Source organism: Sinomonas atrocyanea, assembly GCF_030811715.1.
GTDB lineage: Bacteria > Actinomycetota > Actinomycetes > Actinomycetales > Micrococcaceae > Sinomonas > Sinomonas atrocyanea_A.
This window is the reverse complement of record NZ_JAUSRH010000011.1, coordinates 1-54345: the sequence shown is the minus strand read 5'-3', so window position 1 is coordinate 54345 and position 54345 is coordinate 1. Positions and strand designations below refer to the sequence as shown.

Here is a 54345-nt window from a genome sequence, read left to right as displayed (position 1 = left end):
AAGACCGTCAAGAACCGGGTGCACTGGGACGTCCGCCTCCGGGGCGATGACAAGGACGAGGTCCGGGCACGGCTCGAGGCCCGCGGGGCGACGTTCCTGTGGGAGGCCCATGAGGGCCCGCACGGGTGGTACACGATGGCCGATCCGGAGGGGAACGAGTTCTGCATCACGTGAGCGGCCCGGGCGCCCCGGAGCCCGGGCGGCCAATACCCGGGCGGCTAGTACCCGAGCGACTGGGCCGAGGCGCGCAGGGCCTCGGCCGAGCGCCCGAGCCGCGCCAGCTCGCCGTCGTCCATCGGAACCTCGAGGACGCGCCGAACCCCACCGACGCCGACCACGGAGGGCAGGCTGAGGGCGACGCTGTGGATGCCGTGCTGACCGGACAGCACCGAGGAGACCGGCAGCACGGCGTCCTCTCGGCCCAGGACTGCTTCGACGATGCGGGCGGCGGAGAGCCCGATCGCGTAGTTGGTGGCGCCCTTGCCCTCGATCACGCGGTAGGCAGCCGTGCGGACGTTGTGCGCGAGCGCCTCGAGGGACTCCGGCGTGAACGCCCGGGAGCCGTCGTCGGCCGTCCAGTCCCGCAGCGGGACGCCGCCGATCGTGGCGCAGGTCCAGAGCGGGAACTCGGTGTCGCCGTGCTCGCCCACGATGTAGGCGTGGACGGAGGAGCGGGACACCCCGACGCGCTCGCCGAGAAGCCAGCGTAGGCGGGAGGTGTCGAGGACGGTGCCCGAGGCGAACACGCGGGCCGCCGGGAGGCCGGAAATCCGCTGGGCGATGACCGTCAGCACGTCGCACGGGTTGGTGACGAGCACGTAGACCGCATCCGGGGCCCGCTCGACCAGCCGCGGCATGAGGGCCTCGAGGATGCGGGCGTTGGTCCCGGCGAGCTCGAGCCGGGTCTGGCCGGGCCGCTGCTTCGCTCCGGCGGTGATCACCACGATGTCGGCGTCCGCCGCGAGCGCCAGGTCCGTCCCGCCCGTGATGCTCGAGGCCCCGGTGAACTGGGTTCCGTGCGCGAGGTCGAGGACCTCGGCCTCGACCTTGGCCTGGTCGATGTCGTAGAGGACCACCTCGCGCGCCGAGCCGCGGATGAGGGCGGCGTAGGCCACCGAGCTACCTACAGCGCCGGCGCCGACCACCACGAGCTTGCCTGCCTGAGCCGCCATGGGTTCTTCCTATGCCACGCCGGCGCGAGAGTGCAAGCCTCTCCGCCCTCATCGACAGGGCGGAGAGGCGTGCGGGCCGCGTCAGGCTTCGAACCGCTCCGGCCTGAACGTCGCCAGCATCGGATGCGGGCGGCCGGTAATGACCTCATCGGCAACCAGTTCACCGGCAATGAGGGCCAGCGTGGCGCCAGAGTGGGTGAAGGCCGTGTAGCACCCCGGGACCTTCCGGAGTTCCCCGAACACGGGCTCGCCGTCGCCCGGAATCGGCTTGAGCCCCAGCTTCCACGAGCCCGCCTTCAGCTTCGGAGTTCCCGCCAGGAGCCGCGAGGCCTCCTCGAGCAGCTCGTCGACCACGGGCTCGGGAATGGAGTAATCCCCGGCTGCGTCGCGCACGATGTGCTCCTCGTACCAGTCGTGGTCGATCGCGATGGTGCCGCCCGGGTTGGGTCGGATCGCGGCCCGGGGCGTATTGAGGACGGCCCGGACATCATTGTCGAACGGCTCGGTCACGACCAGCATCGACACCGGCGAGCCATTGTCGATCCGCACTCCGAGCGGCGCCACGACGTCCGGCGTCTGCGCACCGCAGGCCACAATCACGGCGTCCGCCCGGACGGTGCCGAGGGCCGGGGCCGTCACACCGGCGGCGCGGCCCTCCTCGACGATGACCTCGGCGCGGCCGGCGTGGGCCCGGAGCACGCCGCCGCGGCGCGCGAACTCGGCCATGAGGTGATCGATGAGGTGCGGGAGGCTCACCCAGCCCTCGCCCGGGTTGTACACGGAGGTCTCGGCAAGGGCCTCGGCATTGAGCCCGGGGGTGATCCCGCCGATGGTGTCGGGGCTGACGAGGTGCGAGTCGTAGGCGTGGGAGCGCTCGTGCTCGTGGCGTGCCGTGGCTGAAGCCCCGTCGCCGTCGCTGTCCCAGTAGACTCCGCCGCCGAACTGGAGCCACTCGCGAGGGGGGTCCTGCGCGAAGAGGGTGCGGTAGCGGTCGATGCCCGCCATGCGCAGCGCGTGGTACTCGTCGCTCCTGGTCCCGGCCGAGTTGAGCCAGGAGAGCGAGCGGCCCGAGGCGCCGGAGGCGAGTCCTCCCTCGGTGATGAGGGTGACTTCTGCGCCGGAACGGAGCAGGTGGACGGCGGTGGAGACCCCGATGACGCCGCCGCCGATGACCGCGACGTGGCGGGGGTTCTGGTTCTCAGGCATGTGTTCTTCCTCTGGTCTCGTGTCTCAGATGTGGGCGAGCGAGCGGATGGGGGCGCCCGCGTGGAGCTCCCGGATGATCCGCAGGGTCTCGAGGGCTTCGGTCGGTTCGACCGGGAGGGGTGCGCCGCGGTGCAGGGCGTCGGCGAGCAGGCGGTAGAAGGCGGGGTAGTCGCCGGGGGCGAGGCCGACGTCGACAGTCGTGGCGCCGTCCGAGAGCCGGGCGGGCTCCCGTGACGGGACAGCTCCGTAGCCTGGCCTGGCTGGGTCGGCTCCCGCCGCGAGCGCGGCTTCCTGCCCGTCCAGACCCCACGAGGTGAACCCCGCCCGGGAGCCGAGGATGTGGAACCGCGGGCCCGTGGCCGGCGCGAGGCCATTCATCCAGAGGCGGGCCACAACGCCGGAGGCGTGCCTCAGTTCCACGAAGCTGTCCTCGTCGCCGCCGGCGCCGTCGGAGTGCCGCCTGAGGTACGCCCGCGCCGCGTCGACGGGACCGAAGAGCCGGACCGCCTGGTCGATGAGGTGGCTGCCGAGGTCTGCGAGCAGCCCTCCGCCGTCCTCCACCCCGGCAGTGTCGCGCCAGTTGCCGAAGCCTTCGGGACGCCACCACTCGAAGCGGGACTCGAAGGTATGGACCTCCCCGAGACGGCCTGAGCCGATGAGGTCGGCGACAGTCAGGAAGTCCCCGTCCCAGCGCCGGTTCTGGAACACCGTCAGGACCACGCCGGCGGCGGCTGCGGCGTCCACCATCGCTTGGGCGTCCTCGACCGACGGCGCGAACGGCTTGTCGACCACGACATGGAGGCCGCGGCCCGCGGCGGCGATCGCTTGGTCCCGATGGAGCGCGGGCGGCGTGCCGAGGACTACGAGGTCGAGCTCGAGGCTGCCGTCGTCAATCCTCCCGAGGAGGCCGGCGTAGTCGGACACGACCAGGGCCCGGGGGAAACGCTCGCGGGCCGACGCTGTCCTCGCCGGGTTTCCGGTCACGATTGCCTCCACGCTGAACAGCGGGTTGGCCGCGAGGAGGGGTCCGTGGAACACGCCTCCGGAGACGCCGAAGCCGACGATTGCCGTTCTGATCCGATTCGCCGGGGCGAGCTGGCCGATCACAGCACCTCCGAGAGGAAGCGCTGCAGGCGGGCTGAACGCGGGCGGTCGAAGATGTCCTCCGGGGAGCCGGTCTCGACGACCTGTCCCTCGTCCATGAAGACCACCTGGTTCGCGGCCCTGCGGGCGAACCCCATCTCGTGGGTGACGACGACCATCGTCATGCCGCGCCTGCTGAGGCTTGCCATGAGGTTGAGCACGCCGTTGACGAGTTCGGGGTCGAGCGCGGAAGTCGCCTCGTCGAAGAGCATCACCTGGGGTTCCATGGCGAGCGCCCGGGCGATGGCGACACGCTGCTGCTGGCCGCCCGAAAGGTCTCTGGGCTTGTGGTCGGCACGGTCCCGCAGCCCCACTTCGTCCAAGCGCGCCCGGGCGAGATCGACCGCCTCCCGCTTCGGAAGCCGCTTGACCTTCCACGGCGAGAGCGCCACGTTCTCGAGCGCGGTGTGGTCCGGGAAGAGGTTGAAATGCTGGAAGACCATGCCGATCTTCCGGCGCAGCTGGTCCGGGTGCTGGCCGAGGGTGGAGTTCCCGTCGAGGAGCACGTCCCCCGACTTCGGCTCGTGCAGGCGGTTGATGCCGCGCAGGAGCGTGGACTTCCCCGAGCCCGAGGGCCCGATCACGCAGGTCGTCGTCCCCGGTTCGACGCGGAGGCTGATGCTCCGGACCACGTCGATGTCGCCATAGGCGAGTGTCAGGTCCCGGAGGTCGAGCCCGGCGCCCCGATAGGCGGGGGGCGGGACGGCGGCGGTCTCGGTGGGCGATGGCGATGATTCAGTGTTCATGGTGATGTCCCTGGTCCGTGGGCGGATGGCCGCGGGGCTGGTCATGGTCGTGCGTCCTGTGCTGGCGCGCCGACGGTCTCGAGCTCGGCGACCTCTCGGAGCCCGGAGACGGGCGGGGCGGCTTTGCGCCGCCCGGTGCGGAAGCGCTGGTCGATGAAGTTCACGAGGTGGGTGAGCGGGACGGTGACGATGAGGTAGAAGAGGCCGGCGAGGACGAGCGGGGACAGGTTTCCGCTCAGGACCGCGGCGTCCTGGCCGACGCGGAAGAGCTCGCGCTCGGAGACGAGAAGCCCGAGGAAGTAGACGAGGCTGGAGTCCTTGACGATCGAGATGAACTGGTTCACGAGCGCGGGGAGGACGCGTCGGATGCCCTGGGGCACAACGACGAGTCGCATGGCCGCCCCGTAGCCCATCCCGAGGGCCCGGCAGGCCTCGAGCTGGCCCTTGTCGACGGCCTGGATGCCGGCGCGGAAGATCTCCCCGATGTAGGCGCTCGAAATCAGGCTCAGGGCGATGATGCCGAGGGGGTAGGGGCTGGGTCCGAAGACCTGCTGGCTCAGACGGGCGAAGCCCTGGCCGATGAGCAGGATAGTCAGGATGGCGGGGAGCCCGCGGAACAGGTCGGTGTAGACACGGGCCGGCCACCGCAGCCACGGTGAGGGCGAGATGCCGAGGAGGGCCACGAACATCCCGACGAAGCAGCCGATGACGGTGGCCGCGATCGAGATGACGAGGGTGTTGACGAGGCCGACCTGCAGCAGCTGTGGCAGGACATCGGCCATGGCCTGGACGTCGAAGAACGTCTTGGCGAGGTTGTCGAACAGATCCATGACGGTGCTTTCAGCTCGGCTACTGGTCTGACGCGGGCAGGTACTGCTTCGGCATGGGCGAGCCCGGGAACCACTTCTGGTAGAGGCGCTTCCATGTGCCGTCGGCCATGGCGGCCTTGAGCGCCTTGTTCAGAGCGTCCTTGAGGGCCGGCTTGTTCTTGGCGACGGCGAAGCCGGCCGGGGCGTCGAAGGACGGGATGTCCGCGGCGTCGACGAGGCCGAACTTCGAGACGTAGTCCTTGGCGGCCTCGTAGTCGAGGAAGTGGGCGTCGATCGTGCCCGAGTTGAGGGCGGAGACGGCAGCGTTGTTGTCCGGGAAGCGGACCAGGTTCGCATCAGGGAAGTTCTTCACGGCGTAGGTCTCCTGCAGGGTGCCCTGCACGACGCCGAGGCGCTTGCCCTTGACGCCGTCGGCCCCCGTGACTCCCGACGCCTTCGTCGTGAGCACCGTCAGGTAGCCGGCGAGGTAGCCGTCCGAGAAGTCGACCGTCTGCTTGCGCTTGTCGGTGATGCCGATGGCCGCGACGCCCACATCGAACTGCCCGTTGGCGACTGCGGGAAGGATCGCCGAGAAGTCCTGGCCCGTGAAGACGACGTTGTCGATCCCGGCCCGGTGGGCCACATCGGTGAAGAGCTCGACGTCGAAGCCGGTGAACTTTCCTGCCGAATCGGTGAAGGTGTAGGGCTTCGAGTCGCCGACGCTGGCGACCCGGAACTGCCCGGGCGTGATGAGTCCGTAGGGATTGTCTGCCGCCGTCGACGAGGCGCTGCTCGAGCCGCCGCAGGCTGACAGGGAGAGGGCGAGGGCGGCTGCTGCCGCGAGTGCCGCTGCCTTGATGCTCCGCATGGGATGACTTCCGTTCTGTCAGTGAGACCGGTCTCAATCGCTGGGGTTGAGACCGGTCTCAACTTCGGGGATGATGTGACTGTACTTACGCCACGGTGTGGCGTCAATCTCTTTTTTGGACGAGGGGGGCATATGACGAAGCGCGAGTCCGGAGGCCGCGAGGCGACGGTGGCAGACGTGGCGAAGGCCGCAGGAGTGTCGAAGGCCCAGGCCGCGCGGGCGCTCGGCGGCTACGGCTCCGTCAGCGAGCAGGTGCTCTCCCTCGTCCTCGCGGCGGCCGAGGAACTCGGCTACAGGCCGAACCAGCTCGCCAGGAGCATGACGACCGGCCGCTCCACCTCGGTCGGTGTGGTGGTCGGGGACATCGAGAACGCCCACTTCGGGCTGGCGCTCCGCGGCATTTCCGATGAGGTTCGCGACGCTGGGTACACCGTGGTCCTCGTCAACACCGACGAGGACCTCGGTGCCGAGGTGGGCGCGGTCCAGGAACTGCTGCAGCAGCGAGTGGCCGGCCTCATCATCGCGCCGTGCTCGAGCACCGAGACGGCTCACCTCGAGTCCGCCCACGACCACAACCGGGCTGTCGTCCTCTTCGACCGCGGCGTCCGTGGGTGGAGCCTCGACACCGTCCGAGTCGACTTCGCGGAAGCCGCCCTCCACGTGGGTCGGCTCCTCCTGGATGCCGGGCATCGGCGCGTCGGCTACGTCTCGAGCCTCCGCGCGGAGGGACCCTACGAGCTGGGCATGGACCTTGGCCTCTCCCCGGTCGCAGACCGGGTGGGCGGGATCGAGCGGGCCTTCGGCGAGGCCGGAGCGGAGTGGGACCGGAGCCTCGTGAAGCTCAACGCGGCGTCCGACGACGCGCTGGCCGCTGCGTGCGCTGACCTGCTCGACCGCCGTGACCCCGCAACTGCCATCGTCTGCTCGGACAGCCGCATTGCGCTCGGAGTGCTCGGCCAGATCAAGCGCCGGGGGCTTCGGATCCCCGAGGATGTCTCGGTCGTTGCCTACGACGATTTCCCCTGGACCGAGTTGGTCGATCCGCCTCTGACCGTCGTGTCGCAGCCGGTCTACGACATGGGGCGCGAGGCCGCACGGGCCCTGCTGCGCAGGCTCGGCCACAGGGTCCCTGCCGAGCAGTTGCCGCTCAAGGCCCACCTCGTCGAACGGGCCTCGGTAGGCTCAGGAGAGAGGACACCCACGGCTTAGGGCGCACGCCGCACGCAGGCTCAAGGGGCGCAGCCCGGCACCGTCACGCCCGGCTCCCCCTGCGCGCGCCGACGACTAGACTCTTTCCACGTGACCACCACTTCCGCGAATGAGCAGCCGGCCCTGCCTGAGAAGGTCTCCGACATCTTCGACCCCACGCGCTGGCGGGTGGTCGGAGGCTTCGATTTCGAGGATCTGACCTACCACCGGCAGGTCGAGCGGGACTCGAGCGGCGCCGTCGTCCGCGACCTGCCCACGGTGCGGATCGCCTTCAACCGGCCCGAGGTCCGCAACGCGTTCCGCCCCGGCACGGTCGACGAGCTCTACCGCGCGATGGACCACGCGCGGATGACGCCGGACGTTGCCACCGTGCTCCTCACCGGCAACGGCCCCTCCCCCAAGGACGGCGGCCATGCGTTCTGCTCCGGCGGCGACCAGCGCATCCGCGGGCGCGCGGGCTACCAGTACGCATCCGGCGAGACGGCCGAGACGATCGACCCCGCCCGCGCGGGCCGCCTCCACATCCTCGAGGTGCAGCGGCTCATGCGCACCATGCCGAAGGTGGTCATCGCCGTGGTCAACGGCTGGGCGGCCGGCGGCGGCCACTCCCTCCACGTGGTCTCCGACCTGACCATCGCCTCCCGCGAGCACGGGAAGTTCAAGCAGACCGACGCGACGGTCGGCTCGTTCGACGCCGGTTATGGCTCGGCGCTGCTGGCGCGCCAGATCGGGCAGAAGCGGGCGCGGGAGATCTTCTTCCTGGCCCGCGAGTACTCGGCGGAGGACATGGTGACGATGGGCGCGGTCAACGAGGCCGTGGAGCACGCGCGGCTCGAGGAGGTCGCGCTCGAGTACGCCGAGGACATCGCCCGCCAGTCCCCGCAGGCCGTCCGCATGCTCAAGTTCGCGTTCAACCTCGCCGACGACGGCCTCGCCGGCCAGCAGGTGTTCGCGGGCGAGGCCACCCGGCTGGCGTACATGACGGACGAGGCCGTGGAGGGCCGCGACGCCTTCCTGCAGAAGCGCGACCCGGACTGGTCAGCGTTCCCGTACTACTTCTGATTCCCCACCCCGACGGACCTGACTCCCCAACGAGAGGCGCACCCACATCGTGAACCTGGACCCCGTGCTCTCAGCCCTCGCCGCCGCACTGGCGGGCGAGGGTCCGGCCGTCGAGTTCGGGCCCGGCGGGAACGGGTCCGCGGACGGGCGCGCGCTGCCCGAGGGCACAGCGGTCGTGGTCCGCACCTCGGGCTCGACCGGGGCACCCAAGGCGACCGCCCTCACCGTCGACGCCCTCGCGGCGTCCTCGGCGGCCACGGCGATGAGGCTCAGGGGCGAGGGGCAGTGGCTGCTCGCGCTGCCCCTCGACTACGTCGCAGGGGTGCAGGTCCTGGTCCGCTCCCTGTTCGCAGGAACCCGGCCCTGGGCCATGGACCTCTCGGGCGGCTTCACGCCCGAGGCCTTCGCCGAGGCAGCGGAGGCCCTCACCGACCCGGTCCGCTTCACGTCCCTCGTGCCCACCCAGCTGCGCCGCCTGCTCGACGACGGCTCCCCCCGCGTGCTTGCGGCGCTCGCCCGCTTCAATGCCGTGCTGCTGGGCGGCGCCGCGATGCCCCAGGACCTCCTCGACCGAGCCCACGAGGCCGGAGTGCGCGTCATCACGACCTACGGCTCCGCCGAGACCTGCGGCGGCTGCGTGTACGACGGCGTGCCGCTGGACGGCGTCGAGGTCGAGCTCGTGGACGGCCGGGTGTGGCTCGGCGGAGACGTCGTGGCCGCCGGGTACGTCGGCGACCCGGAGCGCACCGCCGAGCACTTCCGCACCGACGGGGACGGCCGCCGGTGGTACCTCAGCTCCGACGTGGGCGAGTTCGAGCCGGACGGCCGTCTTCGCATCCTGGGGCGGGCGGACGACGTCGTCATCACCGGCGGCGTCAAGGCCTCCGCCGCCCGGGTGGCGGCAGCTGTCGAGGCCCTGCCGGGGGTGCGTGAGGCGTTCGTGGCCGGCGTCGACGACCCGGAGTGGGGGCAGGCGCTCGTCGCCGCCGTGGTCCTCGCGGCTCCGGAAGCACCGGCCGGGGGGCGAGGGGATACGGTGCCGGAGGACGTCAGGGCGGCGGCCGCCGAGCGGCTAGGCCGGCTCGCGCCCAAGTCCTGGCTGGCCCTCGAGTCGCTCCCGCTCCTGCCGAACGGCAAGCCGGACCGCCGGGCCCTCACGCAGCTCCTGGCCGCCAGGCACCGCAGGTCCTAGCGCGGCCGCCGCCTCAGCCTTCACCCACCCACCAGCTTCAGAGGAATCAGCCCGTGGCAACACCCGCCCAATGGATCTCCGGCTCCCGGCCGCGCACCCTGCCGATGGCCGTCGCGCCCGTGGTGATCGGCACCGCCGCCGCGTACGGCCTGGGGGCGTTCAAGCCGGTCAACGCGGTGCTGGCCGCGCTCGTTGCAGTCCTGCTCCAGATCGGCGTGAACTACGCGAACGACTACTCCGACGGGATCCGTGGCACCGACGATGACCGCGTGGGACCCTTCCGGCTCACGGGCTCCAAGGCCGCCGCGCCCGCCCAGGTCAAGCGCGCCGCCTTCATCGCGTTCGGCGCCGCGATGGTGTTCGGGCTCGTCCTCGTGGTGATCTCCCAGACGTGGTGGCTGCTGCTCGTCGGCGCCGGATGCGTCGCGGCGGCCTGGGGCTACACGGGCGGCAAGAACCCCTACGGCTATCTCGGGCTCGGCGACGTGTTCGTCTTCGTCTTCTTCGGCCTCGTGGCCACGCTCGGCACCACATACACCCAGGCGGGGACCCTCAGCGCAGCGTCCTGGATCGGGGCGATCGGCACGGGCCTCATCGCGGACGGGCTCCTCATGGCCAACAACGTCCGCGACATCCCGACCGACGAGACGGCGGGCAAGCGGACCCTCGCGGTGCGTCTTGGCGACTACCGGGCCCGCCGCGCCTACGTGTGGATGCTCGGGATCGCGGTCCTCGGCCCCCTCCTGCTGGCGCCGTGGAACCCCTGGATGCTCATCATGCTGCTGCTGGTTCCCGCGTGCCTCACCCCGTCGTGGCTCATGCTCGGCGGGAAGAAGGGGCCCCGCCTCATCCCGGTCCTCCAGCAGACCGGGTTCATCAACCTCGGCTACGCAGTGCTGTTCACGGTCGCGGTGGTGCTCAGGGCCTCGTTCTAGGCCGGGCATGCTGCAGGGCGTCGGGAGGCGGCGAGGAATGTCGACCGCCGCGTCCCGATCCCGAGCTGCTGGCGCTCATCGCTGACGACCTCGCGTCGGGCGCAGCAGCGGACCCGGCAACGGCGACCGCCGCCCGCGCGCACGGGGACCAGCGCACCGTCCCCGACGAGGGCCTCCCTTCCGCCGCGGCGATCATGGCCGACATTGGGGCCGAGGCCGCCCATCTCCTGATCGCCCGGCTGGAGCGCCTCGACCGCGACGAGGCCTCGCGCGCAGCCGAACGCATCGTCGCGCTGGCCTCGCTCGCGCGAGCGGTAGGCGGCTCCTCGGACGATCCGTTCCGGCGTCTCGGCGCGCCCTCCATCGCGGCCTCCGAGGTCTCGGCCGCCCTGAAGCTGTCCCCCCGCACCGCAAAGGCCATGGTCGCCGAGGCGCTCGAGCTGTCCCGGCCCGCCTGGCGTCCGCTCCTCGATGCCATGTATGCAGGGCTCCTCCCCCATCGCCGGGCGCGGACGATCTTGGACGCCGCGGCACCGGTGCCCCACGAACGGCTCGGGGCCTTTGTTGCCGAGGCAGTCTCCGTCGCCGCACCGGTCGGTCCTGAGGGCGGCCCGGACTCCGACCGGATCCCAAGCCCCGCGACGCTGGGACGCCGGCTCAGGCGCATGGCCGAGAAACATGCCGCCGAGCCCCTCGCGCTCCGCAAGGCGAAGGCCCGTGAGCACCGCCGCGTGGACATCGAGGCCGCCGGGGACGCGATGTGCTGGCTCACCGCCTACCTGCCCCTCGAGGACGCCGCGGCCATCGACACGCGCCTCGAGAGCATTGCCCATTCCCTTCAGGGCCCCTCCGAGGCCCGCACCCTCCCCCAGCTGCGGGCAGACGTCTTCACGGACCTCCTCGCCGGTTCAGGCCAGCCTGAAGGCTCCTCGGCGGGCCCGCGGGCCGAGATCATCGCCACCATCCCGGCGAGCACCCTCGACGGCTCGGGCGAGGGAGCGGGTGAGATCCTCGGCTACGGTCCCCTCGATCCGGAGGCGGCCCGGCTCTTGGCCGCGCGGGCCCCCAGCTGGACCCGGCTCTGGGTGGACGAGCGAACGGGCGCACCGCTGGCGCTGGGGCGCACACGCTACCGGCCGAGCGCCGCGATGCGCCGGCAGCTCGGCGCCCGGGACAGGGTGTGCCGCTTCCCCGGATGCGACCGCCCGGCCACAGCGACCGAAGCCGACCACACTACGGCATGGGCGAGCGGCGGCGAGACAAACCCAGAGAACCTCGCCCTCCTCTGCCGGGAGCACCATCGGCTCAAGAGCGAGGGCTACTGGAAGGCGCGGCAGATCGGGCGCCCGGCGGCCGGCCCAGACGAGGCGCACCGCTCCACTGCGGAACCACCGCCCGGGCCGCGCCCCACGGCCCCGCCCGGAACGATCGAATGGACCTCTCCAACCGGCAGGCGCCACGTCACCTACCCCGAAGGCGACCCACCGCCACCGTTCTAGCGCAGGAGCAGGAATTCCTGGCTACGAGGTCGTGCCCTCCTCGCGAGGCGCCTGCGCCTTCCGGTCCCGCGGCGTGCGGTCTTCGCGCTCAGGGTCGTCGGCAGCCTTCGCGCCGGAGACATCCTCGTCGGCGCGGCCGGGCCCGACGGCGCCGGCTCCGGCTGCCCCATCCTCGGCGTCCTCGAACTGGGCGTCCTCGTACTGGGCGTCCTCCTCGGCGCGCTGTGCGTCGTCGAGCGCGTCCTCCACCTCGGCGTCTGCGAGCTCGCGCTTGGAGCGCACCTGCTTGCGGCCGCCGAAGACGTCGCGGACCTCGCTGGCGGCGGCATTGCGCTGGCGGGTCAGGAAGAGGAAGTTGATCGCGAAGGCGATGAGCACGGCGTAGATGGCCGAGAGGACGACTCCGATGCGCAGCACCATGAACACCGCGAACGGCACAACGAACAGGACGGCGCGGAGCAGGAAGTACTTGAGGGAGGCCACTGGACGAGTTTACTAAAATGGTCCTATGATCCGCGTCCTGCCCTGGCTCATCGTTCTGGTCGCATGGCTGTACGGCATGGTCGACTGCGCGCTGAGCGACCGCCGCGCTGTCCGGGGCGGCTTCTCGAAGACGCTCTGGTTCCTCATCTCGGTCCTCCCCGCCGTGGGCACCGTCCTCTGGTTCGTGTTCGGACGCCCGCGCGGCACCACCCCGCCGCGCGGCAGGGACGGAAAGGGCCGCCGCCCGATGGCACCGGACGACGACCCTGACTTCCTCCGCGGACTCTGAGCGGACTCTGAGCGAGCTCTGAGCGCCGCGTCCGCTCCCCCGGCCGTCAGCCGGCGCTGACGCCGCCGTAGGAGTGCAGGCCGGAGAAGTAGATGTTCACGACGGTGAAGTTGAAGATCACGCACAGGTAGCCGACGATCGAGAGCCAGGCCGCACGGGCGCCGGTCCAGCCGCGGGTCGCCCGGGCGTGGAGGTAGGCCGCGTAGACGACCCAGATGACGAAGCTCCAGACCTCCTTGGTGTCCCAGCCCCAGAACCTGCCCCATGCCTTCTCGGCCCAGATCGAGCCGAACATCACGGTCAGCGTCCAGCCCACGAAGGCGATGGTGTTGATGCGGTAGGACAGGGCCTCGAGAGTCAGCGAGCTCGGCACGAGGCGCATGAAGGACCCGGTGTCGAGGCCGCCGGCGGCGATCTTGGCCTCGCGTCTGCTCTGCAGGAGCTGGAGGACGGCCATCGAGAACGTCAGCGTGAACAGCGCCGAGGAGAGCACTGCGATCGAGACGTGGATGACGAGCCAGTAGCTCTGCAGCGCGGGGACGAGGTGGCCCACCGGGATGTAGAACGCAACCGCCGCGGCGACCATCATGACCACCGCGAGGCCGAGCACGAACGTGCCGAGGAAGCGCAGGTCGCGGCGGATGAGCACCACGAGGAACACCGCGACGACCAGGAACGCACCCGTGGTGCAGAACTCGTACATGTTGCCCCACGGCACTCGGCCGGCCGCGATCCCGCGGCTCAGCACGCCCGCCGCGTGGATGGCCAGGCCGAGGATGCTCAGCGCGACGCCGACGCGGGCGCCCTTGCGGCGCGAGCGGTACTTGAGGTCGGCATCGGCCACCTCCACCGCGCCGGAACCCGCGCCCTTCGTCGGCGCAGCGCCGGCGCCGCCGCCCGCCGAGGCCCCGCCACCCGCTCCGGCGAGAACGGCCTGCTTCGCCTCGGACTTCGCGGCGGCCTGCGCCTTCTGGCCGGCCAGAAGGGCGGCGTCACGCTGGCCCACCTTGCCGCTCGTGGCCATGTCCCACGCGAAGGCGAGGAACGCGACGACGTACGTTCCGGCGGCAAGCAGCATGAACAGCTCGCTGTACGCACCGAGAGTGAAATTGATCTGCGGCATCAGGCGTCCTTCTGAGTACTGGCCGATGTTGTGGTGCTGGCCGATGTGGTGGTACTGGCCGATGTGGTGGTGCTGGCCGACGTATTCTTCGCGTTCCTAGTCTGCGCCGTCGGGCTCCCGGAGGAGGGGTCCTCTCCCGGCACGTCCCAGGCCTTGGCGAGCGCTGCGCGCACGGCCCGGCCCTCGGCGGCCAGCCCGCCGTGGTCCTCGCCGCGGGTGAGGAGGCCGTACTCGACCATCGTGCGCCCGTCCTCGTGCTGGCCCACGCGCACCCACAGACGCCGCCGGGTCAGGAAGAGGGAGCAGATGAGCCCGGCAAGGGAGAACAGGGCGAACCCGAGGGCCCATTCCTGTCCCGGGTTGTGGTGGATGTCGAGGGCCACGTAGCGCTTGAGGCCGTCGAAGCTGATCGAGCCCTGCCCGTTGGGCAGCTTGTAGGACTGGCCGGCGCCCAGCACGATGCCCCCGGCGGGCTTGTCGCGCCCGTTGACCTGGGTCAGCTTGGCGACATCGAGCGCGTAGACATTCTGGGGCTTGCCCTTGTCCAGCCCGAGGTCGCCCACGTAGGAGTTCAGGTTGAGCTGGACGTTGAGCGGATCGGGGTCGGCGCTGAAGGCGACGTTGTTGGCGCCCTTCTCGGCCGTGGGAAGGAAGAATCCCACGAAGCCGAGCTGGGTCGGCCTGGCGTCGGGGACCTTGATGACGACCGTCGAGGTGTAGACGGAGTCGGTCGGGATGGCCGGGACCGGGCCCTGGAAGGCCACCTTGCCGTCTCCGCCGCGGACCGTCACCACAGGCGCGTAGCCGTTGCCGACCAGGTAGACATCCGTGGCCCCGATCGAGATCGGGTCGTTGACCTTGAGGTCCTGCTGGCGCTCGGGGTCCTGGGGCGAGTCCCTCGTGGTCACGTGCGCGGTGAAGTCGAGCGGCTGGCCGAACTGCTTGACCGACTCGCGGTCGTAGCGGACGTCGAACTTGTCCAGGCGCAGCGAGTACGGCGCGAGCCAGCTCGACTGGAAGTCGGTGCCGGGGTTGAACGTGTCGTAGCCGACGAGGGTGTTCACGAAGGTCTCGCCCTCGATCAGGGTGCGCTGGCCGCTGTAGCCGAACAGGCCGCCGATCGCGACCGAGACGAGTACACCGACGAGGCCGGAGTGGAAGCAGAGGTTGCCGAGCTCCTTGAGGTAGCCCTTCTCGGCCCCCACGGAAGCGAAGGCTGACGCACGACGGCGGGCGGCGCCGTCGTGCGCGTCCGTCGCCTCTGTCTCGGGCGCGGCAGGGCGGAGGTCGACGCGGTAGCCGCGCTTCTTCAGGAGCGCTGCGGCCTGCTCGGCGGCGTCCGCGGCGGCGAGGCCCCGGTCGGCCGGCACCACGAGCGTGCCGTAGACCGGCAGGCGGGACAGCCGGGCGGGGGTGCGCGGAGGCTTCGAACGCCAAGACTTCCAGTGGGCAATGGCCCGCGGGACGACGCAGCCGATCAGCGAGATGAACAGCAGCAGGTAGACGGCGGAGAACCAGACGGACGAGTAGACGTCGAACATCTGGAGCTTGTCCAGGAGGGGGCCGTAGTCCGCGTGGTCCTTGAGGTACTGGGTCACGACCGCCGGGTTCGTGGGCCGCTGGGGGAACAGCGAGCCGGGAACGGCCGCGACGGCGAGGAGCAGGAGGAGGAAGAGCGCCGTCCGCATGCTCGTCAGCTGGGTCCAGGCCCAGCGGAGCATGCCGACCACCCCCAGGGCGGGCAGCGCGACGTCGGCGCGCGCCGCCTGCCGGCCCTTGCGGCCCTTGCCGGGCTTGGGCCTCTTCTGGTCCTGGGTCTCAGGCTTTGACTTCGTCTCACTCATCAGACGGGCAGCTCCACGGTTCCGATCCAGATCTGCAGCTGGCTGATCCAGTAGGTCCACACCCCGGAGACCATGAGGACTCCGACGAGGATCAGCAGGCCGCCGCCGGCCCCCTGCAGGGCGCGGCGGTGCTTCTTGAAGAACGCCATGGCCCCGAGGCCACGGCGCAGCCCCAGGGCAATGAGCAGGAACGGCACCCCGAGCCCGAGGCAGTAGACGAACGTCAGCAGGGCGCCCTTGTACGCGGTGGGGCCGTCCGAGAACGCGAGGACCTGCACGGCCGCGAGGGTCGGGCCGATGCAGGGCACCCAGCCGAGGCCGAACGTGATGCCGAGGAGCGGGGCGCCCCAGAGGCCGGCTGGGGGGCGGGCGTGGACGCGCGCCTCCCGCTGGAAGATGCCGAGGCCGCCCATGAACACGATCCCCATGAGCACGACGACGATTCCGAGCACCCGAGTGAGCCAGCCGGAGGAGATCGCGAGCCACGAGCCGAGCTGGCCGAACACCGCACCGGTCGCGACGAACACCACGGTGAAGCCGAGGACGAACAGCCCGATGCCGGCGACCATGCGGCCCCGGCGCTGCTTGGCCAGGTCCACGCCGGTCAGCCCGGTCACGTACCCGAGGTAGCCCGGCACGAGCGGCAGCACGCACGGCGAGAGGAACGAGACGAAGCCCGCGAGCAGGGCGACCGGCAGCGCGAGCAGGAGGGAGCCGTTGAGGACGGTGTCGCTGAAGATCCCGCCCACTACTCGGCCGCCGCGGACGTGATGAGGGCCTTGAGCGTGCTCTTGTCGAGCTGGCCGAGCACGCGCGAAGCCACGCGCCCCTGCTTGTCGAGCACGATCGTGGTGGGAACGGCCCCCGGCGGGACGGCGCCGGACATCGCCAGGAGCACCTGGCCGTCCTTGTCGTCGAAGCTCGGGTAGGTCAGCTTGAAGCTCTGCTCGAACGCCTGCGCAGTGCCCTGCTCGTCGCGGAGGTTGACGCCGTAGAACGCGACGCCCTGCGGCTTGAATTCGGCGTGCAGCGCCTCAAGCTCGGGGGCCTCGAGGCGGCACGGGGCGCACGCCGCGAACCAGAAGTTCAGCACCGTCACGCGGCCCGCGAAGTCCTTGGAGTTGACCTTCGTGCCGTCGTAGAGCGTGCCGCTGAAGGCCACCGGGGGCTTTCGGGAGTCCTTCGCGTACTCGGTCACCGAGCCGTCGCCGGCCACGTAGTTCTTGTTGTCTCCCGCGCGGGCCTGCTGGGCGAGCGGGTCGGACGCCGCGCAGCCCGAGAGCGCTGCGGCCAGCCCGAGGGCGGCCGCGGCGCCCGCCGCGGCGAGCAGCCGGCGGCGGGTCGGACGGAGGGGTGCGGCGGGGGCGGCTCCGCGGGGCAGCTCGGTACGGGACATCTGGTGCTCCTGGGGCATTCAGGCCCCCGGGGTCGTGGCCGCGCCCGGCAGGAGGCGGGCGGCGGGCTCGGTGTAGCGGACGGACGTGACCGCGCCCGTAAGGGTGTCGATCGTGAGAGACGTGAGCGAGGCGAGCGTGCACTCGCGCTTGCGCGGGTCGTGCGGCAGGGGCCTGCCCTCCGCCTTGAGGCGGGCGAGCCAGATCGGCAGCTGGTGCGCCACCAGGATGGCCTCCGCCCCGTCGCCGCCCAGCTCGGCGGCCCGGCGCGCGGCGTCCCGCGCGGCCTCGAGGACCCGGGCCGCCTGGGCTTCGTAGGGCTCGCCCCAGGAGGGACGGAGCGGATTCACGAGGTAGGGCCAGTGCTTGGGCTTGAGGAGTTCGCGCGGGGTGACCTTGAGCCCCTCGAAGTGGTTCTCCGCCTCGATGATGCGCGGCTCGGTCCGGACCACGAGGTTGAGGACCTTGGCGCTCGGCTCGGCCGTCTCCTGGGCCCGGGTCAGCGGCGAGGCCGCGAGCAGGACCACCCGCGCGCCGTCGAGCGCGCGCTGGGCGAAGTGCGAGGCGACCGTGTTGGCCATCTGGCGGCCGCGCTCGGACAGGTGGAAGTCCGGCAGCCGGCCGTAGAGCACGCCGGCGGGGTTGTAGACCTCGCCGTGGCGCAGCAGATGGACGGTCGAAGAGGGCATGGCTCCAGTTTCTCAAACGTGGTGGGCGGCCGTGAAATCGCAGGTGACGGCCCTGCCCGCGATTCTACAAAGGGTAGAACTATCACGCCCACCCTAGAGTTCCCTGTGTAACGTGCGCCACAGGGGGTTGCAGTCCATGCAGATGCATGTTTCCATTGATTCAGCGGTTAGTTGACGCTTCAATCAAAACCCCACTCAGGAGGAACCACAGTGACTCTCCCCCACGGCCTCACCCCCGGAACCTGGACCCTCGACGGCTCGCACAGCGAGATCGGCTTCACCGTCCGCCACGCCGGCATCTCCAAGGTGCGCGGGCGCTTCAACGAGGCCAGCGCCACTGTGTCCGTCGGCTCGACCGCCGCGGACACCACGGCCACCGCAGTCGTGAAGACCGCCTCTTTCGACTCGGGCGACGCCAACCGCGATGCCCACGTGAAGGGCCCGGACTTCTTCGACGTCGAGAAGTTCCCGGAGATGACCTTCGAGGCCACCTCCATCGAGGCGAAGGGCGACGAGTTCGACGTCACCGGCAACCTCACCATCAAGGGCGTCACCCGGCCCGTCACCCTCGAGACGGAGTTCAACGGCGTTGCCGTCGACCCGTTCGGCGCCACCCGCGCGGGCCTCTCCGGCGAGACGACCATCTCGCGCAAGGACTTCGGCCTGACCTGGAACGCGGTCCTCGAGGCCGGCGGCGTCCTCGTCTCGGACAAGGTCGTGATCTCCCTCGACCTCGCGTTCGTCGCCCCCCAGGCCTGACCCTCTGGCCTCGGGAACCGCTGGCCAGGCGGGATGCGCCCGGGGCAGTCAGGCCCGGGGGCCGCTGTCCACGACAGTGACCTCCAGCGGCATGCGGCGGCCCCTGCGGACGCGCCCGGACACAAGGCTGCGCAGTCCGCGGGCCACCAGCGTCGGCCCACGGAGGTCGCGGAACTCCGCGGCCTCCGTGGTGACGAGGCGGAGCAGGGGGCGCGCGGCGTCGTCGGCGGCCTGTCCCCACAGGCCGACGACGACCGGCAGCGCCCCCAGGCGCCGCTCGTAGCCCCGCTGGGAGGCGACGCGGCCCAGCAGGTCCGTCATGACGAGGCCTGGATTCAGCCCGTGGACCCGGACCCCAGTGCCCTTGGTCTCCAGCTGCAGCGTCTCGGTGAACTGTCGGACCCAGCGCTTGCTCGACGCGTACGCGTTCTGCAGCGCCACCGGCCCGCGGTCGCCCTGCCCGTAGAGGTTGACGAGGTCGCCGTGCCCCTGGGCGAGGAACACCGGCAGGGCGGTCCGGGCCCCGTGGAAGGTCCCGAGGATGTTGGTGCGGACCACGCGCTCGAAGTCCTCCGGCGGGGTGGAGGCCGTAGGCCCGTAGACGCCCGCGGTGCCGGCGTTGTTCACCCAGATGTCCAGCGTGCCGTGGGCGAGGGCCTCATCCCGCAGGGCCTCGACCTCTGCCATGGTGCCGGTGTCGCACCGGCAGCCGTACACGGCCAGGCCCTCCCTGTGGAGGAGCTCGACGGCGGCCCCGACGTGGGCGTCCGATCTGGACGAGAGCACCACGGTGGCGCCATGGCGGCCCAGCATCCGGGCCATCGCGAGTCCGAGGCCCCGGGTCGATCCCGTCACCACGGCCACGCGTCCCTGCAGGTCGGCCCGAGCGCCCACGCTTCCTCCATCCTCCCGCGCCGGGGAAGGATTCCCCCGGCTGCGGCCGCCGTGCCCGGCCCTGCGGCGTCCAGACCGCAGGCGGGCGGGCGGCCGCCCCGGGCTCCGATGTGCCCTCAGTGCGAGGGCATCGCCCGGTGGTGGGCCTCCATGGCCGGCCGGACTGCCGCCGCCGTCACGCCGGCGGCGATGATCCCGGCGATCCAGGACGTCCAGGCCGCACCGATGTGGTCGGAGTAGCCACCCATCCAGGGCGAGGCGAAGAGCAGCACGCCCACCGCACACTGCGCGTACTCGAGCCACGGGGTGCCGGGCATCGAGAGGTTCAGCACGGCCGCAGCCACCAGCAGGATGCCGAAGACCAGCATGAGGGTCCTCGACATGGACGTCTGCGCGGTCCATAGGACCGCCACCGCGGCGTAGAGGCCGCAGACGCCCGCGACGTAGTCTTCCCACCGCGTCCATCTGTTCATTGCTCTTCCTTTCCCTTCTTCCTTCCCGGGGCGGGGCCCCTCGGGATCTGCCCGCGGTTCTCGGGCAGATGCTCGTGGCTCACCAGACGGCGTCGCCGCGGAGGACGGCGTCGCTGCCGCCGTCGACGTAGACGATCTGACCGCACAGATGGGTGTTCTCCTCGCCGCCGAGCCACGCCAGCGCGCGGGCCACGACGACCGGCTCGGCGATGCCGTTCAGGGGCATCGGGATCCGCTCGAGCAGCGCCTGGCGCTGCTCGGCCGTGGAGATCATGCCGGCCGTCATGGGAGTGGCGATGATTCCGGGGGCAACGGCGTTGAGCGGGATCCCGGCACCGGCCCACTCTGCGGAGGCCGCCTGCCGGCGGACCCAGCGCGAGAGCGCGAGCTTGGTCGAGGAGTAGATCAGGCCGCCCGTGGTCTCAGGGGCCTTGGCGAGGACTTCTGCCCGCGCCAGTGCTGCCGGCTCGTCGCCGGCCGTGAGCAGCGAGACCAGTTCCGCGTCGCTCGGCAGGAGCGCTGCCATCGAGGAGACCAGCACGGCCCGCGGCGACGGCGAGCCGGCCAGCAGGGGGCGGAGTCCCTCGAGCGTGGCGAGGGCTCCGAAGAAGTTGACGGCGACGGTGGCCGGCGTGCGGGCCGCCAACCCGGCGACGGCGTACACGGCGTCGACCCGGCCGCCGCTGAGCCGGCGCACGCCCTCGACCAGCGCGGCGCGGCCTTCGGCTCCCGAGAGGTCTGCGACCACGTCGGCGTCATGGATGTCCACGCCTATCACGTTCTCGCCCCGCTGCCCGAGCAGCTCCTGGGTTGCCCCGCCGATGCCCGACGCCGACCCCGTCACCACTGCTGTCCGAGGCATGATCCGCTCCTTATGGCGCCGGGATCCCCCGGATCCCACTCTCGGGCCGGCTTCAGAGGCGGGCCAGAGGCGAAGGGCCCCATGGCCGCCCCGGCCGCAGCCGGCAGGCCTGCGTCCGAGGGGGTCTGCGCGCGAGTGGCCTGCGTCCGAGCGGGTCTGCGTCGGAGTGGCCTATGGCCCTATCTGGCGCGGCGGGGCGGACCTACCCTCGGTGGCATCAGGCCAGCGATCGAGGAGGCAGACGTGAGCGCTGAGGTCACGATCATCGGCAGCGGGCGGATGGCACGGGGGCTGGCGCAGATGGCGCTGCGGGGCGGCCGCGCGGTCCAGATCCTGGGCCGCGATGGCAGCCAGACCCGCGATCTCGTCGAGTCCCTCGGCGCGGGCGCGAGCGGCGGGATCGTCGGCGCGCCCGTCGAGGGCGGCATCGTCATCCTCGCTGTCCCGTACAGGGAAGTGGCGAACGTGGTGCGCGAGCTGGGCGACGGTGTGGACGGGCGAGTGGTGGTGGACATCGCGAACCCCGTGGACGTGTCGACCTTCGACCGCCTGCTCACGCCAGCCGGGACATCTTCGGCGGAAGAGGTCGCCGCGATGGTGCGGGGCCGGGCCGACGTGGTGAAGGCCTTCAACACGGTCTTCGCCGCGCCCTTGGAAGCCGGCTCGGTGGGAGGCCAGCACCTGGATGTCTTCGTCGCGGGCGACTCCGAGACGGCCAAAGAGAAAGTGAGTGCCTTGGTCGCCAAGTCCGGGATGCGTCCGATCGACGCAGGGCCGCTGCGCCGATCTCGTGAACTGGAGGCCTTCATGCTCCTGGTCTTCGGGCTCCAGGTCAGCCCGGCGCACGAGAACTTCAACTGGGACACCGCCCTGCGCATCTTCCCCTAGCCGGTCGCCTGCGGGGCGCCCCCTGATCCGGGCGGGCCTCCCGCATCTCGCTCGCTGCGCGAACGGTTGAGACTTGCGCCGGCGGGTAGGTGAGGTGGGTATCCCCGGGTGAGGAGCCCGGGGGGTTCACCGACGCAGATGAAGGGAACCTGACCATGGCACACGAGCCGCTCGAATTGGCCTTCGCCTTCTTCGAAGCGTCCCAGAGGGAGGGCACCAGTTCCGCCGAGATCGCAGGATGCCTCGAGCAGTCCCGCACTACGGCGCTGTTGAGCATCGCGGAAAGCCTTGCCGTCATCGCGGCGGCAACGGTGGACGAACCCGCCGGCTGAGGGCGGTCCCGGAGGGGGCGGCCGACGCAGTGCGGCCGCCGCGCGCGGCACGCCCACACTGAGGACAGGAGGGGTGCCGGGCCGGTGCCCTCTGGCGCTACAGTGGGGTCAACGCGGCGGGGGCGCGTGCCGCTCCCCCGTCGGGCCACCTTCAACGATTGGACCCGCATGAGCACGCCCCCTGTCCCGCCGAACGGCGCCGAGCAGCACCACGGGGATCAGGAGCCCGGGCCCGAGGGAGCCCGCCCCGGACAGGCGCGGCCCGAGCACGGATGGCCCGAGCAGCCGCCTGCCCAGCAGGAGTCGGGCCAGCAGGAGTCGGCCCAGCAGGAGCCGGGCCAGCAGAACCCAGATCAGCAGAACGCAGGTCAGACGCCCCCTGCGGGGCCAGGGAGCCACGGCGGTCCGGCCGGGCGGCCCGCCCCCCGGTATGGGCAGTATGCCCCCGGATACGGGGATGCTCAGCAGCAGCCTCCGCCCCACGGCCAGCAGCCCCCTGCCTACGGGCAGCCGTGGCAGCCGCCCGGCGCGCCCGGCTACGGTGCCCAGGGGTACGGCGCACCCGGCCAGCAGCAGCCCCCGGCCTATGGCCAGCAGCAGCCGCCCGCCTACGGGCAGGCGTGGCAGCAGCCCGGCACCCAGGGGTACGGCGCGCCCGGCTATGGCGCCCCGGGCTACGGTGCGCCCGGCTACGGCGCTCCCGGGCCCGAAGCGCAGCGCAAGGCGGTCCGCCGCGCGTCCCTGATGGTCTTCATCACGGCAGCCGCCGAGGTCGTCATCGGCTTCTTCGCCACGCTCGTCACGCTGAACACCCCCACGTCCGCCCTCCGGAGCCTCTTCAACGACGCCGGCGGGGCCTCGTCGGGCATCACCTTCGAGCAGTTCCGCCAGATCATCAGCACCTTCGTGTGGCTCGCCATGGCCGGGGTGGTGGTCAACGCCGTGGTGCTCGTGCTGTGCGGGGTCTTCCTCGTGCGGGGCCGGCGCTGGGCCCGCATCCTCGGCACCGTCTTCCTCTGCCTCACGCTCGGCGCCTTCCTCGCGGGCGGGGTGTTCTCCCTCATCACGATCGGGCTCGCGATCGCCTCGATCGTCCTCCTGTTCCGGCCCGAGGTGACAGCATTCCTGACCGCCCAGAACCAGTTCGCCAATCCCTACACCACCCCGAAGGGACCAACCTTCGGCAACCCCTACGGACAGTGACGCCATGAGCCAGCAGCCCTCGCCGCCCCCGTACCAGCCCGGGCCGCCGGCGTACCAGCCCGCGCCGGATCCCGGGGGCACGCCCGCCTACGGTCCTCCCCCGCCCCAGGGCTCGTACCAGGGGCCGTGGCCGAGCCAGCTGCCCAGCGGGTCCTTTCCCGGGATGCCCGCCGTCGGGATCGCACGCCCGCTCACCATCACGCTCGCGGCCTGGTTCCTCATCGCGAGCTCCATCGCGCCGCTGGCGGGGATCCCGGCGATCCTCGACTGGATGGGCACGTACATGCACACCAGCCTGTTGCAGGCCACCGCCCGGTCGAGCCGGGCCAGCGCGGCCAACGCGGCCGCCTTCGCCAGCCAGTTCACCGCCATCATGACCCCGGTGGTGTGGATCTCCGCGCTCATCGGCGTGGCTGTCACCGTTCTGCTCGCACTGGGGATCCGGGCGGGGATGAACTGGGTGCGCATCCTGCTCACAGTCTTCGCCGGCCTCTCCGTCATCGGCTACGTGAGCAACCTCGCGCTCGCCGCGGTGCTGCCCACAGCAGGCACGTTCCCGATGCCGGCCTTCGTCTACGTCCTGTCGTTCCTCTCCGGAGCGCTGTACATCGCCGCGGCCGTGCTCACGTGGCTGCGCCCCTCGAGCCAGTACATCGCCGCCCGGCGGGCAGCGAAGCTCGGCGGCGGCTACCTCCGCTGAGCTTCGGGGCCCGGAGGACCTCGGCGCACGACGCCGTCCCCCCGCCTCATGCGGTCCCACCTCAGGCGGGTCCCACCTCAGGCGGGCTGGCCGCCCGGGTGAGTGGCGTCGTCGTACGTCGTATCGGGGTCCGAAGAGGCACCCGTCTCCCCGCCGGCCTCCCCGCGCTGGGCGTGGTAGGCGAGGATCTGGAGCTCGGTGGCCATGTCCACCTTCCGCAGCGTCACCCCGGGCGGGACCTGAAGGATCGTGGGCGCGAAGCTGAGGATGCTGCGGACGCCGACGGCCACGACACGATCGCACACCGCCTGGGCCACCGACGCCGGAAGGGCGAGGACCGCCATGTTCGCGCGGGTGCGCTGGAAGACCGCCTCGAGGTTGGCTGCGTCGGAGATGCGCAGCCAGCCGATCTCGTTGCCGATGATCTGCGGGTCGGTGTCGAGCAGCGCGACGACGTCGAAGCCCCGCGTGCCGAAGCCGCCGTACCGGGCCAGGGCGCGGCCGAGGTTGCCGGCGCCCACGATCGCGACGCGCCAGTCGCGGGTCAGGCCGAGGGCCACGGAGAGGTGCTGGCGGAGGTTCTCGACCTCGTACCCCACGCCACGGGTCCCGTAGGAGCCGAGCTGGGAGAGGTCCTTGCGCAGCGTCGCGGAGCTGACGCCGGAGGCCTCGGCGAGCGCGTCGGAGGAGACCCGGTCGACGCCGTCCGCCAGGAACGAGTTGAGCGCGCGCAGGTAGACGGTCAGGCGGGAGACGACCGCGGGCGGAAGCTGCTTCCCGTCGGGCGCGGGCGCGGCGCCTCGGCTCCCCGACTGGGACCGTCCTGCCACTGCCACCTCATTCCCTTCGCGGGCCTTGCTCTTGCGCGCCGTGCGCTCGGAAGCCGCCGTCGCGGCGGCCCCATTCACTCTAGGACCGCGGCGGGGCGGCCGCCAAAAGGACCGCGGCCCCTCGCCCCGGCGCCGGGCTCAGCCCCGACGGGCCGCCTCGACAGTGCGGCGCAGGCGCGCCTCGTTGATCCGCCAGAAGTCGCGTTGGACCCCGTCGACGAGCACCACGGGCACCTCCTCGGCGAACCGGTCCTGCAGGGCGGCGTCGTCGTCGATGCTGCGCTCCTCCCAACCGAGGCCGGCCTCCGAGGCGACACGGTCGACCACGTCCCTCGCCGCCTCACAGAGGTGGCACTGGCTCTTCGTCACGAGGACGATCTCGGGGATGCGCATGCCTCCACGGTAGCGCGCGCCTGTGGCCGGGCTGTGAATCGCTAGACTCGGACCATGCCCGCAGAGAACAAGGCGCTGGATCCAGTGCGCCCAGCGCCCGTGGGGCGCCCGGGTGAGGCCGCCTTCTTCGACGTGGACAACACCCTCATGAAGGGCGCCAGCCTCTTCCACGTGGCGCGCAAGCTGTACGAGCGCGGCGCCTTCACCCTCCGGGACGCCGCCGGCTTCGCCTGGAAGCACGTGGCCTTCCTGTTCCGCGGGGAGAAGCTCGAGGACGTCCGTTCCATCGAGGCCTCCGCGCTCGCCCTCGGCGCCGGGATCCTCGCGGTCGACGTCGAGACCATCGGGCACGAGGTCTACGACGAGTTCATCGAGTCGCGCATCTGGCCCGGCACCAAGGCCCTCGCGGAGCAGCACCTGCGGGTGGGCCGGCGGGTGTGGCTCGTGACGGCGACGCCGATCGAGGTCGCCTCCGTCATCGCCGACAGGCTCGGCCTCACCGGGGCGCTCGGGACTGTGGGCGAGATCGAGGACGGCGCCTACACCGGCCGCCTCGTGGGCGAGATCCTGCACGGGAAGGCCAAGGCCACTGCTGCCTCCGAGCTCGCCGAGCGGGAGGGCCTCGACCTCGACCGCTGCTGGGCCTACTCGGATTCGCACAACGACATCCCGCTGCTGACCCTCGTGGGCCATCCCGTGGCGATCAACCCCGATGCGCGCCTACGCTCGCACGCGAATGCGCACAACTGGCCGATCTACGACTTCCGTGCCGGACGCCGGGCCGCGACGCTCGGGCTCAAGGCGGCCACCGTCGGCGGCGCGCTGTACGGGCTGTGGCGAGGCTACGCCCGCTTCCGCCGCTAGGCGCACCCGGCCAGCCCCTCTTCCCCGCCCGCCCACGTCACCCCAGAGGCGCGCGAGGTCACCCCGTGGGACCCCGACGTCACCCCAGAGGCGCGCGAGGTCACCCCAGGGGACCCCCGACGTCACCCCAGAGGCGCGCCACGTCACCCCCGTGCGGCGACAGCGGGAGGCTCCGGTCGCCGTCGTGCGCAGCCCCCAGGAAGAGTGCCGGCCTCCACGAGAAGTCCTCGTTCTCGGCGCTCCCCGTCGAGAGCGGCACTTCCCGGCAGCGGGCCCGACCCACGAGGTGACCTCGCGCCCCCACGGGGTGATCTCGCGCCGCCAAGGGGTGATCTCGCGCCGCCGCGGGGTGACCTCGGCGGAAGGAGGGTGCCCGGACGCACGTGAGGCCCGCTCCCACGCAGGGAACGGGCCTCACCCACCATCGCCCCTTCAGGGGCAGCGCGCCTACTTCTTGTTGCGGCGCTGGTGACGGGTCTTGCGAAGCAGCTTGCGGTGCTTCTTCTTGGCCATACGCTTGCGGCGCTTCTTGATAACCGAACCCATAGAAAGTTCCTTACCGGTAGTTGGTGCCCCGGGCTGCTGGCCGGGTCGCGCACAAGGGCGCCGTTCAACCAACTGCTGGTGACGTGACGTAAAACGTTCCTGAACAGGATACCGTACGCGTCAGGCCGACTCGGTCCTGCCGTCCACGACGGAGTTCTTCAGGTACTGCTCGACCGCGGCCTCGGGAACCCGGTAGGAGCGGCCGAAGCGCACGGCAGGCATCTCCCCCGAGTGCACCAGACGGTAGACCGTCATCTTCGACACCCGCATCATCTCGGCGACCTCTGCAACTGTGAGGAATCGCGAGGAGGAGAAATCCATCGCAGACATACAAAATACTCTAGTTGCTGAAGGGGCCCTTGGGAACGCGGCGGGCGCGCACGGCCCCGGCGAGCTGCCCGAGGACCTGCTCGGTGACCTCCCACTCCATGCACTTGTCCGTGACACTCTGCCCGTAGGCGAGCTGGGCGCGGCCAGCCGCGAACTCGGTCACGTCGAGCGGCTGGGCCCCGCCCACCAGGAAGCTCTCGAGCATGACGCCGGCCACGGCCCCGGCCGCTTCCCCGCCCGCGGCGAGCTCCGCGCCGATCTCGAGGGCCACCTCGGCCTGGCGGTGGTGGTCCTTGCCGCTGTTGGCGTGGCTCGCGTCCACGATGAGCCGCGGGTTGAGGCCCTTGCCGGCCATCCGCGCCGAGGCCGCGGCGACGTGCTCGGCGGCGTAGTTCGGCCCCGCGGATCCCCCGCGGAGGATGAGGTGCGTGTCCGGGTTGCCGGCGGTCTCCACGAGGGCGGCCCGGCCGGCGTCGTCGATCCCGAGGAAGGCCTGCGCAGCGGCCGCTGCCCCGCACGCGTCGACGGCGACCCCGAGCCCGCCGTCGGTGCCGTTCTTGAAGCCGACCGGCATCGAGAGGCCGGAGACGAGCTGGCGGTGGATCTGGCTCTCGGTGGTGCGGGCCCCGATGGCACCCCAGACGATCGCGTCCGCCGTGTACTGCGGGCTGATGGGCTCGAGGAACTCGGTGGCCGTGGGCAGCCCGAGCGCGAGGACGTCCAGGAGGAAGCGCCGCGCGGCCCGCAGCCCGGCGGGGATGTCGTGGCTGCCGTCCAGATGCGGATCGTTGATGAGCCCCTTCCACCCGACCGTGGTGCGGGGCTTCTCGAAGTAGGTGCGCATCACCACGAGCAGGTCCTCGCGATGGCCACGGGCGACGCCGGCCAGTCGCCGCGCGTAGTCGAGGCCCGCCTCGGGATCGTGGATGGAACAGGGGCCCACGATCACGAGGAGGCGGTCGTCCAGCCCGTCCATGATGGCGCGCACCTCGTCGCGGGCGCGGGCCACGGTCCGGGCGGCGCCGTCGGAGAGGGGCAGCTCGTCCAGGATCTCGCCGGGGGACGGGAGCGCGGTGAACTCGGCGACGCGGAGGTTGCCGGTGGCCGAGCTGGTCGTGGCCGTGCTGGCGGTCGGGACGGCGGGCTGGGGGTTCATGGGGTCCTGTCCTTCATCTGCAGGCCCCGCGGGGTCCAGAGCCTGCCGTTGGTATGGCAAAGGGCAAGGACCGTGAGGTCCCTGCCCTGTTGGCTCTGGAAGTCGGTACGCGAAACTCTACGCCTGGCCCTCCAGAGCCAACGCAAAATACGCATACCAACGCTTGAACATGCGGCCCACGGTATCGCCCGTCCGTCCGGAGCGCAAAAGGCCGCCCGCATGCTGGACAGGATCCGGTGCGTGCGGGCGGCTTCCTGCGAGGGGTCAGACGAGGCCCTGGGCGAGCATGGCCTCGGCGACCTTGACGAACCCGGCGATGTTGGCCCCCAGCACGTAGTTGCCCGGCTCGCCGTATTCCTCGGCCGTCTCGGCGCAGCGGTCGTGGATGCCCACCATGATCTCGGCGAGGCGCTGCTCCGTGTACTCGAAGGACCACGAGTCGCGGCTCGCGTTCTGCTGCATCTCGAGCGCGGACGTGGCCACGCCGCCGGCGTTGGCCGCCTTGCCGGGGGCGAAGAGGACGCCGGCCCTCTGGAACACGGCCACCGCCTCCGGGGTGCAGGGCATGTTGGCGCCCTCGGCGACCACCTTCACGCCGGCCGCGACGAGGCGCGCGGCGGCGGACTCGTCGAGCTCGTTCTGGGTGGCGCACGGCAGGGCGATCTCGGCGTCGACGTCCCACACGCTCCCGCCGTCGACATAGCGGACCCCGGGCCCGCGCCGCTCGGCGTACTCCTTGAGCCGGCCGCGCTCGACCTCCTTGATCTGCCGGACGAGCCCGACGTCGATCCCCGCCTCGTCCACGACGTAGCCGTTCGAGTCGGAACACGCCACCACGGCGGCACCGAGCTGCTGCGCCTTCGCCATGGCGTAGATCGCCACGTTGCCGGAGCCGGAGACCACGACGCGGCGCCCGTCGAATCCCCCGCCGCGGGTCTTGGCCATCTCGTTGGCGAACAGCACAGTGCCGAACCCGGTGGCCTCGGGGCGCACGAGCGAGCCGCCCCAGCCGAGGCCCTTGCCGGTGAGGACGCCGGACTCGTAGCGGTTGGTGATGCGCTTGTACTGGCCGAAGAGGTAGCCGATCTCGCGGCCGCCCACACCGATGTCCCCCGCGGGCACGTCGGTGTACTCCCCGATGTGGCGGTAGAGCTCGGTCATGAAGGACTGGCAGAAGCGCATGACCTCGGCGTCGGAGCGGCCGCGCGGATCGAAGTCGGCGCCTCCCTTGCCGCCGCCGATCGGCATGCCGGTCAGGGCGTTCTTGAAGATCTGCTCGAAGCCGAGGAACTTGACGATGCCGAGGTAGACCGAGGGGTGGAACCGGAGGCCGCCCTTGTAGGGGCCGAGGGCGGAGTTGTACTCGACCCGGAAGCCGCGGTTGATCTGGACCCGTCCGGCGTCGTCCGTCCAGGGCACGCGGAAGATGATCTGCCGTTCGGGCTCGCAGAGCCGCTCGAGGACAGCCGCCTCGACATACTCGGGATGGCGTTCCATCACGGGGCCGAGGCTCTCGAAGACCTCGTCGACGGCCTGGTGGAACTCGACCTCGCCGGGATTGCGGGCATAGACCTGGTCGCGGACGGCAAGCAGCTTTGAATGCATCAGGGCATTTCCTCACAGGGTTGGGGCACGGCCAGCCTTTCCCCACCGACCGCGGTGCCATTGTTGCACCGGCCGCCCCCGGCCGCGCGGCGAGGCGACAGGGCTGCTTCACACTCCGCGGCCTCCGCGGCCTCCGGGGCGTCCGGCGGCGTCCGGCGGCGTCCGGCGGCGGAGCATGATTTGACCGGTTCGCGGACTTTCGTCAAAGATGATCGACGGGGCGGCCTCGCGTGCGCCCTGTGCTCAGGAAAAGGGCCGACTTCAGTCCACGCGGCCGACGCTCCCTGCGGCGGCCGTGCCCCCGAAGGAGCCCACCGATGGCCGCCCGGCCTGAGCCATTTCCCGCCTCGCACGATCTGCTCCACCTGCTGCTGGCGCACTCCGGGCTCGATGCCTTCCTCCCCGCCCTGGCCGACCGCACCGCCCGCCGCCTCGCCCCGCTGGGACGGCCGGACACCGCACTGGCCCTCTACCGCCGCAACCGGCCGGTGCTGACGGCCGGGGGCTCGCCTTCGCTCGTCCGGCTCACCCAGGAGCGCCTCGCGGACGACGACGCGTACCTCGCCTCCGCGCTCGAGCACTCCCGGTCGGCGTCCGAGGAGCGGCTGCCCGAGGCCTGGGCGTCCGGGATCGCCTGGGGCGTCGACGCGGCCCTGCTCGTGGTGCCCGTCCCCGCCGGGCCGTCCGCCACGGCGGCGCTCGTCCTCGTGGGCACGGCGCCCGCGGAGCGGATGGAGCGGCGGGCCGCCCTCGCCCTGCTGGGCCGCGTGCGGAATCAGGCCTCGTGGGCTCTGCGGATGGCCGTGCGGCTCGCGGACGAGACCGACCTCGCCGAGCACCGGGCGCAGGCGATGCAGAACCGGACGGTGATCGACGTCGCCATCGGCGTGATCATGGCCCAGAGCCGCTGCTCGGCGGACGAGGCCTTCGACGTCCTGCGCAGGGCGTCGAACAACCGCAACGTCAAGCTGCACACCGTCGCGGCTGAGCTCGTCCAGCGCATCCATCCGGCGCTGCCGCAGACGGCCTTCGTGGACTGAGCGGCCCGGGCCCGGCCCGTCGGGCTCAGCCGCCCAGGCCGATCGGCACCGGTCCTGCCGCCCGCCTCAGCCCGCCCTGCGCATCCCGGAGGCGAGCAGGGCGTCGAGCGAGGTGAAGGCCTCATAGGCCACCCGGGTGCCCGCCGCGTGCGGGGCCGAGCCGACCTGTGCATCGCGCTCGAAGCGGCGCTGGGCAGCTCGGACGGTGGAGCGGGCCGCATCCGTGTCCCCCGGATGGCGCAGGAGGCTGACCACCACGCTCTGCAGCGGCCGCAGCGCCGCCTCGAGGGCCTTGGCCTCGCTTCCATTGCCCCGGTCCCGCGCGTGCCGGCGGCGGAGGTTGATCAGGTCCCACGCCTCGAGCGCGCCGAGGCACGCGGCCTCCGTGCGGGCGCGGTCGTCCGGGGCGCCCTCGAGGACCAGCAGGGTGCGGACGCTCTCCCAGCGGGCCAGGAGGCCCCGGCGGCCGCGCGGGGTCATGGGCGAGACCGTCATGGGCGCTTCCCTCCCTCCGCGTCCAGCCGGGCCGGTTCTTCGGCCTCCCTCTCCCAGATGCCGTCCTTCCAGTGGAGCGACTCGGAGGCGGCTGTGCCCGCCGTCGAGAGCACAGCTTCTGCGACGCGGCTTCCCTGGAGCTGGTTGACGATCAGCTGCGAGGCGAGGATGCGGGCGGACTCGGGCGACGCTGCCCGGAACTGGACGGGGTGCGACCTGCGGGACGCGGGATTGATGAACGTGAGCTCGTAGTGCGGCATCGTTGGCTCTCCTCGTGCACGTGCGGGCTTTTATCCAGCATCTCTGGCGGGCGTGGAAGGCCCACAGGGGAAAAGGTCCCAGCCGCTGCTCAACGCGCGCGAGGAGTCGTGCCGGGCTGGCCGTCCCCGTTCCGGGCGGCGACGTGGAGCGCGGCCTGGGTCCGGTGCTTGAGCCCGAGCTTGGTGAGGACCGAGGAGACGTAGTTCTTCGCCGTCTTCTCCGCAAGGTCGAGCTCGCGCGCGATCTGCCTGTTGGTGAGCCCTTCGGCGATGAGGTCCAGCACCCTGTGCTCCTGGGGGGTCAGCGAGTCGACCAGCGGATCTCTGGGCTCGGCGGACGTGAGCCGGGCCTTCGCCCGCGCCTCGGCTCCCGGTTCGAAGAGCGTCTCCCCCGCCGCCGCATGCCCGATCGCCTCCACGAGCGTGGCGGCCGGTGTGTCCTTCGGGAAGTAGCCGGCAGCACCTGCGAGCACCGCTTCGAGGACAGCCTGGTCGTCGTGGGCGTCGTTGAGGATGATGCACTGCACGGCCGGTGCCGCGGACCGGAGGCGGCGGCACACCTCGATGCCGCCCCCGTCCGTGAGCAGCGTCCCGAGGACCGCCACGTGCGGCTCCAGCCGCGGGACTTGGGCGAGGCTGTCGCGGACCGATCCCGCTTCCCCGACCACCGTCATCCCGGCGCCCTCGAGCAGGCCCCGCAGGCCGAGGCGGACCACCTCGTGTCGGTCCAGGATGAACACGCGGACAGGGCCGCCCGCCGGGCTGACGCCCTCGGTGTGGGACTCACGGCGCTCCATGCTGCCCCCCGTCTCGCCGCGGCCGCAACGTCCTTGCTGCAGCCGTGGACATGGTAGGTCTGTGCGCTCGAGGAGGGTCAGGGGAAAAGGTCACTGACGGCGGGGGCAGCTGCGCTGCCGGGGCGCACGGCGCGGCGGGGAGACGAGGACCTTTTGGCAAAACGAAGGACTTTTAGCAGGACCCGGGACTTTTGGCCCTCCAAGGATCCGGGGTCCTTCTTGGACTCTGGAAAGGAGCCGCAGCGATCCGGGTCCCCACAACATCGGGGCCGACGAGCCGCGGCCGCTGCACCACGTCCCGACCCAGCCCCTCCTCCCAGCACTGCTGGCGCGGGCTGGCCACCTGAGCGGAAAACGATGAAGAGAGCCCCAGCACTCGCACACTACCGCACCCGCACCGCAGAAGCGGCGCTGTACGCCCACCCCTCGAGCCACGTTCCCACGGTCCCGCCGCGCCCGGCGACCGAGGAGGAACTGGCCGGCCGGTGGAACCGTCTGCACGCCACCTTGGTCCGCGCCGGGCTCGATGAGGAGCAGGCCTGGACCGAGGTGGCGCGCATCGCCGCTGGAGAGCTCTGGTCCGAGGCCGCGGACCAGCTCCGCGAGCACCGTGCCGCGGCCCAGCGCGAGGACGCCCGGGCGTTCGCGCTCGCCCTCCAGTCCGTCCGCGGAGTCCTCCAGCCCCTGACCCTGCGGCCGGGCGACCTGCCGGCCGCGCGCAAGGCCGTCGCGAAGGCGCGCCTCCGCCTCCAGCACAACGGCGAGCTCCTCCAGCGCCTGCAGCGGCCCCACCCCGCATTCGAGCGGACCGGACAGGCCTTCGCGGCCCTCGAGGCCTTCCTCGCCCCCGGTTCGAGGCCTTCGGGCGCGAGCGCAGGCTCTTCCGATGGCGGTCTCCGCCCGCGCCCGCGCCACGGGCACGTCTCCCGGTCGGGGTCCCGCGGCTAGGGGTCGCCCGCCAGACCCCGCACGCGAGGTGGACGTCGCCGTCCCAGCGCCCGTCGCCGCCTGGTCCCGTCGCCGACCGGCCCGGATGTCGGAGGCCCCGGGCATGATCCAGCCATGAGTGAGCTGAACAAGATCGGCGAGCCCGAGCCGGACCCGGTCGTGGCACCTGTCGGAGACGCCCTCCGGGAGCGGGCGGTCCGCGCGCACAGTCCCCTTCCCGTGTGGGTGCGGCTGACGTTCGACGACGGGCGCCCGGACCGCACCGAGAAGGGCTTCGCGCTGGGCTGGAGCGAGCAGCAGGTGCTCGTGCAGGTGCTCTGGGGCATGTCCTACTACCGGGGCGCGCGCGAGTTCTGGGTCGGGGCCGACCAGGTGAGGCGTCGGCACCTCGAGCCGCAGTGGCTCGGCCGCTCCGCGTGAGTGAACGCTCCGCGTGAGTGAACGATCCGCGTGAGCGACGAAGGCCCTTTGCCCGTACCCCGGTCCGGGGACGGCCGCTAGCGTCGGGCGGTAGGGGCTCTCCGCCCCGGCGCGGATCCGCTGCGCCAGCCCGTCGAGGAGGTTCCACCATGAAGGCGCTCGTCTACCACGGCCCGGGCCAGAAGGCCTGGGAAGACGTCCCCGACCCCGTGCTCAAGGATCCGACGGATGCGATCGTCAAGGTGGAGACCACCACGATCTGCGGCACTGACCTGCACATCCTCAAGGGCGACGTCCCGGCAGTCACCGACGGGCGGATCCTCGGTCACGAGGGCGTCGGCGTCGTCACCGAAACCGGCCCGGAGTGCACCCGCGTCAAGGTGGGCGACCGCGTGATCATCTCCTGCATCAGCAAGTGCATGGAATGCGACTTCTGTTCCGCCGGCCTCACGTCGCACTGCCGCACCCTCGGTGGCATCGGGTGGATCTTCGGCCATCTCATCGACGGCACCCAGGCCGAGTACGTGCGGGTGCCCTTCGCGGACAACGGCCTCATCCCGCTCCCCGACGGCGTCACTGCCGAGCAGGGCGCGATGCTCAGCGACATCCTGCCCACCGGCTATGAGATCGGTGTTCTCTACGGCAAGGTGGGCCCGGGCGACGAGGTCGCGGTGGTCGGCTCTGGTCCGGTGGGCCTCGCGTCGATCATGACGGCGGGTCCCGCCGGCGCATCGAAGGTCATCGCCGTTGACGGCAACGAATACCGGCTCGAGCAGGCCAGGACGTTCGGCGCGACGGACACGCTGCGGGCAGGCGAGGGCGTCGACGTCGCCGGAGAGATCAAGCGGCTCAGCCGCGACGGGCTCGGCGTGGACGTCGCGATCGAGGCCGTGGGCATCCCGGCGACCTTCGCCGCGGCGCTCGACTCGATCCGCCCGGGAGGCAGGGTCGCGAACGTCGGCGTGCACGGCAAGCCGGTCGAGTTCCCCCTCGACCGCGACTGGATCAACAACATCACCGTCACCACGGGCCTCGTGAACGCGACGACAGCGCCGGAGCTGCTCGCCAAGATCACCTCCGGCGAGATCGACCCCGCGAAGTTCGTCACCCACCGGTTCGTGTTCAGCCAGATCATCCAGGCCTACGACACGTTCGCCAATGCCGCCTCGGAGCACGCCCTCAAGGTGGTCATCAGCGCAGAGTAACAGGCGGGCCCGTCCTCAGCGCAGGGATGCGAGACGTGCGAGGACGGTGTCGGGGTCGGCGGCGGCAGGGACCGCGGTGAGGAGGAGCTCCGCCTCGGGCGCCGGCGCACCGTCGGTCCAGAACCCGTCAGGCAGCCGTGCGGCCGTGCGGGCCTCCCCGGCCACGCCGACCCCCTCCTCGGTCATGTGGAGCACACCCCATCGGTAGTGCTCCGCGGCGTTGACCACCGGGCTGTAGGCTGCGAGGTCCTCGGCAGGCAGCACGCGCGAGCTGCCTTGGCCCTCCAACCCCTCATGGCGGCCGTCGAGGACCAGGCAGGTGATCGGCCTGTCCGCGTACCGCCGCAGCCAGTCCGAGACGTACATCGCTGCGGATTCCCCGTGGTCGGGGGTGACCGCCGAGAGGTCCGGGTTGCCGGCGGCTCTCTGGGCCATCGCGAGCCACACGAGCGGCGAGGGGGCCAGGAGCGCGAGCGGGGCGCGGCTCATGTGCGGAATCGCGGCCAGGGCCCGGCTCAACGCCTCGCCGACCGTGTCCGAGGCGAGCAGCGTGCGCAGGGCGTAGCCGGTCCGCGAGCGCGCGGCCATGTCCTCGACGAGCGAGGGGTGCTCCGCGAGGACGGCCTCGACCAGCGGCGCGACTGGCACGACGGTCGCGTCCGAGCCGAGCAGGGCCTGAGCCTTGCCGTAGTAGGCCGCGACCTCGGGGGCGTCAGTCCAGGGCAGGGGTGCCCGGAGGATCCGGCCTGCGCCGAACGCCGTGTGGTCGATGAAGATCGCGGGTGGGGCGGCGGCGCCGCGGGGCGCCAGCAGGTCGTCGAGGGCGGTGGACATGGCTCTCCTTGGGATGGACGACGCCGGGCGCGCACCGAGGCTGCGAGGCTCGCCCTGGGTTTCGGGGGTGTGGGGGCTGGGGGGTGGCCTGCGGGGCCGGCCGCTGGCGGCGCGACCCCGCAGGCGGGTGGAGTACGGCGTCCCGGCTAGGACTTGACCGGCTGGCGGTCGTTGTACTTCGTCTCGAGCTCGAGGATCCGCTGCTCGAGCTTGGAGATCTTCACTTCCCGGCGGTCCGGGATCATGATGATCGGCATCTCGTCGATTGTCTTCGTCACGCGCTCCGGGCCGTTCACGGTGAAGACGGTCGCGGTCAGCTCCTCCGTGTCGTCGCCCCAGGACCCGTAGTAGAGGAGGTCCGCGGGCGGCTCCTCGGTGACGAAGTCCTTGATGAACTCGGCGTACGGCTTGCCCTGCGCCAGCCGGCGCCCGCGCTGTGCCGCGCGGAGGCGCTCGGTGCCCTCGGCGTCGAGGCGGAAGTGCTCCTCGTCGTACGCCACGCAGAAGATGTCACGGGCGACCTTCGCCGAAACGCGGCCGAGTTCGGCGTCGCGCACCACGGACTCCGGGTCGCGCTCGAGGGGATCGCCGTAGCCGCCGCCGGCGCCTTGGCTGATCATGTAGAGCTCGCCGTCCTTGGCAACGTCGAACTGGAGGCCCATGTGCGCGGTCGTGTACTTCGCGCCCTCGAAGGGCTGCTCGTTCATGACCTTCTCCATCGAGAGGTCGAACGTCTTTGGGTCGCGGCGGAAGTGCTCGTAGGCGTTGACGCCCTTGACCATCGCCAGCGGGTACGTCCCGCAGCCGTATCCGCCGAACATGCCGTAGACCGAGCTGAACTTCGCGCCCGAGGTCACCGTCATGAAGCCCCAGTGCGGGGTGCCCTCCGAGGCCACGATCATCTCGTAGCCCATTCCACCGGTGAACTTGCCGAAGCCCATGTTGTCCTTGACGAGGCGCTTCGAGACGAGCTGCATGAACGGCACCTCCTCCTCCATGACCTCCTGCTCCGCGGTGTCCGCCATGGCGCAGAAGAGCGGGGACACCGAGTCCTCGCCGTCCTTGAACGGCTTGGCGCCGCCCGGCATGCCGTTGAGGTCGGCGCACAGGTTGCCCACCTGGTCCCCATGCTGCGTCTCGCCGCCCCAGAGGAACGTGTTGATCTGGTTGAACCAGTTGGCCACCACGTTGGAGTACTTGATGTGGTTGGAGAACTGCAGCTTCCCGAAAGATGCCTGGAGCGCCGAGAACCCGCGGAAGCTCGCCTGCAGCGACTGGCCCATCGGGGCGTCGTAGCCGGCGTCGGCCCAGGTCCCCTCGTCGGAGATGATCTCGATGCAGCTCATGGCCGAGGTGCATCGCGGGAGATCGGGCCACCAGAAGGCGAGGATGGCCTGCATCATCATCGACTTGACGGAACACAGCGGTGAGTTGATGGCGCGGTTGAAGATCTCCGGCCCGGTGCCGCGCAGGTCGATCGTCATGTGGTCGCCCTTGACGGTGATCTTGCAGGCCAGCTTGATGAGGATGTTCTCCTTCAGCGTGCTGTCCATGAACTGGTTGAAGCTCACCGTCCCGTCGGGGAGCTCGGAGATGCGGCGGCGCACCTCCACGTCGACATCCTCGACCGTCATGCGGAGGGCAGCCACGAACGTCTCGACCCCCACCTCGTCGATGAGCGTGTTGATGCGGTCCATGATGCGGTTGACGGCGCCCATCTTGACCTTGAGGTCGGCGAGCTGGAGCTTGGGGTCGCGGACCGAGTGCTGGAGGAACGTGAGGAGATCGCGGCGGAGGTGTCCCCCTTCGACGATCTTGAAGGGGCTCATGCGGAGGCCGTCGTCGAAGGCGGTCTCGGAGCCGGAGGGCATGCCGCCCGGCTCGCAGGCACCGTTCTCGCCCTCGTGGATCGTCGCGGCCACCCAAGCGATGATCTGGTCATCGCGGATGATGGGCATGATCATCGACTGATCGGTGTTGTGGACATTCCCGTAGCGGGCGTCGTTGTGGATGAACCCGTCGCCCGGGTTGACGCCCACGGTCGGCTCGTCCTTCCAGTACTTCATGATGTACCGGATCGGGTGGTGGAGGATCGCGCTGAAGGCGATGACACCGTGGCACGAGAGGTAGGAGACGTCGCCGGCAGCGGTGTAGATCGCCGTCGTGAGGTCGCCCCATTTCGCGCCCGGGGCCGCGCCCTGGGCCTCGCACATCTCGTAGCCCTCGTCGAGGGCACCCGCTATCCGCTTGCGGATGCGCTCGGCCTCGAGCCGGTCCACGCCCTGGGCGATGCACGCCTCCTCGTAGGGCGAGCGCTCCGCGATGCTGTGCGACCTCATGATCTCCGGGTCGGGGCCGAGGAAGAGGGTGGTGTCGTCCATGAACTTCTCGACCCACTCCTGCTCCTGCGGGGTGAGGGCGGCCTTGGTGGTGCTGACCGCGTCGGTGCGGTCGTCGTTGACGATGGTCATGATTGCTCTCCTGGTCGTACGTCAGTCAGTCCTGCAGGAACCAGACGGCACCCTGCGCGGTGGGTTCGAGCCGCCAGCCCGGCTCGACGAGGAAAGTGGTGGTCTCCGTGGTGACGATCGCGGGGCCCGGGATGACGGCTTCGCCAGTCAGTGCGGTCTGGTCGTAGACCGGGGTCTCGAGCGGCTGCGGCTCGTCGACGAAGTGGACGCGCCGGCTGCCCACCGCTGCAGGCACGGAGCGCTCGCCGCCGTGCTCGAGCGAGTCGAAGGCGACCTTGTCGCCCTCGACGTACGCGGCCACCCGTACGGTGCCGACCCGGATTCCCGCCTCGGGGGCGGCGCACGAGGCTCCGAAACGGTGGCTGTAGACGTCGCCGAACGTCTTGATCATGTGCAGGACGTCGCCGACACCGGTCATCCTCGTGATGTCGAGCGGGACCGCCTGGGTGAGGAGCTGGTTGCCGTAGCGCATGTCGAGCTCGAGCCGATACCGGACGTCCTGAGGGGCGAAGCCCTGGCGCACGAGGTCCTCGCGGCCGCGCGCCTCGAGTTCCTCGACGATGGCGTTGAACTCGTCATACTCGTCGAACAGTGCCCGGGTCGTCGCGTTGTACATGACGATGTGCGCGCCACGCTCGTGGAAGTGGAGCTGCTCCACGTTCCCCGCGCCGCAGGCCGAGAACACCGAGCTGAAGGGCGGGGCGAGGACCTTCCTGATGCCTGCATGCTTGGCGATGCCGCACGCATGCAGTGGGCCGTTGCCGCCGTAGGCGAGCATGGTGAAGTCCTCCGGCAGGTAGCCGCGGACGCGGAGCTCCTTGCCGATCCCGATCGCCATCTGCTCGTCGACGCTGCGCTTGATGATCTTGGCGATCTCGAGGACATTGAGGTCGAGTTCATCGCTGAGCGTCTCCTCGATCGCGAAGTAGGAGCGCTTTGGGTTGAGCTTGATGTAGCCGTTGGCGTAGTTCTCGGGGTCCAGGTAGCCCAGGAGGAGATCGGCGTCCGTCACCGTGGGGCGGAGGCCGCCCCGGTCGTAGCAGGCCGGACCCGGGTTGGAGCCGGCGGACTCGGGCCCGATCCGGACGCTGTGGTGGATCCGGTCGTAGCTTGCGATCGATCCGCCGCCGGCACCGAGGGTGTCGAGGTGGACCATGGGCACCGAGACGAGCCAGCGGTCGATGGTCGGCTGGAAGTCGTAGTGCTTGACGCCCCCGGCAGGAACGAGGCCGATGTCGAAGGACGTGCCCCCCATGTCGGTGGAGATCACGTTGCCGAGGCCGGTCGCGTCGGAGAGGTGCTGGGCCGCCCCCACTCCTGCGATCGGGCCCGAGTGGATGGTCTGCAGTGCGTCCGTCGAGTTCATCTGGGCCATGCCGCCCGAATTGTGGTTGACCAGCATGGGCTTGGTGTAGCCAGCGTCGCGCAGGTTGTTGGAGAGCTGGGAGAGTGCGTGGAACATCGTCGCGTGCAGGAACGCGTCGACGATCGTCGAGGTCGCCCGGACGTACTCGCCCTTGCGGCCGGACACCTGGTGTCCCAGGAGCACAGGGATCGCGCCGAGCTCGTGGGCGGGGTACTCGTCGAGGATGATCTCCTGGATCTGCAGCTCGTGCTCGGGGTTCTCGGTCGCATTGGTCAACGAGACGACAATCGCCTCGGCGCCGGCGTCCACGAGCTCGCGGACGACGCTGCGGACGTCGTCCTCCTGGAGCGCGGCCACGACCTTCCCGGCGGAGTTGACCCTCTCCTTGACGGACCGGATGAGGGCCCGCGGAACGAGTGGCACGGGGCGCTCCGCGGCAGGGAGGTTCTGCTGCATCTCGTAGCCGAGCCCCTCGCCGTAGCCGCGGCCGCGGGAGAGGGGGATTGTGTCCTCGAATCCGTGCGTGACGATGGCCGCGACCTTCGGGCCCTTGCGCTCAATGAGGGCATTCGTCCCGAGCGTGGTCGCATACCGGACGGAATCGACCTCGGAAAGCACGGTGTTCCTGTCGAGGCCAGCACGGGAACAGGCCAGGTCCAGGGCCTCATTGAAGCCGAGGGCAAGGTTGTGGTGGGTCGTCAGTGCCTTCGCCTCGACGTAGTTGTCTTCCCAGACGAAGAAGCAGTCGGTGAATGTGCCGCCGATGTCGACGGAAATGCGCTTCATGGTTCGGTGTCTCCTTTGACGTGTCGGGGGCTCTCAGCGGGCCTGGCGTGCGGCCTTGAGCTGCGCCGCGTACTTCTGGGCGTCCTCGCCCGGACCATAGGTGAAGGCCTCCTCCGGGTCGACGCCGCGCGCCGCCCACTGTTGGCGCAGGGCAGGGAGGTCCCACACCATGTCAGCTGTCGGCGGATGGCCCGGCGGCACGTACTCGGTCTCGAGCTGGGTCGCGCACCCGGGGCAGTAGAACTCGAGGATCCGGCAGTACGACGGATCGGGGCTGAAGGTGTACTCGTACCGCTCTGGGTCGATGATCGGCTGGTGGATCTCCCGCGGGTCGCGATCGTAGACGAGGCACCCCGGCTTGTAGTTGCCGTTGGCGTCGCCGAGATCGTGGCCGCACACGCGGCAGGTCCAGCGCTCGCTGTCGAGGTCGATCAGCAGGTACTCGGTCATGGGGACTCGCATCGTCGGGTGTCCTTTCGTCAGTGGTGGGTCAGCGGGGGTCGGTGAGGATGAGGTCGCCGTTGGACGTCACGTCCAGCTCCCATCCGGCCGAGACCCGCGCCGTGAAGAAGGGGCCCTCGACAATGGCCGGGCCCTCGGCGTGCGCACCATGCGGCTGGTCGTCGAGGACGTAGACAGGAAGCTCCGCACACAGGGTGGCGGACATCCGCACCGAGCGGCTGCCCGCGCTGATGGCGGCCTGGCGTACCGCTGCCGAGTGGTCTGCCAGCGGGGAATGCGGCAGGTTGGCGTTCACCTCGAGGCGCAGTGAGAGCTGCTCCCCCGAGACGGCCGGGGCCTCGCCCCGGGCGTAGGGTGCGTCGTCGACGGCCTCGCCGCGGGCGTCCTCGCCCACGAGCGTCCACTGGAGCGTGCACCCCTCAAGCGCGTAGCCCTCCTGGAACATGTCCCGCTCGGCACGCGATGCGAGCTGGTCGGCCAGGGACGCGAGCCCCGGGGCGCTACGATCCTCGACAGCCGCCTCGTACGTCTTGCCGATGTCCGAGAAGCTGATGCCGAATGCCGAGAAGACGGCTGCCATGCGGGGGACGAGGACGGTCTTCACGCCGGCCAGCTCCGCCGCCCCGCACGCGCTCATCGGGCCGGCTCCCCCGAAGGCCGCGAGCGTCGTGCGGTCCTCTGCGAGGTGCCCGACGGCACCGGCCATGGTCGCGTAGTAGGCCTGTTCCATCCGAACGAGGGCCTCCTCGAGGGAGATCCCGAGGGGCTCGGCGATCGTCGAGCGGATGACGGCCTCCGAGCGTGCGGCGTCGAGGCTCATCTGGCCACCGAGGTAGCTGGCGGGATCGAGGACTCCGAGCAGGAGGTTGACGTCGGTGATCGTAGCCTCCTTGCCCCCGAGGCCGAAGCATGCCGGACCCGGGGCCGCGCCGACGGAGCGTGGGCCGACGGTGATCGCTCCATCGCGCACGGCGATGATCGAGCTTCCCCCGACACCGGAGGAATGGACGTCGCTCATGGCGAATGAGGTCGGGGCGCCCTCGACGGCCCCACGGCGCGTGGTCCGGATGACGCCGTCCTCGACGAGGCCGACGTCGGTCGTGGTCCCCCCGACATCCATCATCAGCACGTGCTCGAGGCCATAGCTCTCGGCGAGGGCCCGCGTCCCCTCGAGGCCGCCGCGGGGACCGGACGAGTAGGTCTTGAGGGCCACGGCCTTCGCGACACGCGACGACGCCCCGTCGTTGCGGTACACGAGGAGCGGGTTGCTGACCTTGTGCTCCCGCAGCCGCGCCTGGGCCTGGAAGAGGAAGCCCTCCATGACCGGGTGGAGGAACGTGTTGATCACGGAGGACCAGCCACGGCGGGCGCGAAGCCGGTCGGGCACAAACTCCCAGCTGTACAGGAACGGCACGGATCCCAGCAGGTGGCGCGGGAACGTGCGCAGGAGGACGGTCCTGATGGCGGCCTCGGCCTCGGGGGTGTCGCCGATCACCACGATCCGTGCCGCCCCGTTCGTCGTGAGGGCGTTGACCTTCTGCACGAGCGACCTCTCGAGCGTGTCGGCCTCCAGCGACGTGTCGACCCTCTCCACGCGGGTGCCCACGAGGTCGTCGAAGAGGGCCCTCGCACTGTCGGAACCTGAGCGCATCTCGTCGACCACGCCCGGCTCCTCGACGATGAGGCCGATCACGGGGCCCTTCCGTTCGACGAGGGCGTTCGTGCCCTGGGTGGTCGAGTAGCGGATGTGGGCGGTGTGGTGGAGGAGGCGCTCGAGGTCTGTCTCGCCGTAGAGCGCCTTGGAAGCCTTGGAGATCCCGTCGAAGAGGCACTCCGACAGGTCGTAGGGCGTGGTCAGGGTCTTGGTGAACGAGAACGACGAGCCATCCCAGACACAGATGTCGGTCAGCGTCCCGCCATTGTCGATGTTGATGAGGTGCTCCATTGCTTTCCTTGCATCGAAGGGTGTGGGGGCGGCAGCTCTGCCCGCCTGGATCCATCATTCGAGTGATCCAGATCACGGCGCTGTCCCACTCTGGGACACCTGCGCGCGCTCCCCCGGCTCGCGTGGGACACGGCGCCGAGGTGTCCCAGATTGGGACATTCACCGGATCCCCGTCCTGAGACGGCGGTCACAGATGCGAAAATGGATGGATCGCAGCAGGCATGGATCACAAGGAGGTGGTGCATGGACCGCTTGGAGCGTCAGGTCCAGATTGCCGTGGCCCGCGAACAGCTGCTCCACAACACCCGTGCGGACACGAGCGCGGTCTCAGAGGTGGTCGCCGCGTCCTGGCGGCGGAGCGTCTCAGCCGGGGTCGACACCGGGGCGCTGTCCGTCAGCTTCCATGCGGACATCGACACCGCGTCGCGCCTCGCCCGCTGCGCCCAGCCCGTCATCGACCGGCTGCACGGGGAGACGTCGGACCTCGCGCTCGTCATCGCCCTGACCGACAACCGGGCCCGGATCCTCGCCCGCGTCGACACCTCGTCCCAGGCCGGGACCCTATTCGATGGCGTCCATCTGGCTCCCGGCTTCGAGTACGCGGAAGGGGTGCTCGGAACCAACGGCGTCGGCTCGACCCTCGAGTCGGGGCAGCCGGTGAGCGTCGTGGGAACCGAGCACTTCCACGAGCAGCTCCAACGTTTCGCCTGCACCGGGGCCCCCATCCTGGACCCCGTCTCGGGGCGCATCGAGGGGGTCTTGGACCTGAGCCTGCTCAGCCGCCACTGGAATCCGGTGCTGCACTCCCTCGTGCGGACGGCCGCGCACGACATCTCCCGGAACCTGCTGATCGACCGGAGCCAAAGCCAGCAGGCGCTCTTCGAGACCTACGTCAGGGCGGATGCGCGCACGCGCCACGCAGTGCTCGCGTTCGGCGCGTCCATCGAGATGGCCAACGCTGCCGCCCAGCTCGCCTTCACACCGCAGGAGCGCAGCGTCATCGGCGACCACGCGCGCTTCGTCTTCGCCAACCGGCACAAGGCCAGCGAGAACCTCGTCCTCGAGTCGGGCAAGGTCGTCAGGCTGCACGGCACCCGGATCGTCGTCGGGACCGACATCGCCGGCATTGTCGTCGTGGCCGAGGTCAAGGCCGGCACGGGCCTCGCGCCGACCCCGGAGATCACCGACCGGGTCCTGCCCTCCCCCTCGGCGCCCCTGGACTCGGGGGCGCACCGCACGGGGCTCGCCGCCCCGCCGTTCCGCGCGGGCCGCGCCCGCACGGCCGCCTGGTGCCGGGCGGCCGACGACGTCCGGTCGAGCGTGCGCGAACGGCACCCGGTGCTCGTCCAAGGTGAGACGGGCACGGGCAAGTTCACGCTCGTCCTGGAGCAGTTCCATGGAGTCCGCTGCACGGGACGGAGCCTGTCCTTCGATGCCGGCTCCTTCGACGCAAAGGCCTATGAGGACGCCGACCTCGATGTCCTCCTCGCCGCCGAGGAGACGCTCTGCGTCTTCCGCAACATCGACGAGTTGAGCACCGAGGGCGCCCAGCGTCTCGACGAGCTCCTGACGCGTCTGCGGGGGTCGGGCCGGAACGTGCAGATCGCCGCCACGCTCTCGGACGCCGCGGTAGGCAGCGGGCTCCCGTTCCGGCAGGTGCTGGCGCACTTCAAGGCCGCGGTGACGGTGCCGCCGATCCGCTTCCGTGCGGAGGACATCCCCGCGCTCGTGTCCGAGATCCTCCATGCCCTGGCCCCCGACCGCGAGCTCCGCGTGGATGCGGCAGCCATGGCGGTCATCAGGCGATACCCGTGGCCGCGCAACCTCGTCCAGCTGCGCGAGGCCCTCGCCCACGCTGTCGGCCGGCGGCCAGCCGGCACGATCACGCGGGAGGACCTCCCCGCCTACTGCTACAGCCATCCCCGGCGCCAGCTCACCACCATGGAGCAGGCCGAACGCGACACGATCGTGTCGGCACTCCAGACCACCGAGGGGAACCGGGTCAAGGCCGCCGAATTCCTTGGCATGTCGAGGTCCTCGCTCTACCGGAAGATCGAGCGGTTCGCCATCACGACCCTCTAGCCTCCGATGGCCCCTCTGCTCTCACCGGCAGAGATGAGCCCTCCCGGCCCCGCGGACGGGACCGGGAGGGCTCTCCCGATTCAGGGCTGGCTCAGACGGCCTCGAGCACGCTCACATAGTTGGCGATCGCGAGGCCGCCCATGTTGTGCACCGCGGCGCGGCGGGCGCCGGGCAGCTGCATCTCCCCTGCGGTCCCCGCCAGCTGCATGGCCGCGATGACGTGCTGCGAGACCCCGGTCGCGCCCACCGGGTGGCCCTTGGCCTTGAGGCCGCCCGAGAGGTTCACGGGCAGTCGGCCGCCGCGGAACACCGAGCCGTCCTCGATGGCCACGCTGCCCTTGCCGCGCTCGGCCAGGCCCATGACCTCGTACATGACGAGCTCGGCGATCGTGAAGCAGTCGTGGACCTCGGCGAGGTCCAGGTCCGCGAGCCCCACCCCGGCCATGCCGAGCGCCCGGGACCAGGCTGCGCGGCTGCCGGCGAACTCGAGCGGGTCCCGCTTGGCGGCCGGGAGGAAGTCGTTCGCGTGGCCGAAGCCGGCCAGGCGCACGGGTGCGGCCGCGGCGCCCGACGGCGCGTGGCTGGCCGAGAGCACGACGGCGGCGGCGCCATCGGACACCGGGGAGCAGTCGGTGCGGCGCAGCGGGGCGTCGACCATCGGGTTCTTCTCGGACACCGTCCTGCAGAAGTCGACGCCGAAGTCGCGGTGCATCTGGGCGTACGGGTTGGCCATGCCGTTGTGGTGGTTCTTGGCCGCGATCGAGCCGAGCACGTCGGACACCGCCCCGTAGCGGTCCTCGTAGGCACGGGCGACCTCGGCGAACAGGCCCGTGAAGCCGGTGCGCGAGGGGTGCCCGGCGGACTCGTAGCCGGCGGCGAGGAGCGCGGCGCCGACGGTGTCCGCCCCGGCGGCAGTCATCTTCTCGGCCCCGATGACGAGGACGTTGCGGGCCGTTCCGGCCAAGAGCGCCTTGACGCCCTGCTGGAACGCGGCGGAGCCGGAGGCGCACGCGTTCTCGACCCGAGTCGCGGGGACGTTCGCGAGCTCGTCGGAAACCTGGAGCGCGAGCGAGGACGTGAACGCGAGCGGCACCATGCCGGCGTTGTAGTTGCCCACGTAGATCTCGTCGATCTGGCCGGGCTCGAGGCCGGAGTTGCCGATGGCCTCGGAGGCCGCGGCCACGATGAGCGACTCGAGCGTCTGGTCCTCGAGCTTGCCGAAGCGCGTGTGGCCCCAGCCCGTCAGCAGGACGTCGGTGCCGAACTGGTCTTTGAGCGCCATCAGAGCACCGCCTCCGCGAGCTTCTCGTCCACCGAGTCCGCACGCGGCGCCTCGGGGGCCACGTCGAACTCCGCGCCCGTCTTCTGCCGCAGCTCCTCGACGCCGACGCCGGGGGCTCGCCGTACGAGCGTTAGCCGCCGGCCGCCGTCGGCCGCCTTCACCACGTCGAAGACGGCGAGGTCCGTCACGATCCGGTCCACGACCCCGACCCCGGTGAGCGGGAGCGTGCACTCGGCGACGATCTTGGGGGTCCCGTCCTTGGCCACGTGCTCGGTGAGGACGACGACGCGCGGCGTCCCCGCGACGAGGTCCATCGCCCCGCCCATGCCCTTGACCATCTTTCCGGGGATCTGCCAGTTCGCGAGGTCGCCGTTGCCCGCGACCTGCATGGCGCCGAGGATCGCGACCTTGACGTGGCCGCCGCGGATCATGCCGAAGCTCGTCGCCGAATCGAAGATCGAGCCGCCCGGCAGGACGGTGACCGTCTGCTTGCCGGCGTTGATGAGGTCGGCGTCCTCGTCGCCCTCATACGGGAACGGGCCCATGCCGAGCAGCCCGTTCTCGCTCTGCAGGTGCACGGTCACGCCGTCGGGGAGGTGGTTGGCCACGAGGGTCGGGATGCCGATCCCGAGGTTGACATAGTCGCCGTCGCTGAGCTCGGTGGCGGCGATGGCCGCCATCTCGTCGCGGGTCCAGGCCATGGGAGGCCCTCCTTCTGGAAGTCAGGTTCTGGGGGTGACGTTCTGAGTGGGGGTTTGGGGTCAGCCGGCGATCGCAGCCGGGCGGGGCCGGGTGGTGGCCTGCTCGATGTGCTTCACCCTGTCCGTCGCCTGGAGGAGCCGCTGGACGTACACCCCCGGGGTCACGATGTGGTTGGGATCGAGCGCTCCGGCGGGGACGATGTGCTCGGCCTCCGCGACGGTGATCCTGCCGGCCGTGGCGACGACCGGGTTGAAGTTCCGCGCCGTGTACCGGTAGACGAGGTTCCCGGCGGTGTCCGCGGTGTGGGCGTGCACGAGCGCGACGTCGGCCACGATCCCCCGCTCCTGGACGTACAGCTCGCCGTCGAACGTCTCGTGCGGCTTGCCCTCGGCGACGAGCGTCCCCACCCCGGTCTTCGTGTAGAACGCGGGGATGCCTGCGCCGCCGGCGCGGAGCCGCTCGGCGAGGGTGCCCTGCGGGGTGAACTCGACCTCGAGCCGGCCGGCGAGGTACTGCTCGGCGAAGAGCTTGTTCTCACCGACGTAGCTCGCGATCACCTTGGCGACCTGCCCCGCCTCGATGAGCACGCCGAGGCCCTTGCCGTCCACGCCCATGTTGTTCGAGACCACGGTCAGCCCCGTCACCCCGGAGTCGCGCACGGCGTCGATGAGGTCTGCGGGGATGCCGCTGAGGCCGAAGCCGCCGACCGCCAGGATCATGCCGTCGGCGAGCGACCCTGCGAGGGCCTCGGCGGCGTCGGTGTACATGGTGGGCATGGGCTCCTCCTCGAGCTGGCGGCGTCCCGCGGCCCCGTGGGCCACGTTGTGGACTGTTCTGGTCAGCGAGCCTAGGGACGTGTTGCCCGCGTCACAAGAGAACCCATCCCGTCCCGTTCACGTGGTGGCATGGGTCGCCTAGAATGTCCACATTGTGGCGTATTTCTGCTGAGGAGGCCATGTCCGGGATCCAGGGCACCCAGGTCGTGGGCCGTGTGGCCCTCGTCCTCCGGGTCATCGCGCGCACCGGCGGTGCCGGCCTGTCGCTCGCCGGGATCGTGCGCGCCTCCGGCCTCACACGTCCCACGGTCCACCGGCTGCTCAAGGCCCTCGCCGCTGACGGGCTCCTGGACTTCGACGAGGCCGCCGCGCGCTGGCACCTCGGCCCGGAGCTGTACGTCATGGGCGCGGTCGCGGCGGGCCGGTTCGCCGTCGAGCACCTCGCCCGCCCCGCCCTCCGCCGGCTTGCCGAGGCGACAGGCGAGTCCGCATTCCTCTCGATCCGCCGCGGCGACGAGACGGTGTGCCTCGCCCGCGAGGAGGGCAGCTTCCCGGTGCGCTCTTTCGTGCTCTACGAGGGCAAGCGGTTCCCGCTCGGCGTCGCCTCCGCCGGGATCGCGATCCTCGCCTTCCTCCCCGGCGACGAGGCCGGGCCGATCATCGCGGACGACGGCGAGCGCACCGCGGAGTACGGCCCCACCCACGCCGCCGGCCCCCTGCGGGAGCGGCTGGCGGAGACCCGCGAGCTGGGCTACTCGGTGAACCCGGGGCTCGTGGTCGAGGGGTCCTACGGGCTCGGCGCCGCGGTGTTCGACCCCTCCGGGCGGCCGGCATGGGCACTCTCGCTCACGGGCATCGAGCCGCGCTTCCGGCCGGGGCGGCGCGAGGAGCTCGGCCAGCAGCTCCTCGCCGAGGCCCACCGGCTCTCGACCGCGATCGCCTCGCCGCGGCCGTGACGCATTCCGCACGGTGGGCTCAGGCCGCCTCGCGGCCGAGGTGCCGCGCGAAGAACGCCACCGAGCTCGCGTCCTCGTGGTCGGGGACGTCCCCGTGGGCACCGGGGTTGGCGTGCAGCGTCTTGTCCTTCGAGCCGACCATGTCGAACAGACGCAGCGCGCTGAGGCGGGAGACGAGCGGGTCGTCCCACTGCATGACGAACTGGACGGGCACCCGGATCGCCGCGGCACTCTCGGCCACCGTCTCGCCGATCAGGCCCAGCACGGCGGCCCGGATGCGCGCTTCGGCGGCGACGAGCGGGAAGCCGATGGCCGCTCCGAGGGAGTAGCCCCAGTACCCCGCGCGGGCTGCGCCGGCCAGGCCTTCCGTCTCGAGGGCGTCCAGCAGCAGGCCCCATTCGGGTACCGCATCACGGGCCACCGCAGCGTTGAGGTCCGCCACGGCCGCGCCGAAGTCCGGACTGCCCTGGGCGTCCCGCATGCGCTCGATCCGCCGCTCGAGCTCCGCGGTCCTGGGGCGGCCGCCATGGCCCGGCGCGTCCAAGGCCGCCACCGCGTAGCCCTGGCGGACGAGGAGCTCGGCCCTTGCCCGTACCCCGGGCGCCTGGGTGCTCTGCCCTCCCCCGTGGCCCAGGAGCACGAGGGGCCGCGCCGCGCCGTCGTCCGTGCCCCAGAGCACCCCCGTGGTGCTGTCCCCGATCCGGAACGGACGCCTGCCCGCGGCGCCCGCCGGCGCCGAATCCATGTACTGCAGCATGTCGGTCTCCTCCTCGAACCCCCGCCGTGAAAGGTCCCGTGGGGGGCTTGCCGCCCCACATGGTGCGAGTAGCCTAGCCCCCATGGGGGACGATCTCACCGGTTGGCTCCTCGACGCCGATCCCGCCCTGCGCTGGCAGGTCGAACACGATCTCGCCGGGGCCGAGCCCGCGGTGTGGCAGGCCACCCGGGCCAGGGTGGCCACCGAGGGCCACGGCGCCCGCCTGCTCGCTCTCCAGGACCCCGACGGGCAGTGGGCCGGAGGAGCGTTCTTCCCCGCGGACTTCGACTTCCGCGGCCCCGAGGCGGCCCCGGACGCGGGCCAGCCCTGGACGGCGACGACGTGGACGCTCACGACCCTGCGCGAATGGGGCCTCGACGCCGCGGCCCTGGCCGGGACCGCCGAGAAGCTCGCGGCCAACAGCCGCTGGGAGTACGACGACCTGCCCTATTGGGGCGGCGAGGTCGATGCGTGCATCAACGCCGCAACGCTCGCCAACGGCGCGTGGCTCGGCGCCGACGTCGGAGCGCTCGCGCAGTGGTTCGTCGACCACCAGATGGCCGAGGGCGGCTGGAACTGCGAATGGGTCAACGGCTCGGTCCGCTCGTCCTTCGACTCGACCTTGAGCTCGCTGCGCGGCATCCTCGCCTACGAACAGTCCGATCAGGGCGTCTCGGCAGCCACGGAGGGGCTGCACGAGGCCCGCAAGGCCGGCGAGGAGTACCTCCTCGCGCGCCGCCTGCTCTACCGGGCGACCACCGGCGCACTGGTGCGGCCGGGGTTCCAGGTGCTCGCGTACCCCTTCCGCTGGCACTACACGGCGCTCCGTGCGCTGGACTACTTCCGCGCTGCCGCGCTCCACGACGGCACTGACCCGGACCCGCGGCTCGAGGAGGCCGTCGAGCTCGTCCGCGGCAGGCGACGGACCGACGGCACGTGGGTCCAGGAGCACCGGTACCCCGGGCGGACGTGGTTCGACGTCGATGTCCCTCCCGGGGAGCCCTCGAAGTGGCTCACGTTCTACGCCGCCCGGGTGCTCGTCTGGTGGGACGGCCGCGCCTGAGCGCCGCAGGCTACTTGCGGCGCCCGAACTTGGGCAGGTTGGCCATGAGCTCCGTGGCCCGCGCGGCAGCCCGCTCGACCGTGCGCTGGATCTGTGCCGGGCGGCTCCCCTCGGGCCTCGCCTCGAGCCGCTCGGCCGGTCCGGGCACGACGGCGGCCGGCACCAGCGCGGCCTCCTCGCCGGAGCGCGGGCTGGGCGCGGCGGGGAGGGCCGGAGGCGTCTCGTCCTGCACCGGGGCGGCCGCGGCGGCCGCCTGTTCCCCAGCGGCCGGCGGGGCAGCGGCGGGGGCCGGGGACGGCGCCGTCGTGCGCAGCCCGGCGAGCCAGCCGCCGACCTCGTCGAGCGGCTCGAGCCGGAGCGCGTAGAAGCGCTTCTGTCCCTGGGCGCGGGTGCTCACGAGTCCCGCGTCGCGGAGGACCTTGAGGTGCTTGGACACCGTCGGCTGGCTCGCGGCGAGGGCCTCGACGAGTTCGCCCACAGCCTTGTCACCGGTCCGCAGCGTATCGAGGATGTCCCTCCGCGTGCGGTCAGCGATGACGGCGAAGATGTCAGTCACCATGCTTCCAGCCTACCCATCCCTGCGAGGGCCGCGGACTCAGTCGAACCACGGGTCCAGGCCGTGCAGGGGGAAGATCTCCTTGCGCGTGGCCATGACGGCGCGGTCCACCGGATCGTTGGGGTTGAAGCCGATCTCCCACGAGCGCCACCAGGTGTCGGCGTCCTCCCCCATGAGCGCCGGGGCGTTCCTGCCGTACTTCTCGTGCACGTAGTCGCGCCACGGCTGGGGGGTCGGGGTGCGGAGGTTCACGGGGTGCCCCGCCGCGATCCCGACCAGGTGGGCCCACGCGCGCGGGACCACCTGGACGACCTCGTAGCCGCCCCCTCCCGTGGCGATCCAGCGGCCCCCGCAGAACCGGCGGGCGAGCGCCGAGATGGACAACGCGGCCTCGCGCTGGGCGTCCACGGTGACCTTGAGGTTGGTGAGCGGGTCGAGGTGGTGGGAGTCGCAGCCGTGCTGGCTCACGAGCACCTCGGGCCGGAACGCCTCGACGAGCTGCGGGACCACGGCGTGGAAGGCCCGGAGCCAGCCCGCGTCCCGGGTGCCGGCCGGCAGGGCGACGTTGACCGCGGCGCCCTCCGCGTGCGGGCCGCCCACCTCGTTCGGGAAGCCCGAGCCGGGGAAGAGTGTGAGACCGCTCTCGTGGAGCGAGATGGTCAGGACGCGCGGCTCGTCCCAGAAGATGCGCTCCGTGCCGTCGCCGTGGTGCGCGTCCGTGTCGATGTACGCCACACGCTCCACGCCCCGGTCCAGGAGCCGCCGGATCGCGGCCGCGGCATCGTTGTAGATGCAGAAGCCGCTGCCGCGGTCGGCAGCAGCGTGGTGCATGCCCCCGGCGAAGTTGACGGCGTGCAGCGCGGAGCCGTCGAGGACGGCGTCGGCCGCGGCGAGCGAACCGCCGACGATCCGGGCGCTCGCCTCGTGCATGCCTGCGAAGGCGGGATCGTCCTCGGTCCCCAGCCCGCGGCCCGGCTCGGGCTCGGCCGGGTTCTCGCTTACGCGGCGGACGGCGGCGATGTAGTCGCGGGTGTGGACGGTGGCGAGCTCGTCGTCGGTGGCCACATGCGGCTCGACGACATGCACGACGGGCAGCCCGAACAGCCCGAGGTCCTCGCACAGCCGCGCCGTCAGGTCCAGGCGCGCCGGGCTCATGGGGTGATGCGGGCCGAAGTCGTAGGCGAGGAGGTCCTCGCTCCAGGCGACGAGGGTGGGGTACTCGACCCGGCGGACGGCGCTGGCGGGGCCGCTGGCCTGCTGCGCTGCGCCGTCGGACATGCGCCTAGGCTACCGGACACCCCTTCGCGTGCGGCCCTCGGGGGCCGTTGGTGGTTTACTGTGACACGAAGCCGCCGCCCGGGCCCCGGGCGGCCAGGACGCACACAGGACACGCTCTCCATGGCCCAGACGAAGCCGACATGGCAGCCCATGCCGCAGCGCGAGGGCCTCGGTCCCCTCACGGGCCTGCGGGACTTCGTGGACCGCCTCGCCGCGTCGTCGCCCGCACGGCTCGCGATGCTCGCGTTCGCCGCGGTCATCATCGTCTTCACGCTCCTGCTCTCCCTGCCCGTCTCCTCCGCGGACGGCCACGCCACGCCCCTGCACGAGGCGCTCTTCACCGCAGCGTCCGCCGTGTGCGTGACCGGCCTGACCGTGGTCTCGACGGCCGCGCACTGGACGTTCTTCGGCCAGTTCGTGATCCTGCTCGGCATCTTCGTGGGAGGCCTCGGCACGCTCACGATCGCCTCGCTCCTGACGCTCATGGTGAGCCGGCGGCTCGGGCTGCGCAGCAAGCTGATTGCGCAGGAGGCGCTGAACAACTCGAGCCGGCTCGGGGAGGTCGGCGAGCTGCTGCGGATCGTCATCATGACCTCGATCGTGATCGAGGGCTCCCTGGCCGTGGTGCTCACCGGGCGCTTCCTGGCCCTCGGCGAGGGCTGGTGGACGGCGCTGTGGCACGGCATCTTCTACTCGATCTCGGCCTTCAACAACGCCGGATTCACGCCCCACTCGGACGGGATCGTGCCGTACGAGGAGGACCTGTGGATCCTCGTCCCGCTCGCCCTCGGCGCGTTCGTCGGCTCCCTCGGCTTCCCGGTGATCCTCGGACTGCGCCAGGCCGGCTTCCGCTGGCGGCGGTGGAGCCTGCACGTCAAGCTGACCATCCAGGTCTCGGCGATCCTCGTGGGAGTCGGCAGCGTCCTGTGGGGCTGGATGGAATGGGACAACCCCCGCACGATCGGCAGCATGGGGGTGGCCGAGAAGATCATCCACGCCGTCTTCGCCTCGATCATGACCCGCTCGTGCGGCTTCAACCTCGTGGACCAGAACCAGCTCGAGGGCACCACCCGGCTGCTCACGGACGCGCTCATGTTCGCCGGCGGCGGCTCCGCGTCCACGGCGGGCGGCATCAAGGTCACGACGATCGCCGTGCTGTTCCTCGCCATCGTCGCGGAGGGGCGCGGCGACAGCGACGTGAAGGTGTACGGGCGCACCATCCCCCAGAGCGCGCTGCGGGTGGCCATCTCGGTGATCGTCGCCGGGGCAACGCTCGTCCTCGTCGGCTCGTTCCTGATGTCCGCCATCACCCAGCAGTCCCTGGACCGCGTCCTGTTCGAGGTGATCTCCGCCTTCGCGACCTGCGGGCTGAGCTCCGGGCTGAGCGCGGAGTCTCCCCCGGCCGGCATGTACGTCCTGACTGCCCTGATGGTCGCCGGCCGCGTCGGCACGATCACGCTCGCCTCCGCCCTCGCGGTCCGCCAGCGCATCCAGCTGTACCACTACCCGGAAGAGAGGCCGATCATTGGCTAATCCCACGCCCAGCACCACGGGCACCAGCCGGCGGCCCAACCCCTCGGCTCCCGTCCTCGTCATCGGCCTCGGCCGCTTCGGCGCCGCCACCGCGGAGCAGCTCGTCAAGCAGGGCCGCGAGGTCCTCGCGATCGAGCGGGACATCACCCTCGTCCAGAAGTGGTCGGGGACCCTCACCCACGTCGTCCAGGCGGACGCGACGAACATCGATGCCCTCCGCCAGCTCGGCGCGCAGGAGTTCCAGTCCGCGGTGGTGGGCGTGGGCACCTCGATCGAGTCCTCGGTGCTCATCACCGCCAACCTCGTGGACCTCGGGATCGAGCACCTGTGGGTCAAGGCGATCACCCCTTCGCATGGCAAGATCCTCACCCGCATCGGCGCGAACCACGTGATCTACCCCGAGGCCGACGCCGGGGTGCGCGCCGCGCACCTCGTCAGCGGGCGCATGCTGGACTTCATCGAGTTCGACGACGACTTCGCGATCGTGAAGATGTACCCGCCCAAGGAGACCCAGGGGTTCACCCTCGCCGAGTCGGCGGTCCGCTCCAAGTACGGCGTCACCATCGTGGGGGTCAAGAGCCCCGGTGAGGACTTCACCTACGCCCAGCCGCACACCAAGGTCACGAGCCGGGACATGCTCATCGTCTCCGGCCACGTGGACCTGCTCGAGCGGTTCGCGGCGCGCCCCTAGATCTGAGTGCTCCGGCCGGGCGGCCCGCCCACATGGTGGGCCGCCCGTGTCGTCGGCGCTCGAAAACTGGGCAGTAGCGGCGCTCGAAAAGTGAACACTCGACGATTGGAGAGTGATCACTTTGGAGGACTGGGCGTTGATC

General features: G+C 71.1%; 57 protein-coding genes (1 of these 57 only partly in view). 22 read left to right on the top strand and 35 right to left on the bottom strand.

Annotated features, from left to right (window positions below; genetic code table 11):
- On the top strand, positions 1–174 hold the final stretch of the coding sequence (locus tag J2W21_RS15430) for a VOC family protein (protein ID WP_307115395.1). The gene continues 264 nt to the left of window position 1, outside the view; 174 of the gene's 438 nt are visible here — the last part of the coding sequence; its start codon lies beyond the left edge, outside the window; it ends in the stop codon at positions 172–174.
- A gap of 44 nt (positions 175–218) precedes the next feature.
- Here the strand turns inward: J2W21_RS15430 and J2W21_RS15425 are convergent, their stop codons facing one another.
- From J2W21_RS15425 to J2W21_RS15400, 6 genes are all read right to left on the bottom strand, one after another.
- Positions 219–1172 carry an L-lactate dehydrogenase gene (locus tag J2W21_RS15425; RefSeq protein ID WP_307115394.1) on the bottom strand — a complete coding sequence of 318 codons (954 nt, stop codon included), beginning with the start codon at positions 1170–1172 and terminating at the stop codon, positions 219–221.
- 81 nt (positions 1173–1253) lie between these two features.
- On the bottom strand, positions 1254–2378 hold the full coding sequence (locus J2W21_RS15420; protein ID WP_307115393.1) for an NAD(P)/FAD-dependent oxidoreductase: 1125 nt from the start codon (positions 2376–2378) through the stop codon (positions 1254–1256).
- A gap of 24 nt (positions 2379–2402) precedes the next feature.
- Complete coding sequence (locus J2W21_RS15415) at positions 2403–3485, bottom strand: Gfo/Idh/MocA family protein (protein ID WP_307115392.1); 1083 nt, start codon at positions 3483–3485, stop codon at positions 2403–2405.
- Positions 3482–4267, bottom strand: coding sequence for an amino acid ABC transporter ATP-binding protein (locus tag J2W21_RS15410; protein ID WP_307115391.1), 786 nt, complete (start codon positions 4265–4267; stop codon positions 3482–3484). The genes J2W21_RS15415 and J2W21_RS15410 overlap by 4 nt, the downstream gene beginning before the upstream one ends.
- A gap of 41 nt (positions 4268–4308) precedes the next feature.
- A complete protein-coding gene (locus J2W21_RS15405) occupies positions 4309–5097 on the bottom strand; it encodes an amino acid ABC transporter permease (protein ID WP_307115390.1) in 789 nt (262 codons plus the stop codon).
- A 19-nt stretch (positions 5098–5116) separates the two neighbouring features.
- Complete coding sequence (locus J2W21_RS15400; RefSeq protein WP_307115389.1) at positions 5117–5944, bottom strand: ABC transporter substrate-binding protein; 828 nt, start codon at positions 5942–5944, stop codon at positions 5117–5119.
- Positions 5945–6076: 132 nt separating this feature from the next.
- On the opposite strand from J2W21_RS15400, the gene J2W21_RS15395 reads away from it, so the two are divergent.
- The 5 genes from J2W21_RS15395 (at position 6077) to J2W21_RS15375 (ending at position 11841) form a co-directional block, all read left to right on the top strand.
- Positions 6077–7153 carry a LacI family DNA-binding transcriptional regulator gene (locus tag J2W21_RS15395; protein WP_307115388.1) on the top strand — a complete coding sequence of 359 codons (1077 nt, stop codon included), beginning with the start codon at positions 6077–6079 and terminating at the stop codon, positions 7151–7153.
- A 90-nt stretch (positions 7154–7243) separates the two neighbouring features.
- Positions 7244–8215: a 1,4-dihydroxy-2-naphthoyl-CoA synthase gene (locus tag J2W21_RS15390; RefSeq protein WP_307115387.1), complete on the top strand. Its 972-nt coding sequence runs from the start codon at positions 7244–7246 to the stop codon at positions 8213–8215.
- 49 nt (positions 8216–8264) lie between these two features.
- Positions 8265–9407, top strand: coding sequence for an AMP-binding protein (locus J2W21_RS15385; protein WP_307115386.1), 1143 nt, complete (start codon positions 8265–8267; stop codon positions 9405–9407).
- 53 nt (positions 9408–9460) lie between these two features.
- Positions 9461–10342 carry a 1,4-dihydroxy-2-naphthoate polyprenyltransferase gene (locus J2W21_RS15380; protein WP_307115385.1) on the top strand — a complete coding sequence of 294 codons (882 nt, stop codon included), beginning with the start codon at positions 9461–9463 and terminating at the stop codon, positions 10340–10342.
- A gap of 194 nt (positions 10343–10536) precedes the next feature.
- The gene (locus J2W21_RS15375; protein ID WP_307115384.1) at positions 10537–11841 is read left to right on the top strand and encodes an HNH endonuclease signature motif containing protein; all 1305 of its coding nucleotides are present in this window, start codon (positions 10537–10539) and stop codon (positions 11839–11841) included.
- Between the two features lie 21 nt (positions 11842–11862).
- Here the strand turns inward: J2W21_RS15375 and J2W21_RS15370 are convergent, their stop codons facing one another.
- Positions 11863–12324 carry a DUF4229 domain-containing protein gene (locus J2W21_RS15370; RefSeq protein ID WP_307115383.1) on the bottom strand — a complete coding sequence of 154 codons (462 nt, stop codon included), beginning with the start codon at positions 12322–12324 and terminating at the stop codon, positions 11863–11865.
- A gap of 25 nt (positions 12325–12349) precedes the next feature.
- Here J2W21_RS15370 and J2W21_RS15365 point away from each other — a divergent pair, with 25 nt between their 5' ends.
- On the top strand, positions 12350–12613 hold the full coding sequence (locus J2W21_RS15365; protein ID WP_307115382.1) for a PLD nuclease N-terminal domain-containing protein: 264 nt from the start codon (positions 12350–12352) through the stop codon (positions 12611–12613).
- A 46-nt stretch (positions 12614–12659) separates the two neighbouring features.
- Here the strand turns inward: J2W21_RS15365 and ccsB are convergent, their stop codons facing one another.
- The 5 genes from ccsB to J2W21_RS15340 are packed head-to-tail and all read right to left on the bottom strand — an operon-like array spanning position 12660 to position 17663.
- Positions 12660–13736, bottom strand: a complete 1077-nt coding sequence (gene ccsB / locus J2W21_RS15360) for a c-type cytochrome biogenesis protein CcsB (protein ID WP_307115381.1) — start codon at positions 13734–13736, stop codon at positions 12660–12662.
- A complete protein-coding gene (gene resB / locus J2W21_RS15355; protein ID WP_307115380.1) occupies positions 13736–15580 on the bottom strand; it encodes a cytochrome c biogenesis protein ResB in 1845 nt (614 codons plus the stop codon). Before resB ends, ccsB begins: the two co-directional genes overlap by 1 nt.
- Positions 15580–16329, bottom strand: coding sequence for a cytochrome c biogenesis CcdA family protein (locus tag J2W21_RS15350; protein WP_307115379.1), 750 nt, complete (start codon positions 16327–16329; stop codon positions 15580–15582). The genes resB and J2W21_RS15350 overlap by 1 nt, the downstream gene beginning before the upstream one ends.
- Entirely contained in the window at positions 16329–16976 is a 648-nt protein-coding gene (locus J2W21_RS15345; RefSeq protein WP_307115378.1) for a TlpA family protein disulfide reductase, read from the bottom strand. Before J2W21_RS15345 ends, J2W21_RS15350 begins: the two co-directional genes overlap by 1 nt.
- An 18-nt stretch (positions 16977–16994) precedes the next feature.
- Positions 16995–17663, bottom strand: a complete 669-nt coding sequence (locus J2W21_RS15340) for a histidine phosphatase family protein (protein ID WP_307115377.1) — start codon at positions 17661–17663, stop codon at positions 16995–16997.
- A 210-nt stretch (positions 17664–17873) separates the two neighbouring features.
- Here J2W21_RS15340 and J2W21_RS15335 point away from each other — a divergent pair, with 210 nt between their 5' ends.
- A complete protein-coding gene (locus tag J2W21_RS15335; RefSeq protein WP_307115376.1) occupies positions 17874–18422 on the top strand; it encodes a YceI family protein in 549 nt (182 codons plus the stop codon).
- Positions 18423–18470: 48 nt separating this feature from the next.
- On the opposite strand, the gene J2W21_RS15330 is transcribed toward J2W21_RS15335, so the two are convergent.
- The 3 genes from J2W21_RS15330 to J2W21_RS15320 all read right to left on the bottom strand — a co-directional run bounded on the left by J2W21_RS15330 (position 18471) and on the right by J2W21_RS15320 (position 20651).
- Positions 18471–19316 carry an SDR family NAD(P)-dependent oxidoreductase gene (locus J2W21_RS15330; protein ID WP_307115375.1) on the bottom strand — a complete coding sequence of 282 codons (846 nt, stop codon included), beginning with the start codon at positions 19314–19316 and terminating at the stop codon, positions 18471–18473.
- Between the two features lie 116 nt (positions 19317–19432).
- A complete protein-coding gene (locus tag J2W21_RS15325; RefSeq protein ID WP_307115374.1) occupies positions 19433–19789 on the bottom strand; it encodes an SPW repeat protein in 357 nt (118 codons plus the stop codon).
- Positions 19790–19868: 79 nt separating this feature from the next.
- Complete coding sequence (locus J2W21_RS15320) at positions 19869–20651, bottom strand: SDR family oxidoreductase (RefSeq protein WP_307115373.1); 783 nt, start codon at positions 20649–20651, stop codon at positions 19869–19871.
- 243 nt (positions 20652–20894) lie between these two features.
- On the opposite strand from J2W21_RS15320, the gene J2W21_RS15315 reads away from it, so the two are divergent.
- The 4 genes from J2W21_RS15315 to J2W21_RS15300 all read left to right on the top strand — a co-directional run bounded on the left by J2W21_RS15315 (position 20895) and on the right by J2W21_RS15300 (position 23774).
- A complete protein-coding gene (locus J2W21_RS15315) occupies positions 20895–21539 on the top strand; it encodes an NADPH-dependent F420 reductase (RefSeq protein ID WP_307115372.1) in 645 nt (214 codons plus the stop codon).
- 155 nt (positions 21540–21694) lie between these two features.
- Positions 21695–21871: a hypothetical protein gene (locus J2W21_RS15310; RefSeq protein ID WP_307115371.1), complete on the top strand. Its 177-nt coding sequence runs from the start codon at positions 21695–21697 to the stop codon at positions 21869–21871.
- A 168-nt stretch (positions 21872–22039) separates the two neighbouring features.
- Positions 22040–23074, top strand: a complete 1035-nt coding sequence (locus J2W21_RS15305) for a hypothetical protein (RefSeq protein WP_307115370.1) — start codon at positions 22040–22042, stop codon at positions 23072–23074.
- Positions 23075–23078: 4 nt separating this feature from the next.
- Positions 23079–23774 carry a hypothetical protein gene (locus tag J2W21_RS15300; protein ID WP_307115369.1) on the top strand — a complete coding sequence of 232 codons (696 nt, stop codon included), beginning with the start codon at positions 23079–23081 and terminating at the stop codon, positions 23772–23774.
- 77 nt (positions 23775–23851) lie between these two features.
- On the opposite strand, the gene J2W21_RS15295 is transcribed toward J2W21_RS15300, so the two are convergent.
- Entirely contained in the window at positions 23852–24604 is a 753-nt protein-coding gene (locus J2W21_RS15295) for a redox-sensing transcriptional repressor Rex (RefSeq protein WP_307115368.1), read from the bottom strand.
- Positions 24605–24742: 138 nt separating this feature from the next.
- Positions 24743–24997: a glutaredoxin family protein gene (locus J2W21_RS15290; protein ID WP_307115367.1), complete on the bottom strand. Its 255-nt coding sequence runs from the start codon at positions 24995–24997 to the stop codon at positions 24743–24745.
- A 54-nt stretch (positions 24998–25051) separates the two neighbouring features.
- Between J2W21_RS15290 and J2W21_RS15285 the strand changes: the two genes are divergently transcribed.
- Positions 25052–25861: an HAD family hydrolase gene (locus tag J2W21_RS15285; RefSeq protein ID WP_307115366.1), complete on the top strand. Its 810-nt coding sequence runs from the start codon at positions 25052–25054 to the stop codon at positions 25859–25861.
- A gap of 447 nt (positions 25862–26308) precedes the next feature.
- On the opposite strand, the gene J2W21_RS15280 is transcribed toward J2W21_RS15285, so the two are convergent.
- From J2W21_RS15280 to gdhA, 4 genes are all read right to left on the bottom strand, one after another.
- Complete coding sequence (locus J2W21_RS15280) at positions 26309–26407, bottom strand: 30S ribosomal protein bS22 (protein WP_003792170.1); 99 nt, start codon at positions 26405–26407, stop codon at positions 26309–26311.
- Positions 26408–26527: 120 nt separating this feature from the next.
- Positions 26528–26737 carry a helix-turn-helix domain-containing protein gene (locus J2W21_RS15275; protein WP_307115365.1) on the bottom strand — a complete coding sequence of 70 codons (210 nt, stop codon included), beginning with the start codon at positions 26735–26737 and terminating at the stop codon, positions 26528–26530.
- 10 nt (positions 26738–26747) lie between these two features.
- Positions 26748–27893: a 3-deoxy-7-phosphoheptulonate synthase gene (locus J2W21_RS15270; protein WP_307115364.1), complete on the bottom strand. Its 1146-nt coding sequence runs from the start codon at positions 27891–27893 to the stop codon at positions 26748–26750.
- Between the two features lie 264 nt (positions 27894–28157).
- Positions 28158–29498, bottom strand: coding sequence for an NADP-specific glutamate dehydrogenase (gene gdhA / locus J2W21_RS15265; RefSeq protein WP_307115363.1), 1341 nt, complete (start codon positions 29496–29498; stop codon positions 28158–28160).
- Between the two features lie 317 nt (positions 29499–29815).
- Here gdhA and J2W21_RS15260 point away from each other — a divergent pair, with 317 nt between their 5' ends.
- Positions 29816–30538: an ANTAR domain-containing protein gene (locus J2W21_RS15260; RefSeq protein ID WP_307115362.1), complete on the top strand. Its 723-nt coding sequence runs from the start codon at positions 29816–29818 to the stop codon at positions 30536–30538.
- Between the two features lie 66 nt (positions 30539–30604).
- On the opposite strand, the gene J2W21_RS15255 is transcribed toward J2W21_RS15260, so the two are convergent.
- The 3 genes from J2W21_RS15255 to J2W21_RS15245 form a co-directional block, all read right to left on the bottom strand.
- Positions 30605–31033, bottom strand: coding sequence for a hypothetical protein (locus J2W21_RS15255; protein WP_307115361.1), 429 nt, complete (start codon positions 31031–31033; stop codon positions 30605–30607).
- Positions 31030–31293 (bottom strand): hypothetical protein, encoded by a 264-nt coding sequence (locus J2W21_RS15250; RefSeq protein ID WP_307115360.1) that lies wholly within the window; start codon positions 31291–31293, stop codon positions 31030–31032. The genes J2W21_RS15255 and J2W21_RS15250 overlap by 4 nt, the downstream gene beginning before the upstream one ends.
- Before the next feature lie 89 nt (positions 31294–31382).
- Complete coding sequence (locus J2W21_RS15245; protein WP_307115359.1) at positions 31383–32090, bottom strand: LuxR C-terminal-related transcriptional regulator; 708 nt, start codon at positions 32088–32090, stop codon at positions 31383–31385.
- A gap of 357 nt (positions 32091–32447) precedes the next feature.
- On the opposite strand from J2W21_RS15245, the gene J2W21_RS15240 reads away from it, so the two are divergent.
- The 3 genes from J2W21_RS15240 to J2W21_RS15230 all read left to right on the top strand — a co-directional run bounded on the left by J2W21_RS15240 (position 32448) and on the right by J2W21_RS15230 (position 34663).
- Positions 32448–33038 (top strand): hypothetical protein, encoded by a 591-nt coding sequence (locus J2W21_RS15240; protein WP_307115358.1) that lies wholly within the window; start codon positions 32448–32450, stop codon positions 33036–33038.
- Between the two features lie 114 nt (positions 33039–33152).
- Positions 33153–33458 carry a hypothetical protein gene (locus J2W21_RS15235; RefSeq protein WP_307115357.1) on the top strand — a complete coding sequence of 102 codons (306 nt, stop codon included), beginning with the start codon at positions 33153–33155 and terminating at the stop codon, positions 33456–33458.
- Between the two features lie 149 nt (positions 33459–33607).
- A complete protein-coding gene (locus J2W21_RS15230; protein WP_307115356.1) occupies positions 33608–34663 on the top strand; it encodes a zinc-dependent alcohol dehydrogenase family protein in 1056 nt (351 codons plus the stop codon).
- A 15-nt stretch (positions 34664–34678) separates the two neighbouring features.
- On the opposite strand, the gene J2W21_RS15225 is transcribed toward J2W21_RS15230, so the two are convergent.
- From J2W21_RS15225 to J2W21_RS15205, 5 genes are all read right to left on the bottom strand, one after another.
- Positions 34679–35497: a hypothetical protein gene (locus J2W21_RS15225; RefSeq protein ID WP_307115355.1), complete on the bottom strand. Its 819-nt coding sequence runs from the start codon at positions 35495–35497 to the stop codon at positions 34679–34681.
- Between the two features lie 146 nt (positions 35498–35643).
- Positions 35644–37968, bottom strand: coding sequence for a hydantoinase B/oxoprolinase family protein (locus tag J2W21_RS15220; protein ID WP_307115354.1), 2325 nt, complete (start codon positions 37966–37968; stop codon positions 35644–35646).
- A gap of 25 nt (positions 37969–37993) precedes the next feature.
- Positions 37994–40120, bottom strand: coding sequence for a hydantoinase/oxoprolinase family protein (locus J2W21_RS15215; RefSeq protein ID WP_307115353.1), 2127 nt, complete (start codon positions 40118–40120; stop codon positions 37994–37996).
- A gap of 33 nt (positions 40121–40153) precedes the next feature.
- Complete coding sequence (locus tag J2W21_RS15210) at positions 40154–40582, bottom strand: acetone carboxylase subunit gamma (protein WP_307115352.1); 429 nt, start codon at positions 40580–40582, stop codon at positions 40154–40156.
- Positions 40583–40610: 28 nt separating this feature from the next.
- Complete coding sequence (locus J2W21_RS15205) at positions 40611–42527, bottom strand: hydantoinase/oxoprolinase family protein (protein WP_307115351.1); 1917 nt, start codon at positions 42525–42527, stop codon at positions 40611–40613.
- A gap of 243 nt (positions 42528–42770) precedes the next feature.
- Here J2W21_RS15205 and J2W21_RS15200 point away from each other — a divergent pair, with 243 nt between their 5' ends.
- Positions 42771–44609, top strand: coding sequence for a sigma-54-dependent Fis family transcriptional regulator (locus J2W21_RS15200; protein ID WP_307115350.1), 1839 nt, complete (start codon positions 42771–42773; stop codon positions 44607–44609).
- A gap of 91 nt (positions 44610–44700) precedes the next feature.
- On the opposite strand, the gene J2W21_RS15195 is transcribed toward J2W21_RS15200, so the two are convergent.
- From J2W21_RS15195 to J2W21_RS15185, 3 genes are read right to left on the bottom strand one after another with little or no spacing between them, the layout of a single operon-like run.
- Positions 44701–45891 (bottom strand): acetyl-CoA acetyltransferase, encoded by a 1191-nt coding sequence (locus tag J2W21_RS15195; protein WP_307115349.1) that lies wholly within the window; start codon positions 45889–45891, stop codon positions 44701–44703.
- Positions 45891–46592, bottom strand: a complete 702-nt coding sequence (locus tag J2W21_RS15190) for a CoA transferase subunit B (RefSeq protein WP_307115348.1) — start codon at positions 46590–46592, stop codon at positions 45891–45893. Before J2W21_RS15190 ends, J2W21_RS15195 begins: the two co-directional genes overlap by 1 nt.
- A 60-nt stretch (positions 46593–46652) precedes the next feature.
- Complete coding sequence (locus tag J2W21_RS15185) at positions 46653–47369, bottom strand: CoA transferase subunit A (protein WP_307115462.1); 717 nt, start codon at positions 47367–47369, stop codon at positions 46653–46655.
- Positions 47370–47548: 179 nt separating this feature from the next.
- Between J2W21_RS15185 and J2W21_RS15180 the strand changes: the two genes are divergently transcribed.
- Positions 47549–48325: an IclR family transcriptional regulator gene (locus J2W21_RS15180; protein ID WP_307115347.1), complete on the top strand. Its 777-nt coding sequence runs from the start codon at positions 47549–47551 to the stop codon at positions 48323–48325.
- Positions 48326–48344: 19 nt separating this feature from the next.
- On the opposite strand, the gene J2W21_RS15175 is transcribed toward J2W21_RS15180, so the two are convergent.
- Positions 48345–49082 (bottom strand): dienelactone hydrolase family protein, encoded by a 738-nt coding sequence (locus J2W21_RS15175; RefSeq protein WP_307115346.1) that lies wholly within the window; start codon positions 49080–49082, stop codon positions 48345–48347.
- Positions 49083–49164: 82 nt separating this feature from the next.
- Here J2W21_RS15175 and J2W21_RS15170 point away from each other — a divergent pair, with 82 nt between their 5' ends.
- The gene (locus tag J2W21_RS15170) at positions 49165–50145 is read left to right on the top strand and encodes a squalene cyclase (protein ID WP_307115345.1); all 981 of its coding nucleotides are present in this window, start codon (positions 49165–49167) and stop codon (positions 50143–50145) included.
- 10 nt (positions 50146–50155) lie between these two features.
- Here the strand turns inward: J2W21_RS15170 and J2W21_RS15165 are convergent, their stop codons facing one another.
- Positions 50156–50704: an ArsR/SmtB family transcription factor gene (locus J2W21_RS15165; RefSeq protein ID WP_307115344.1), complete on the bottom strand. Its 549-nt coding sequence runs from the start codon at positions 50702–50704 to the stop codon at positions 50156–50158.
- Between the two features lie 36 nt (positions 50705–50740).
- The gene (locus tag J2W21_RS15160) at positions 50741–51979 is read right to left on the bottom strand and encodes an acetoin utilization protein AcuC (protein WP_307115343.1); all 1239 of its coding nucleotides are present in this window, start codon (positions 51977–51979) and stop codon (positions 50741–50743) included.
- A gap of 120 nt (positions 51980–52099) precedes the next feature.
- On the opposite strand from J2W21_RS15160, the gene J2W21_RS15155 reads away from it, so the two are divergent.
- Both J2W21_RS15155 and J2W21_RS15150 read left to right on the top strand, forming a co-directional pair.
- Positions 52100–53512 carry a TrkH family potassium uptake protein gene (locus tag J2W21_RS15155; protein WP_307115342.1) on the top strand — a complete coding sequence of 471 codons (1413 nt, stop codon included), beginning with the start codon at positions 52100–52102 and terminating at the stop codon, positions 53510–53512.
- Entirely contained in the window at positions 53505–54203 is a 699-nt protein-coding gene (locus J2W21_RS15150; protein WP_307115341.1) for a potassium channel family protein, read from the top strand. The genes J2W21_RS15155 and J2W21_RS15150 overlap by 8 nt, the downstream gene beginning before the upstream one ends.
- Positions 54204–54345 lie beyond the last annotated feature (142 nt).

Coding starts and splice junctions, on each gene's coding strand:
- J2W21_RS15260 (WP_307115362.1), top strand. CDS start 29,816: ATGGCCGCCCGGCCTGAGCCATTTCCCGCCTCGCACGATCTGCTCCAC.
- J2W21_RS15395 (WP_307115388.1), top strand. CDS start 6,077: ATGACGAAGCGCGAGTCCGGAGGCCGCGAGGCGACGGTGGCAGACGTG.
- J2W21_RS15185 (WP_307115462.1), bottom strand. CDS start 47,369: ATGCCCACCATGTACACCGACGCCGCCGAGGCCCTCGCAGGGTCGCTC.
- J2W21_RS15225 (WP_307115355.1), bottom strand. CDS start 35,497: ATGTCCACCGCCCTCGACGACCTGCTGGCGCCCCGCGGCGCCGCCGCC.
- resB (WP_307115380.1), bottom strand. CDS start 15,580: ATGAGTGAGACGAAGTCAAAGCCTGAGACCCAGGACCAGAAGAGGCCC.
- J2W21_RS15175 (WP_307115346.1), bottom strand. CDS start 49,082: ATGCTGCAGTACATGGATTCGGCGCCGGCGGGCGCCGCGGGCAGGCGT.
- J2W21_RS15320 (WP_307115373.1), bottom strand. CDS start 20,651: ATGCCTCGGACAGCAGTGGTGACGGGGTCGGCGTCGGGCATCGGCGGG.
- J2W21_RS15375 (WP_307115384.1), top strand. CDS start 10,537: ATGGCCGACATTGGGGCCGAGGCCGCCCATCTCCTGATCGCCCGGCTG.
- ccsB (WP_307115381.1), bottom strand. CDS start 13,736: ATGCCGCAGATCAATTTCACTCTCGGTGCGTACAGCGAGCTGTTCATG.
- J2W21_RS15285 (WP_307115366.1), top strand. CDS start 25,052: ATGCCCGCAGAGAACAAGGCGCTGGATCCAGTGCGCCCAGCGCCCGTG.
- J2W21_RS15170 (WP_307115345.1), top strand. CDS start 49,165: ATGGGGGACGATCTCACCGGTTGGCTCCTCGACGCCGATCCCGCCCTG.
- J2W21_RS15205 (WP_307115351.1), bottom strand. CDS start 42,527: ATGGAGCACCTCATCAACATCGACAATGGCGGGACGCTGACCGACATC.
- J2W21_RS15345 (WP_307115378.1), bottom strand. CDS start 16,976: ATGTCCCGTACCGAGCTGCCCCGCGGAGCCGCCCCCGCCGCACCCCTC.
- J2W21_RS15250 (WP_307115360.1), bottom strand. CDS start 31,293: ATGCCGCACTACGAGCTCACGTTCATCAATCCCGCGTCCCGCAGGTCG.
- J2W21_RS15195 (WP_307115349.1), bottom strand. CDS start 45,891: ATGGCGCTCAAAGACCAGTTCGGCACCGACGTCCTGCTGACGGGCTGG.
- J2W21_RS15405 (WP_307115390.1), bottom strand. CDS start 5,097: ATGGATCTGTTCGACAACCTCGCCAAGACGTTCTTCGACGTCCAGGCC.
- J2W21_RS15180 (WP_307115347.1), top strand. CDS start 47,549: ATGTCCGGGATCCAGGGCACCCAGGTCGTGGGCCGTGTGGCCCTCGTC.
- J2W21_RS15240 (WP_307115358.1), top strand. CDS start 32,448: ATGAAGAGAGCCCCAGCACTCGCACACTACCGCACCCGCACCGCAGAA.
- J2W21_RS15255 (WP_307115361.1), bottom strand. CDS start 31,033: ATGACGGTCTCGCCCATGACCCCGCGCGGCCGCCGGGGCCTCCTGGCC.
- J2W21_RS15300 (WP_307115369.1), top strand. CDS start 23,079: ATGAGCCAGCAGCCCTCGCCGCCCCCGTACCAGCCCGGGCCGCCGGCG.
- J2W21_RS15215 (WP_307115353.1), bottom strand. CDS start 40,120: ATGAAGCGCATTTCCGTCGACATCGGCGGCACATTCACCGACTGCTTC.
- gdhA (WP_307115363.1), bottom strand. CDS start 29,498: ATGCATTCAAAGCTGCTTGCCGTCCGCGACCAGGTCTATGCCCGCAAT.
- J2W21_RS15425 (WP_307115394.1), bottom strand. CDS start 1,172: ATGGCGGCTCAGGCAGGCAAGCTCGTGGTGGTCGGCGCCGGCGCTGTA.
- J2W21_RS15220 (WP_307115354.1), bottom strand. CDS start 37,968: ATGACCATCGTCAACGACGACCGCACCGACGCGGTCAGCACCACCAAG.
- J2W21_RS15305 (WP_307115370.1), top strand. CDS start 22,040: ATGAGCACGCCCCCTGTCCCGCCGAACGGCGCCGAGCAGCACCACGGG.
- J2W21_RS15310 (WP_307115371.1), top strand. CDS start 21,695: ATGGCACACGAGCCGCTCGAATTGGCCTTCGCCTTCTTCGAAGCGTCC.
- J2W21_RS15190 (WP_307115348.1), bottom strand. CDS start 46,592: ATGGCCTGGACCCGCGACGAGATGGCGGCCATCGCCGCCACCGAGCTC.
- J2W21_RS15165 (WP_307115344.1), bottom strand. CDS start 50,704: ATGGTGACTGACATCTTCGCCGTCATCGCTGACCGCACGCGGAGGGAC.
- J2W21_RS15160 (WP_307115343.1), bottom strand. CDS start 51,979: ATGTCCGACGGCGCAGCGCAGCAGGCCAGCGGCCCCGCCAGCGCCGTC.
- J2W21_RS15410 (WP_307115391.1), bottom strand. CDS start 4,267: ATGAACACTGAATCATCGCCATCGCCCACCGAGACCGCCGCCGTCCCG.
- J2W21_RS15325 (WP_307115374.1), bottom strand. CDS start 19,789: ATGAACAGATGGACGCGGTGGGAAGACTACGTCGCGGGCGTCTGCGGC.
- J2W21_RS15155 (WP_307115342.1), top strand. CDS start 52,100: ATGGCCCAGACGAAGCCGACATGGCAGCCCATGCCGCAGCGCGAGGGC.
- J2W21_RS15340 (WP_307115377.1), bottom strand. CDS start 17,663: ATGCCCTCTTCGACCGTCCATCTGCTGCGCCACGGCGAGGTCTACAAC.
- J2W21_RS15200 (WP_307115350.1), top strand. CDS start 42,771: ATGGACCGCTTGGAGCGTCAGGTCCAGATTGCCGTGGCCCGCGAACAG.
- J2W21_RS15230 (WP_307115356.1), top strand. CDS start 33,608: ATGAAGGCGCTCGTCTACCACGGCCCGGGCCAGAAGGCCTGGGAAGAC.
- J2W21_RS15235 (WP_307115357.1), top strand. CDS start 33,153: ATGAGTGAGCTGAACAAGATCGGCGAGCCCGAGCCGGACCCGGTCGTG.
- J2W21_RS15245 (WP_307115359.1), bottom strand. CDS start 32,090: ATGGAGCGCCGTGAGTCCCACACCGAGGGCGTCAGCCCGGCGGGCGGC.
- J2W21_RS15400 (WP_307115389.1), bottom strand. CDS start 5,944: ATGCGGAGCATCAAGGCAGCGGCACTCGCGGCAGCAGCCGCCCTCGCC.
- J2W21_RS15275 (WP_307115365.1), bottom strand. CDS start 26,737: ATGTCTGCGATGGATTTCTCCTCCTCGCGATTCCTCACAGTTGCAGAG.
- J2W21_RS15280 (WP_003792170.1), bottom strand. CDS start 26,407: ATGGGTTCGGTTATCAAGAAGCGCCGCAAGCGTATGGCCAAGAAGAAG.
- J2W21_RS15210 (WP_307115352.1), bottom strand. CDS start 40,582: ATGCGAGTCCCCATGACCGAGTACCTGCTGATCGACCTCGACAGCGAG.
- J2W21_RS15270 (WP_307115364.1), bottom strand. CDS start 27,893: ATGAACCCCCAGCCCGCCGTCCCGACCGCCAGCACGGCCACGACCAGC.
- J2W21_RS15365 (WP_307115382.1), top strand. CDS start 12,350: ATGATCCGCGTCCTGCCCTGGCTCATCGTTCTGGTCGCATGGCTGTAC.
- J2W21_RS15420 (WP_307115393.1), bottom strand. CDS start 2,378: ATGCCTGAGAACCAGAACCCCCGCCACGTCGCGGTCATCGGCGGCGGC.
- J2W21_RS15290 (WP_307115367.1), bottom strand. CDS start 24,997: ATGCGCATCCCCGAGATCGTCCTCGTGACGAAGAGCCAGTGCCACCTC.